This is a genomic window from Pseudoalteromonas aurantia 208, from assembly GCF_014858725.1.
Taxonomy (GTDB): Bacteria; Pseudomonadota; Gammaproteobacteria; order Enterobacterales; family Alteromonadaceae; genus Pseudoalteromonas; species Pseudoalteromonas aurantia.
In genome coordinates this window covers 346,029-403,699 of sequence record NZ_AQGV01000012.1, presented here as the reverse complement: position 1 = coordinate 403,699, position 57,671 = coordinate 346,029, and the positions used below count along the sequence as shown (strand labels likewise).

Annotated in this window: 60 protein-coding genes (2 of these 60 cut by a window edge); 9 read left to right on the top strand and 51 right to left on the bottom strand. The window is 40.3% G+C overall.

Annotated elements, in window-relative coordinates:
* Positions 1-585 carry the 5' portion of a sporulation protein gene (locus PAUR_RS05930; protein ID WP_192506883.1) on the bottom strand. 159 nt of this gene lie to the left of the window's left edge, so the window shows 585 of its 744 coding nt (coding positions 1-585); its start codon is at positions 583-585; its stop codon lies beyond the left edge, outside the window.
* A gap of 208 nt (positions 586-793) precedes the next feature.
* Between PAUR_RS05930 and PAUR_RS05925 the strand changes: the two genes are divergently transcribed.
* Positions 794-2,365, top strand: a complete 1,572-nt coding sequence (locus PAUR_RS05925; protein WP_192506882.1) for a cation:proton antiporter family protein — start codon at positions 794-796, stop codon at positions 2,363-2,365.
* A 288-nt stretch (positions 2,366-2,653) separates the two neighbouring features.
* Positions 2,654-2,938, top strand: a complete 285-nt coding sequence (locus PAUR_RS05920; RefSeq protein ID WP_192506881.1) for a hypothetical protein — start codon at positions 2,654-2,656, stop codon at positions 2,936-2,938.
* Between the two features lie 87 nt (positions 2,939-3,025).
* Here PAUR_RS05920 and PAUR_RS05915 read toward each other — a convergent pair whose 3' ends face one another.
* The 10 genes from PAUR_RS05915 to ccmA are packed head-to-tail and all read right to left on the bottom strand — an operon-like array spanning position 3,026 to position 10,752.
* Positions 3,026-3,760 carry an MlaA family lipoprotein gene (locus PAUR_RS05915; protein ID WP_192506880.1) on the bottom strand — a complete coding sequence of 245 codons (735 nt, stop codon included), beginning with the start codon at positions 3,758-3,760 and terminating at the stop codon, positions 3,026-3,028.
* Complete coding sequence (gene ccmI / locus PAUR_RS05910) at positions 3,761-5,023, bottom strand: c-type cytochrome biogenesis protein CcmI (RefSeq protein WP_192508511.1); 1,263 nt, start codon at positions 5,021-5,023, stop codon at positions 3,761-3,763.
* An 8-nt stretch (positions 5,024-5,031) separates the two neighbouring features.
* Positions 5,032-5,493, bottom strand: coding sequence for a cytochrome c-type biogenesis protein (locus PAUR_RS05905; RefSeq protein ID WP_192506879.1), 462 nt, complete (start codon positions 5,491-5,493; stop codon positions 5,032-5,034).
* The gene (locus PAUR_RS05900; protein WP_192506878.1) at positions 5,490-6,062 is read right to left on the bottom strand and encodes a redoxin family protein; all 573 of its coding nucleotides are present in this window, start codon (positions 6,060-6,062) and stop codon (positions 5,490-5,492) included. The genes PAUR_RS05905 and PAUR_RS05900 overlap by 4 nt, the downstream gene beginning before the upstream one ends.
* Positions 6,059-8,023, bottom strand: coding sequence for a heme lyase CcmF/NrfE family subunit (locus PAUR_RS05895; protein ID WP_192506877.1), 1,965 nt, complete (start codon positions 8,021-8,023; stop codon positions 6,059-6,061). The genes PAUR_RS05900 and PAUR_RS05895 overlap by 4 nt, the downstream gene beginning before the upstream one ends.
* Position 8,024: 1 nt before the next feature.
* Entirely contained in the window at positions 8,025-8,504 is a 480-nt protein-coding gene (ccmE, locus tag PAUR_RS05890; RefSeq protein ID WP_192506876.1) for a cytochrome c maturation protein CcmE, read from the bottom strand.
* Positions 8,501-8,704, bottom strand: coding sequence for a heme exporter protein CcmD (gene ccmD, locus PAUR_RS05885; protein WP_192506875.1), 204 nt, complete (start codon positions 8,702-8,704; stop codon positions 8,501-8,503). The genes ccmE and ccmD overlap by 4 nt, the downstream gene beginning before the upstream one ends.
* 2 nt (positions 8,705-8,706) lie before the next feature.
* Entirely contained in the window at positions 8,707-9,444 is a 738-nt protein-coding gene (locus PAUR_RS05880) for a heme ABC transporter permease (RefSeq protein WP_192506874.1), read from the bottom strand.
* Between the two features lies 1 nt (position 9,445).
* Positions 9,446-10,132, bottom strand: coding sequence for a heme exporter protein CcmB (gene ccmB, locus PAUR_RS05875; protein ID WP_192506873.1), 687 nt, complete (start codon positions 10,130-10,132; stop codon positions 9,446-9,448).
* On the bottom strand, positions 10,132-10,752 hold the full coding sequence (gene ccmA, locus PAUR_RS05870) for a cytochrome c biogenesis heme-transporting ATPase CcmA (RefSeq protein ID WP_192506872.1): 621 nt from the start codon (positions 10,750-10,752) through the stop codon (positions 10,132-10,134). Before ccmA ends, ccmB begins: the two co-directional genes overlap by 1 nt.
* Before the next feature lie 103 nt (positions 10,753-10,855).
* On the opposite strand from ccmA, the gene PAUR_RS05865 reads away from it, so the two are divergent.
* Together PAUR_RS05865 and PAUR_RS05860 are read left to right on the top strand one after the other, a co-directional pair.
* Entirely contained in the window at positions 10,856-13,168 is a 2,313-nt protein-coding gene (locus PAUR_RS05865; RefSeq protein WP_192506871.1) for a hypothetical protein, read from the top strand.
* Positions 13,169-13,179: 11 nt separating this feature from the next.
* Entirely contained in the window at positions 13,180-13,476 is a 297-nt protein-coding gene (locus PAUR_RS05860) for an EscU/YscU/HrcU family type III secretion system export apparatus switch protein (protein WP_192506870.1), read from the top strand.
* A 3-nt stretch (positions 13,477-13,479) separates the two neighbouring features.
* On the opposite strand, the gene PAUR_RS05855 is transcribed toward PAUR_RS05860, so the two are convergent.
* From PAUR_RS05855 to PAUR_RS05715, 29 genes are all read right to left on the bottom strand, one after another.
* Positions 13,480-13,884, bottom strand: a complete 405-nt coding sequence (locus PAUR_RS05855) for a DUF2802 domain-containing protein (RefSeq protein ID WP_225738384.1) — start codon at positions 13,882-13,884, stop codon at positions 13,480-13,482.
* 24 nt (positions 13,885-13,908) lie between these two features.
* Positions 13,909-14,406, bottom strand: coding sequence for a chemotaxis protein CheW (locus PAUR_RS05850; protein WP_192506869.1), 498 nt, complete (start codon positions 14,404-14,406; stop codon positions 13,909-13,911).
* A 24-nt stretch (positions 14,407-14,430) separates the two neighbouring features.
* Positions 14,431-15,222, bottom strand: a complete 792-nt coding sequence (locus tag PAUR_RS05845) for a chemotaxis protein CheW (RefSeq protein ID WP_192506868.1) — start codon at positions 15,220-15,222, stop codon at positions 14,431-14,433.
* 8 nt (positions 15,223-15,230) lie between these two features.
* Positions 15,231-16,001 carry a ParA family protein gene (locus PAUR_RS05840; protein WP_192506867.1) on the bottom strand — a complete coding sequence of 257 codons (771 nt, stop codon included), beginning with the start codon at positions 15,999-16,001 and terminating at the stop codon, positions 15,231-15,233.
* A gap of 79 nt (positions 16,002-16,080) precedes the next feature.
* Complete coding sequence (locus tag PAUR_RS05835) at positions 16,081-17,223, bottom strand: protein-glutamate methylesterase/protein-glutamine glutaminase (RefSeq protein WP_192506866.1); 1,143 nt, start codon at positions 17,221-17,223, stop codon at positions 16,081-16,083.
* 84 nt (positions 17,224-17,307) lie between these two features.
* Positions 17,308-19,473 (bottom strand): chemotaxis protein CheA, encoded by a 2,166-nt coding sequence (locus PAUR_RS05830; protein ID WP_192506865.1) that lies wholly within the window; start codon positions 19,471-19,473, stop codon positions 17,308-17,310.
* 15 nt (positions 19,474-19,488) lie between these two features.
* Complete coding sequence (locus PAUR_RS05825; RefSeq protein ID WP_192506864.1) at positions 19,489-20,271, bottom strand: protein phosphatase CheZ; 783 nt, start codon at positions 20,269-20,271, stop codon at positions 19,489-19,491.
* A 19-nt stretch (positions 20,272-20,290) separates the two neighbouring features.
* On the bottom strand, positions 20,291-20,674 hold the full coding sequence (cheY, locus tag PAUR_RS05820) for a chemotaxis response regulator CheY (protein ID WP_010364893.1): 384 nt from the start codon (positions 20,672-20,674) through the stop codon (positions 20,291-20,293).
* 38 nt (positions 20,675-20,712) lie between these two features.
* Positions 20,713-21,423 (bottom strand): RNA polymerase sigma factor FliA, encoded by a 711-nt coding sequence (locus PAUR_RS05815; protein WP_404821692.1) that lies wholly within the window; start codon positions 21,421-21,423, stop codon positions 20,713-20,715.
* A 26-nt stretch (positions 21,424-21,449) separates the two neighbouring features.
* Complete coding sequence (locus PAUR_RS05810; RefSeq protein ID WP_192506862.1) at positions 21,450-22,310, bottom strand: MinD/ParA family ATP-binding protein; 861 nt, start codon at positions 22,308-22,310, stop codon at positions 21,450-21,452.
* Positions 22,303-23,832, bottom strand: coding sequence for a flagellar biosynthesis protein FlhF (gene flhF / locus PAUR_RS05805; RefSeq protein ID WP_192506861.1), 1,530 nt, complete (start codon positions 23,830-23,832; stop codon positions 22,303-22,305). The genes PAUR_RS05810 and flhF overlap by 8 nt, the downstream gene beginning before the upstream one ends.
* A 21-nt stretch (positions 23,833-23,853) precedes the next feature.
* Entirely contained in the window at positions 23,854-25,953 is a 2,100-nt protein-coding gene (gene flhA, locus PAUR_RS05800) for a flagellar biosynthesis protein FlhA (protein WP_192506860.1), read from the bottom strand.
* Between the two features lie 143 nt (positions 25,954-26,096).
* Positions 26,097-27,227: a flagellar biosynthesis protein FlhB gene (gene flhB / locus PAUR_RS05795; protein ID WP_192506859.1), complete on the bottom strand. Its 1,131-nt coding sequence runs from the start codon at positions 27,225-27,227 to the stop codon at positions 26,097-26,099.
* 1 nt (position 27,228) lies between these two features.
* Complete coding sequence (fliR, locus tag PAUR_RS05790) at positions 27,229-27,984, bottom strand: flagellar biosynthetic protein FliR (RefSeq protein WP_225738295.1); 756 nt, start codon at positions 27,982-27,984, stop codon at positions 27,229-27,231.
* A 26-nt stretch (positions 27,985-28,010) separates the two neighbouring features.
* A complete protein-coding gene (fliQ, locus tag PAUR_RS05785) occupies positions 28,011-28,280 on the bottom strand; it encodes a flagellar biosynthesis protein FliQ (RefSeq protein WP_192506857.1) in 270 nt (89 codons plus the stop codon).
* Position 28,281: 1 nt separating this feature from the next.
* Positions 28,282-29,022 (bottom strand): flagellar type III secretion system pore protein FliP, encoded by a 741-nt coding sequence (gene fliP, locus PAUR_RS05780; RefSeq protein WP_192506856.1) that lies wholly within the window; start codon positions 29,020-29,022, stop codon positions 28,282-28,284.
* The gene (gene fliO, locus PAUR_RS05775) at positions 29,015-29,410 is read right to left on the bottom strand and encodes a flagellar biosynthetic protein FliO (RefSeq protein ID WP_192506855.1); all 396 of its coding nucleotides are present in this window, start codon (positions 29,408-29,410) and stop codon (positions 29,015-29,017) included. The genes fliP and fliO overlap by 8 nt, the downstream gene beginning before the upstream one ends.
* Entirely contained in the window at positions 29,407-29,805 is a 399-nt protein-coding gene (gene fliN, locus PAUR_RS05770) for a flagellar motor switch protein FliN (protein WP_192506854.1), read from the bottom strand. Before fliN ends, fliO begins: the two co-directional genes overlap by 4 nt.
* A gap of 28 nt (positions 29,806-29,833) precedes the next feature.
* A complete protein-coding gene (gene fliM, locus PAUR_RS05765; RefSeq protein ID WP_192506853.1) occupies positions 29,834-30,928 on the bottom strand; it encodes a flagellar motor switch protein FliM in 1,095 nt (364 codons plus the stop codon).
* Between the two features lie 12 nt (positions 30,929-30,940).
* Positions 30,941-31,462, bottom strand: a complete 522-nt coding sequence (gene fliL / locus PAUR_RS05760) for a flagellar basal body-associated protein FliL (RefSeq protein ID WP_192506852.1) — start codon at positions 31,460-31,462, stop codon at positions 30,941-30,943.
* A gap of 57 nt (positions 31,463-31,519) precedes the next feature.
* A complete protein-coding gene (locus PAUR_RS05755) occupies positions 31,520-33,577 on the bottom strand; it encodes a flagellar hook-length control protein FliK (protein ID WP_192506851.1) in 2,058 nt (685 codons plus the stop codon).
* A gap of 78 nt (positions 33,578-33,655) precedes the next feature.
* Positions 33,656-34,099 carry a flagellar export protein FliJ gene (gene fliJ / locus PAUR_RS05750; RefSeq protein ID WP_192506850.1) on the bottom strand — a complete coding sequence of 148 codons (444 nt, stop codon included), beginning with the start codon at positions 34,097-34,099 and terminating at the stop codon, positions 33,656-33,658.
* The gene (fliI, locus tag PAUR_RS05745) at positions 34,099-35,430 is read right to left on the bottom strand and encodes a flagellar protein export ATPase FliI (protein WP_192506849.1); all 1,332 of its coding nucleotides are present in this window, start codon (positions 35,428-35,430) and stop codon (positions 34,099-34,101) included. The genes fliJ and fliI overlap by 1 nt, the downstream gene beginning before the upstream one ends.
* 21 nt (positions 35,431-35,451) lie before the next feature.
* Entirely contained in the window at positions 35,452-36,267 is an 816-nt protein-coding gene (gene fliH / locus PAUR_RS05740; protein WP_192506848.1) for a flagellar assembly protein FliH, read from the bottom strand.
* 3 nt (positions 36,268-36,270) lie between these two features.
* Complete coding sequence (fliG, locus tag PAUR_RS05735; RefSeq protein WP_010364930.1) at positions 36,271-37,311, bottom strand: flagellar motor switch protein FliG; 1,041 nt, start codon at positions 37,309-37,311, stop codon at positions 36,271-36,273.
* Positions 37,304-39,016 (bottom strand): flagellar basal-body MS-ring/collar protein FliF, encoded by a 1,713-nt coding sequence (gene fliF, locus PAUR_RS05730; RefSeq protein ID WP_192506847.1) that lies wholly within the window; start codon positions 39,014-39,016, stop codon positions 37,304-37,306. The genes fliG and fliF overlap by 8 nt, the downstream gene beginning before the upstream one ends.
* Before the next feature lie 23 nt (positions 39,017-39,039).
* Positions 39,040-39,372 carry a flagellar hook-basal body complex protein FliE gene (gene fliE, locus PAUR_RS05725; protein WP_192506846.1) on the bottom strand — a complete coding sequence of 111 codons (333 nt, stop codon included), beginning with the start codon at positions 39,370-39,372 and terminating at the stop codon, positions 39,040-39,042.
* A gap of 167 nt (positions 39,373-39,539) precedes the next feature.
* Positions 39,540-40,937: a sigma-54-dependent transcriptional regulator gene (locus PAUR_RS05720; protein ID WP_192506845.1), complete on the bottom strand. Its 1,398-nt coding sequence runs from the start codon at positions 40,935-40,937 to the stop codon at positions 39,540-39,542.
* Positions 40,934-42,043 (bottom strand): sensor histidine kinase, encoded by a 1,110-nt coding sequence (locus PAUR_RS05715; protein ID WP_192506844.1) that lies wholly within the window; start codon positions 42,041-42,043, stop codon positions 40,934-40,936. The genes PAUR_RS05720 and PAUR_RS05715 overlap by 4 nt, the downstream gene beginning before the upstream one ends.
* A 358-nt stretch (positions 42,044-42,401) precedes the next feature.
* Here PAUR_RS05715 and PAUR_RS05710 point away from each other — a divergent pair, with 358 nt between their 5' ends.
* Complete coding sequence (locus tag PAUR_RS05710) at positions 42,402-43,007, top strand: DNA-3-methyladenine glycosylase I (protein WP_192506843.1); 606 nt, start codon at positions 42,402-42,404, stop codon at positions 43,005-43,007.
* A gap of 18 nt (positions 43,008-43,025) precedes the next feature.
* Here PAUR_RS05710 and PAUR_RS05705 read toward each other — a convergent pair whose 3' ends face one another.
* Both PAUR_RS05705 and PAUR_RS05700 read right to left on the bottom strand, forming a co-directional pair.
* Positions 43,026-44,459, bottom strand: a complete 1,434-nt coding sequence (locus tag PAUR_RS05705; protein ID WP_192506842.1) for a sigma-54 dependent transcriptional regulator — start codon at positions 44,457-44,459, stop codon at positions 43,026-43,028.
* 159 nt (positions 44,460-44,618) lie between these two features.
* Positions 44,619-45,404, bottom strand: coding sequence for a flagellin N-terminal helical domain-containing protein (locus tag PAUR_RS05700; RefSeq protein WP_192506841.1), 786 nt, complete (start codon positions 45,402-45,404; stop codon positions 44,619-44,621).
* A gap of 239 nt (positions 45,405-45,643) precedes the next feature.
* Here PAUR_RS05700 and pseB point away from each other — a divergent pair, with 239 nt between their 5' ends.
* The 3 genes from pseB to PAUR_RS05685 are packed head-to-tail and all read left to right on the top strand — an operon-like array spanning position 45,644 to position 48,677.
* Positions 45,644-46,645, top strand: a complete 1,002-nt coding sequence (gene pseB / locus PAUR_RS05695) for a UDP-N-acetylglucosamine 4,6-dehydratase (inverting) (protein WP_192506840.1) — start codon at positions 45,644-45,646, stop codon at positions 46,643-46,645.
* Positions 46,642-47,793 carry a UDP-4-amino-4,6-dideoxy-N-acetyl-beta-L-altrosamine transaminase gene (gene pseC, locus PAUR_RS05690; protein WP_192506839.1) on the top strand — a complete coding sequence of 384 codons (1,152 nt, stop codon included), beginning with the start codon at positions 46,642-46,644 and terminating at the stop codon, positions 47,791-47,793. The genes pseB and pseC overlap by 4 nt, the downstream gene beginning before the upstream one ends.
* The gene (locus tag PAUR_RS05685; protein WP_192506838.1) at positions 47,790-48,677 is read left to right on the top strand and encodes an aldo/keto reductase; all 888 of its coding nucleotides are present in this window, start codon (positions 47,790-47,792) and stop codon (positions 48,675-48,677) included. Before pseC ends, PAUR_RS05685 begins: the two co-directional genes overlap by 4 nt.
* Here PAUR_RS05685 and PAUR_RS05680 read toward each other — a convergent pair.
* From PAUR_RS05680 to PAUR_RS05640, 9 genes are read right to left on the bottom strand one after another with little or no spacing between them, the layout of a single operon-like run.
* Positions 48,669-49,430: a WbqC family protein gene (locus PAUR_RS05680; protein ID WP_192506837.1), complete on the bottom strand. Its 762-nt coding sequence runs from the start codon at positions 49,428-49,430 to the stop codon at positions 48,669-48,671. The genes PAUR_RS05685 and PAUR_RS05680 overlap by 9 nt on opposite strands.
* Positions 49,427-50,059, bottom strand: coding sequence for a class I SAM-dependent methyltransferase (locus tag PAUR_RS05675; protein ID WP_192506836.1), 633 nt, complete (start codon positions 50,057-50,059; stop codon positions 49,427-49,429). The genes PAUR_RS05680 and PAUR_RS05675 overlap by 4 nt, the downstream gene beginning before the upstream one ends.
* A complete protein-coding gene (locus PAUR_RS05670; protein ID WP_192506835.1) occupies positions 50,049-51,008 on the bottom strand; it encodes a DegT/DnrJ/EryC1/StrS family aminotransferase in 960 nt (319 codons plus the stop codon). The genes PAUR_RS05675 and PAUR_RS05670 overlap by 11 nt, the downstream gene beginning before the upstream one ends.
* Positions 50,972-51,643, bottom strand: a complete 672-nt coding sequence (locus tag PAUR_RS05665) for a class I SAM-dependent methyltransferase (RefSeq protein WP_192506834.1) — start codon at positions 51,641-51,643, stop codon at positions 50,972-50,974. Before PAUR_RS05665 ends, PAUR_RS05670 begins: the two co-directional genes overlap by 37 nt.
* The gene (locus tag PAUR_RS05660; RefSeq protein WP_192506833.1) at positions 51,630-52,592 is read right to left on the bottom strand and encodes a hypothetical protein; all 963 of its coding nucleotides are present in this window, start codon (positions 52,590-52,592) and stop codon (positions 51,630-51,632) included. Before PAUR_RS05660 ends, PAUR_RS05665 begins: the two co-directional genes overlap by 14 nt.
* On the bottom strand, positions 52,585-53,976 hold the full coding sequence (locus tag PAUR_RS05655; RefSeq protein WP_192506832.1) for an NAD(P)-binding protein: 1,392 nt from the start codon (positions 53,974-53,976) through the stop codon (positions 52,585-52,587). Before PAUR_RS05655 ends, PAUR_RS05660 begins: the two co-directional genes overlap by 8 nt.
* Positions 53,977-53,980: 4 nt before the next feature.
* Positions 53,981-55,057 (bottom strand): pseudaminic acid synthase, encoded by a 1,077-nt coding sequence (gene pseI, locus PAUR_RS05650; RefSeq protein ID WP_225738294.1) that lies wholly within the window; start codon positions 55,055-55,057, stop codon positions 53,981-53,983.
* Complete coding sequence (locus tag PAUR_RS05645; protein WP_192506831.1) at positions 55,050-55,811, bottom strand: cytidylyltransferase domain-containing protein; 762 nt, start codon at positions 55,809-55,811, stop codon at positions 55,050-55,052. Before PAUR_RS05645 ends, pseI begins: the two co-directional genes overlap by 8 nt.
* Position 55,812: 1 nt before the next feature.
* Positions 55,813-57,135 (bottom strand): aminotransferase class III-fold pyridoxal phosphate-dependent enzyme, encoded by a 1,323-nt coding sequence (locus PAUR_RS05640; RefSeq protein ID WP_192506830.1) that lies wholly within the window; start codon positions 57,133-57,135, stop codon positions 55,813-55,815.
* Between the two features lie 172 nt (positions 57,136-57,307).
* Between PAUR_RS05640 and PAUR_RS05635 the strand changes: the two genes are divergently transcribed.
* Positions 57,308-57,671, top strand: the 5' portion of a protein-coding gene (locus tag PAUR_RS05635) for a glycosyltransferase family protein (protein WP_192506829.1). Its footprint extends 731 nt past the window's final position; 364 of the gene's 1,095 nt are visible here — the first part of the coding sequence; the start codon lies at positions 57,308-57,310; its stop codon lies beyond the right edge, outside the window.

Here is a 57,671-nt window from a genome sequence, read left to right as displayed (position 1 = left end):
TTGTATCCCAAATATAGATTGGTTGTTCGGTCTATACTCTAACTCTTGATAACAACCAGAAAGAGACTGAAAATCGGACGCTTTCAAGTAACCTTGTTCAACATCGGCTTTAATTAAAGAAAAACCCAGCTTCTCCATTGCTGCCATGCAAGTTTTAACGGCTTCGTTAGGGTAAATATGTAAAGTGTCTTTATCCGATGGGTCCAATGCTAAATCAATGTCAAGCCCAGTTTCTAACCATACAAAACTATAGTTATAGCCAGCGTTGATTTCTGTGATTGGGGTTTCAGAGTGCAAACGTGCTTCAAATGGGATCACAACTTGCTCTTCTGGGCCTATAGTAAACCGTTCACCGATATGCCACTTTTCAATAACATGATTAGTAAAATACTCTCCATCATCACTTTCATGTTTTATCCGCGTCATTAAAGCTAATTCTAGCCCTGAGACTTCTTGTACAACATCACCGCCATTCACAATAATTTGAGCTTGGAATTTTTGTCCAGGATTCAAATGCTCAGTTTCTAAAACAGTATCGACTTTCGCGGCACCGATACCCACTGATGCAAGGATTTTTTTAAACATTAAGTCTCCTGTTCGAGATTGCTCCTTTATTGGCATCTTAACCATAAATATTCACTCTTGTCAGCGAAAATTTACCTCATTAGACAGAATATCTTATTCTTAACCCAGTTAACCGCAATTACGTTCTCCCTAGTTTTAAAAAAATTAATTTATAAATCAGTGAGTTTTGATACACTTTAATTACTCATTATCGACTGTTGGTTACCAAATGGAATTACTGTTTTTCGCCATAGCGTTTGTTTGTGGTTTTGCTGTATATCAGTTGAAATTGCCGCCACTTATTGGCTTTTTAATGGCTGGTTTCGTGCTCAATTTACTTGGCTACCATACTACAGCGTTATTAACCTCCCTTGCTGATTTAGGCGTAACATTATTATTATTTTCGATAGGCCTGAAACTTAAGCTCTCAAACTTAATCAAACCACAAGTATGGGCCCCAGCAACATTACATATCGTCGTTTGTACTGCATTTTTCACTAGCCTTTTACTTTTATTAGCCTATGCATCACTGCCGCTCTTTACAGAATTATCGTTGACAAGTGCTATGCTGGTCGGCTTCGCATTCAGCTTTTCAAGTACTGTTTTTGCTGTCAAAGTATTAGAAGAGCGTGGAGAAATGGCGACACTTCACGGCAAGATTTCTATCGGTATTCTCGTTATGCAAGATATTTTTGCTGTGGCCTTTTTGGCTATAAGTACCGGTAAAGTACCCAATATGTGGGCTTTGGTATTACTTGTCAGTCTATTCGTATTCAAACCTATTATGTTTTGGGTCTTAAATCGCTCTAAGCATGGTGAATTACTGCCCCTGTTTGGCTTTTTCTTTGCCCTCATCATTGGATATCATGCATTTGAATTTGCTGGTCTTAAGGGTGACCTAGGAGCGCTTATTATCGGCATGATGTTTGCTCCACATAAGAAAGCAGGTGAACTATCCAAATCATTACTTAATTTAAAAGATATCATGCTTGTTGGGTTCTTTTTAAACATCGGATTAAATGCGAACATATCAGCCTATGCGCTGTTCATAGCCTTGCTACTTGTCATTGTTTTACCTTTAAAGGTTGGGTTGTACTACGCTTTTACTAATCTCTTTAGATTACGCGCAAGAACGTCCCTACTCAGTGCATTTACACTCTCTAATTACAGCGAATTTGGCTTAATTGTTTGTGCTGTCGCGGCGTCTAGCGGTGCAATTACCTCTGATTGGTTAGCCGTTGTCGCTATTGCGGTCTCACTCACATTTGTTCTCGCATCGCCGCTAAACAAAAGAGCAAATGAAATATATGTCAAACTCGAGCCTTTATTACTCAAGTTCGAAAGCGCCACACGCTTAGAAGAAGAGCTTCCGGTGAATTTAACCAATACACAAATCGTCATTTTTGGCATGGGCAGAATCGGAACGGGTGCATATGAAACCATCGAAACCTCCAACTCAGGTGTTATCGCTGGGATAGACATAAAACCTGAAGTCGTTGAACGACATGTTAAGCGTGGCCGAAGAGTATTGCTCGCCGATGCAACAGACCCTGACTTTTGGCAACGAGTTAATCATTCTAATGTCGAAATGGTGATGCTTGCTATGCCTAAACATATGCAAAATATATATGCACTAGAGCAGCTCAATGCATCTGGCTTCAGCGGACAAGTAACTGCAATAGCAAACTACCCAGATCAGCAAAAAGAACTCGAAGATATGGGCGTAGATTACACCTATAACTTCTATTTAGAAGCCGGTAGTGGTTTCGCAGAACACGTAAAGCAAAAATTGTTTTCTTAAATTCATTTAGTTTTCTCAGTACTATAAAAGGTACTGAGAACTATTTTTATTTTCGCATCAATATCTTACTTCTAGACGTCTAGATTATCGATACAAATTCTCCCCGATTATCCCCCCCTGCGATTTACAAAACTTTACATCTAAGTTAGTAATCTCAGCATAAAACAGAGTACACTGGCTTTATTCGAAAATACGTAAGTATCTATTTTTAACACAAAAATTATTTAATTCTTGGAGTATCTATGAATATCTCCCGCAGTGTTAAAGTATTCCTAAGAGGGTAAAAAAATGCTTAAAACCAAACCAGTAAATCAATTCTCTGCTGTTGTTGATGATATCAAAGCCGGCCCTTTTTCTGATTTGCAAAACCGTTTAGATGCGCTTCAAGACAACGGAATGACAGCGTTGACAATACGCAGTATTTTATTTCATAAAATGTTAGATCTACACTCAGTTCCCGCTGAACATTTCTTAAGGGAGCAAGCAACCCCACAGCGCCTTGACGATCCTGCCTTAATTGAGAAATTGAATGCGCTTGGGTTTTATCGGAAGCAGCGTTGCGTCATGCACTAGACAGAATTATGGGAGCCTACATACTCCCGTATAGGCTGGCAATGCCCGTCGCCAGCCTATTTTTTATTATCTAAAAAATGAAAACCATTAAAGGTTTTCTAAAAAGTCCTCATCAAAGTCAGTTGGTTCTTCATTAACAGGTGGGTTTCCATCATGAAGCTCGTATAATTGACGTTGAAAGTATATGTCTTTCATAAATACATATGGGTCTAAAGACTCCTTTAGTAAACTCTCTTGCGCCATAAGCGACGCTCTCGCCTCCACTGCGCGTAACGCAAAAATTAGGAGTGTTTGCGGTGTAGTTAATGCAATTTCAGGTAAAACGACTTTATCGACCACATCGCCAACGACATTTCGTACCGTTGAAGGCCCCATTGCAGGTAACATCACGTACGCACCATCACCAACTCCCCAAACCCCTAACGTTTGACCAAAGTCCTCATCTTTATGCTCTAATCCAAAGTTACTGGCAACATCAAATATACCTAGCACGCCAACTGTTGAATTAATTAAAAACCTCGCAACATTAACCCCCATATCACCGGGCTTACCTTGTAAACCCGCATTGACTGCATCGATAGGCGCTGCAATATTAGTCGTAAAATTAACAAGGCCCGCTCTTACGGGTGTGGGTGTTACTGCTAAATACCCTTGCGCTGCTGGGCGAAGAATATATGTGTCTAGTACATCCATGTTAAAGTCATAAATTGGACGGTTTATAGACTGCAATGGATCTCGTTCGTCTTTCTTCTCTTCAGGAACGCTCGTACAGCCTGAAAGAATCGTTAGTGCGATCAGTGCACTATAAATAGGTTTAAACATTTAGCTTCCTGTACTCGTAATTACACGACTAATCTCTACGGTATGTTTTTGATTGCCTTCTGTAAGCCTTATGACTGGGGATTCTCCCTCAAGTTCATCAGGGCTTATCATAACGGAACCATCTACGGACACACGTGCCGTAATGATCACATTTTCAAAACTCGAAAGTTTTAATTCTGGCATCATTGCCATACTATCATCTAGAGTGACAGTTAAAGGCAAGTTAAAATCTGTAAGTTTTTCTACCGCAAGCGGCATTTTTGGCCCATCAGCAGCCTTTACAAACACAAATAAAGTTGCATTATTTGGCAATGAAGAACGTAACTCTTCCGCCAACGTGACTGTCACCGAAAGTATAGGAGTCCCCAACATTGGCTGCGGTTCAATCTCAATCAGTCGCGCTGTGATCTCTTCAATACGTTGAGAAATCATGCTATACCGTGGGTCTGACTCGTTTATTGTAGAGAGCAACACTTCAAATGCACTTTTCGCTTCATGCCAGTCCTGACGTTCATAAGCTATCAATGCGAGTAATGAAATTGCATCAATATTTTTCGGATCCGACTGTAGCACTTGAGATAACATTTGAGCAGCACGGTTCATTCCTGTCTCGGAGCCTTCCACTAGCAATACTTGGCTATAATTGACCAAAATATTATTATTTTTTGGGTTCATGCTCAGTGCTTTTTCAAACGCTTGTTTTGCCATTTCATAGTCGTTAAGTGATATTGCAACACGGCCAAGTAGCATCCACGCAACAGCATCATCACCACTATTGGCTAACTTGGTACGAAGCCCTAATGCAAAAGCTTGCAATTCATTCTGAGTAAGAGGTTCACCTTGTTGCATGACGGCTCTCTCTCCGTACTCAGGCAGTTTTTCAATCGCATGATACCAGTTCTCTATTTGCGTCTGACTTCCTGTAAAGCTATAAAAAACACTGCTAACAGCTAATGTAAATGCCACCCCAGTCAGGGCGAAAATTCGATTATTACCTCGGCTATTGAGTTGCTTCTCTGGAGACAACTCATGATAGAGCCTTTGTTTCAATTCAAGCACAGATTCATCATGAATAACTTGCTCTATTCGTTGACTAGTTAAGTCTTGTTTTAATTCATCAAGACGTTGATGGTAAATCACTATTCGCTCAGCGTTCGCATCATGGTCTAACGTTAGTACATTCTCTTTTCGTAAAAAAGGCACTGCAACAAATAACAGCGCTAACACAGTGAGTAGCGCAAACATACCCCACATTTGCATCATTTCATTCATTATTGCTGCTCCTTACGCTGATACTGAGCAATCAATTTAGTCAACTTAGCTTCATCATTTGCATCCCACACTTGCTTCCTCGACGCCTTTTTTTGCCGAAATACGATAAAACCAAAACCAACTACCACTATAAAAATGGGCAATACCCACAAAATAATTGTCGCAGGCGTGACCGGTGGCTGATAATGTACAAAGTAACCATAACGATCGATCATATAATCAATCACTTCTTCCTTTGTTTTCCCTTCATGGACCAAAGTGACGACTTTATCTCGCAAATCTTTCGCTACAATTGCATCAGAATCAGCAATATTCTGGTTCTGACATTTCGGACAACGAAGTTCATGAGTCAATTCCTTAAAGGTTGCCGCACGCTCTTGTGATGAAAATTCATACTTATCCTCTACCGTATGTCCTGCGAAGCTCATTAGCATCGTCAATATCATCAATACATATTTCATTGTGACAGCTCCTGAATAGCTGGTGCAAACTTCGCTCTCCACACTCGAGGATTGATATCACCTGTATGATGTAGCAATATTTTCCCTTCTTTATTAACTAAAAATGTCTCTGGTGCGCCAGATACACCTAAATCTAGTGCCAATGTTCGTTCTAAATCTAAAATATTAAATTGATACGGATCTCCCGCTCTGTCTAACATTGACTTCACTTCTACTCTAAGCGCATTCATATCAAACTGGTCGCCAAAATCTGGGTCATAAGCTTGTTCATAATATAAACCAATAATACGAACACCTTGACTTCGAAGCTGCGCTAAGTAGCCTAACTCAGCAATACATGTTGGACACCAAGTGCCCCACACATTCAGTAAATACACTTCACCGAGTAAGTCTGTATTTTGCCACTGTTTTTCATCGACCATTAAATCAGGCAACGTAAAGCTCGGCATTACCTGCCCTATACGGCCTGTTTGCAACTCTCGAGGATTACCAAATAACCCTTGGTACAAAAACACACATAGAAACATGAATATCAAAAATGGTATGATTGCTATCAATTTCTTATTCATATTTTAGCCTCTGCCGTCTCAGTGTATTTAGGTCGTCTACGATAACGCTTATCTGCCACAACCAAGAAACCAGCTATAGAGATCAATAATCCGCCTAACCACATCCAACGTACATATGGCTTGTGATAAATCCGCAATGACCAGTTGCCATTACTTAATTGCTCACCCAGAGCTAGGTATAAATCGCGGAAAAAGCCATCATCGATTGCCGCCTCAGTCATAAATTGCATACCGACATCATACAAACGCTTTTCTGCATACAATTCAGTCACTATATTCCCTTCTTTTAGCACATTGACGACGCCTGCATGGCCACTGTAATTAGGGCCTCGAATTTCCTTCACGCCTTCAAACCGGTATGTGTATTCATTAAGGACAGCGGTATCACCAGCCTTCATACTCACTGAGCGCTCCACTGAATACGCAGATGTTAGTGCTACACCTGCAACCACAAACGCGATCCCTACATGACCTAAGATCATTGCCCAATAGCTCATGCTTTGTCGCTTAAAACCATTCAGGATATGTTTTTCTACCGTCACTTTCTCAAAAATATCTAACAGAGCACCCAATACAATCCAAACCCCTAGTGCCGTTGCCACAAAGGTAAGTATTGAGACGGTATCGTAACTACTATATAACCAAGAAGCTGTTAACAGTAATGCTGCCGCGACTAAACCTAGCGCTTTCTTCGCCAGTGGTGTCAATTTATTCTGCTTCCATCTTAATAAAGGTGCAATTCCAAGTAATAGTGCAAAAGGCACAATTAGCACTGAAAACATTTGATTGAAAAATGGCACACCAATAGAAATAGAACCAAGCCCCAGTTCTTTATGGATCATGGGCAACAATGTCCCCAACAACACAATTAGCGTCGCAACCACCAAAAATATATTATTGGCCCATAGTGAGACTTCCCTAGATAATAGTTTGTACCGCCCTTCACTTTTTACTTCAGACACTCGCATAGCATATAAAGCTAAGCTGCCGCCGACAACCACGAGTAAAAAAGTCAAAATAAACAGTCCTCTATCTGGATCTGTTGCAAACGCATGAACGGATACAATAATGCCAGAACGAACTATAAAGGTGCCAAGTAAACATAAACTAAACGCTGTAATGGCCAACAACACAGTCCAAGACTTGAAGATCCCGCGCTTTTCTGTGCTCGCTAAAGAGTGCAGTAATGCTGTTGCGACTAACCATGGCATCAGCGATGCGTTTTCTACCGGATCCCAAAACCACCAGCCCCCCCAGCCAAGCTCTGAGTAAGCCCACCAGCTACCGATAGTGATGCCTAACGTCAAAAATCCCCATGCAACCATCGTCCAAGGTCGTGACCATTTAGCCCAAGTGTTATCCAACTTACCTGTTAATAGTGCCGCTATCGCAAACGCAAAAGACACAGATAAACCAACATATCCCATATAGAGTAAAGGTGGATGAATAATCATTCCAGGGTCTTGTAGTAATGGGTTTAAGTCACGTCCCTCTACCGGAAAGTAGGGCAGTAAGCGCTCAAACGGACTCGACATCCAGAGGGTATACAGCATAAAACCTACACCAAGAAAGCCCAGTACCCCCAAGACCCTCGCTCTAAGCACCCAAGGAAGTGACTTAGACATCAGTGCCACAAGCGCCGTCCAACTTGACTGCATCACTAACCACAGTAAGATTGCGCCTTCATGGCCTCCCCATGTCGAAGTGACTTTATAGTACCAAGGCAAGCTTGTACTTGAATGGTGTGCAACGTACGCAACTGTGAAATCATCTATCAATGTTACATAAATCAAAATAGCAAACGACACTAACACAAACAAACACTGACCAACAGCCAATGATGGTGCAGCTCGCATCAGCCTTAAATTTCCAGTATAAGCCCCCCACATCGGAAATATGCACAACAACAGACTCAATGCCATCGCTAGCACAAGCGAAAAATAGCCAATCTCTGGGATCATATTAATTCTCGCTATTTAAATTGTAGGTAGGTTTAACGTGCTTAATTCCTTTAACCGCCTCCGCCACCTCTGGGGGCATATATTCCTCGTCATGCTTTGCCAGTACTTCAAATGCTTCAATAACATCTGGCTCAATTAACGTACCTTGCGCAACTATTCCCTGACCTTCTCTAAATAAGTCGGGCAAAATACCACGGTATTTAATGGTCACAAGAGGACCTTTATCAGCGAGTTTAAACGTCACATCCAAACTTGTTTCATCTCGTACTACGGAGCCTGGAACAACCATACCGCCAATTCGTAATTTTTGACCAACAAATGGTTTTTCTTTGTTTTCGCCTTTACCATCAATTAACTCACTTGGCGTATAAAATAAGTTTATATTTTCTTGCAGCGCATATAAGGTTAAGCCTATCGCGGAGCCGACACCAAACACAATCGCCAGTACTGCAAGCATGCGCTTTTTACGTCTAGGATTCATACTGCTTGCTCCTGCTGAGCTTTTTTAATTCGAGCTTCTCTTTCAATCTGCAACCTAACTTGCTGCTTAAGCCGCTTCCCATCAAATAAAGAACTTATCAAAACCGATGATAATACCAATGCACAACTACCAAACGACAACCAGACATAAAAACCATATCCACCCATCGAAATAAAATCACTAAATGACTCAAACTGCATACTTAACCTCGACTTACTAAATCTCGCACCCACGGGCGATGCTTTTCACATTGTAAGATCTCATTTTTCAAACGAATTAGCGTAATTACGCCAACAAAGCCTGCAAATGCCGCAATATTTATTAATAGCGGCCACAACATTGAGGCATCAATAGCAGATGTATCAAACTTAGTAATTGTTGCACCTTGATGTAACGTATTCCACCATTCAACTGAAAAGTGGATTATAGGTAAATTAATAACACCAACAATTGCTAAAATACAAGCCGCCCGTCCAGCTGATTTTTTATCCTCAAAGGCGTGATATAGAGACAGCACCCCAAAATATAAAAACAATAATATTAATTCAGATGTAAGCCGTGCATCCCATACCCACCAAGCTCCCCACATTGGCTTGCCCCAAGCGGCCCCTGTAATTAATGCAATTGCCGTCATTGCCGCCCCTACTGGAGCTATGGCAATAACCGCCAATTCGGCATTTCTTATTTGCCAAACCAGCGCTATGATGGCCGCAATGGCCATTGATGAATATGCTCCCATGGATAAAATAGCAGAAGGCACATGAATGAAGATAATACGATAACTGTCTTTTTGCTGATAATCGGCTGGAGCATAAGCGAGCCCCCAAACCCAACCAACAACTAAACACACGACGGTAATAACTGTAAAATAAGGCAGTAGCGTATTACATAATTGATATGCACGCTCTGCTTTTGCATAGGGATGTAACCATTTCCACATGTTAACTTACACTCACTTTTAAAGCTGACGATATTGCTAAAGGGGCCATAACAGCTGCTACTGCTAACATAGCCCCGAGGATCGCGAGTTGTCCACCATAAGCCAATGACATGCTACTTGTATCAATGGCGGACGTCGCAAAAATTAGTACTGGTATATACAAAGGTAACACCAAAAGGCTCATTAATATCCCGCCTTTTTGTAACCCAACAGTCAATGCCGCGCCGATAGCACCAATAAAACTCAAAAGTGGTGTCCCGATCAGTAATGTTAATAACATCGCGCTAAGTAATTGACTGTCTAAATTCATGAGTAATGCAAAAACAGGTGCCATCAATACCATTGGTAACCCAGTCGTTGTCCAATGGGCCAGTACTTTTGCTAACACTGATAATGGTAACGGGTATGCTGAAGCAATTAATTGTTCTAAGGAACCATCATTAAAATCATCTCGAAAGACTTTATCTAGCCCAAGCATGGTAGAAAGTAAAGCTGCGACCCAAATTATGCCTGGAGCCATTCTTGCTAACAGCGCAGGTTCCGGACCTATCGCCAGCGGGAATAATGTAATAACAATTAAAAAGAACAGCAATGGATTAACAATTTCTGCACGTTGACGGAATGCTAACGTAAGGTCTTTTTTATAGACTGCATAAAATAACTGCCAATATGAATGAGATATTTTCATTAATGACGATACTCCAAAACAAGCGTTTTTAAATCGTCAAAATGTGTGGTTAAATCCTGGTGGGTTGTCAATAATATCGACCCACCTAGGCTTAATTGCTGAGCGAATTGTTGTTGCAGTAATATCACGCCTTTTTTATCCAAGGCAGTGAAAGGCTCATCTAGTATCCATAGTTTAGCGTTATTCATCCATAGCCTCGCAAGCGCGACTCGTCGTTGCTGTCCTGCCGATAGTGTCCGTACAGGCACGTCCTCAAGGCCAACCAGACCAAGTTTGGCTAACACCTCATAAATATTGGTTGGACGTTCATAGCCATGTACATCAAGCCAATGACAGACATTTTCATAGGCTGTCAATTGCCCATTCACGCCCGTTTTATGACCTATGAATAACAATTGAGTAGCGAACTCATCATAATGGTCAGTAATTGATTGGCCGTTAAAAATTACATTACCTTCATCCGCATTTGCAAACCCTGCAACAATGCGCAATAAAGATGTTTTACCCGCACCATTTGGGCCCTCAACTTGCATGATTTTACCTGACTCTAAAGCAAAGCTTAAAGATTCGAACAAACAACGCTCTTGTTTCACACAAGTGACCGACTTTATCTCTAGCAAATTGGTGATTCTCGCTACTCAAAATTGGGCGTTAGTCTACCATAATGGTATGGTAATACGAATAATCCAACACCAACGATTACTGAAAATTTGATTTAAAATAATGAATAAACAACCAATTCACATTCAAACTTCGAGTACATCTGACACTCGCACAGTTTTAAGCGATGCTAGTACAAATAGCGTTCAGCATTCTCCACCAAAAACGTTTATGGCTAAGAATGTGGTGATTAAGTCTGATAGCCTGCAAATGGATGTAGAATTAAACGGCCGGTGGCAACCAATGCGACTGGCTATTAAAAATGGGAGCGCGGCGCCTTCACGAATTGAACTAGCACATGTTACTGTCGCAAACAATGGGCAAACATTAACACTTAACACGCCAGAACAAAGCATTCAGGTTAAAGCAGCAAATGAACTGATGGCGCTCGTTAACCTGCTCAAAGGACTTCACCCTTCAACGAGCCTTCAACAAAACGTCAGCGTCACCCACACCCCAAACCCACAGCTTCAATTCAAAAAACTTGGTATTAACTTAGCAATTAATCCAGCTTTATCAGAAGTACTCAAAAACGAGTCTAAGCTTGTAGCTAATATTCAAGCTGCACCACAAAAAGTTACTTTTACTTTACTCAATCAGTTTAAAGACCCGTTATTAACTGGCGCTATTAGCAAACAAAAGTTCACAGAGCTGTTGGCATCAAATAAAGTCACGCCTTTTATACTGGTGGATAAGCAGGATATTCAGGTGAAATTTTCGCAATCTCAGCAATCATTCACACTGACTAATACCAAAGTGGAAACAAGTAATATTACGAGCACCGCTAAATGGCAACAAGCATCGATTACAAAGCATAGTCAAGGTATCAACATCGCAGCAATCCCTCAAAAACACGCTGTGACATTAGCGCAACCTATTAAAAGTCAATTCTCTGACATTCAACCTTTAGCAAACAGCAGCTCAATATCCCCCCCCCACAAACCAATGCCTGATAATACGCTTCGCTACAATAAACCGCTTGTAAATATCACCTTCCAAGACATCAAAGATGCGGTTAAAAGCGCACTAAACAACTTGATTGCTAAGCCGTTTGAATCCCTTAACCAAAAGAATCAAACTACAACGACAATGAACACCGAGTCTACTATTGCAAAAAATAGTCAGCATCACCAAAAGCTACCAACGACACTCGATACAACCTTAGTATTACGTTCAGCAAGCCGAACTGAACAAGCCCCTATTGTGCATTTACTTTCAAGGTTAAGCACGGTAATACAATCGCTATCAATGCAAAATCCTTTGATGGCTACCGAAAAGCTATCAAGCCTAGTTTTGTCTACAAACAATGCATATGACTCACGCACTGATTGGAGTGCACTCAAGCACAGCATAGTAAAACCCACGGCCGCACCGCTATTAAACTTTCCAAATGAGTTGCCGCCTTCACGTATGCACTATGAACAGCTTTCCTACACGCCTAAGTTGCCTATCGAACGCGCATTACTTAAAACAATACTTGGTCTAGAAAAACAGCCATCACCTGCATATAAAGACTTACCAACAACCCAAATCCTCACCCAAAAAATAGACGCAATTAGTCATTTTAAAAGTAGCGACTCTGTTGATCTAACTAGGCTAGTACACAATGCTTTCAACCGAATGATCGATGAAAAGAATATATCTGCACCTAAAATACTTCATGAGTTACAACCGCATTTTACGCAATTTTCAAGAACCCCTATCAGGGAAACACACGGCCAAAGTAGTAATAACTATACTCAGGCATTAGACAAACTACTGGTAACACTCCTTGCCGCCCCCAAAGCCACACAAGGGTTTAGTGAAGATATACAGCTTGAAAGACTGCATTCTTTGCTTAAAACACTCTCCCCGGAATTTAAAGGGGTGCAATCAAAACAGTTATTACAAAATTTGCCGCAACTAAACTCTCAATTATTAGATGATTTAATAAAAATAAATAACGCACACCAAACAAATCTGGTACCCAGTCCAAATGCCACAAAATTTGATTCTGACGCCCAGTTACTATTGAGTTTATTTATGCCGATGAAACTCCCTCCAGAATGTAAACAAACCGAGCTACAAATTGGCCAATATAAGAAAAAGGCCAAAGAGAATATGCCAGAAAAAACGGTTTGGTTCATTCGCTTAAATTTTGACTACGCACAACAAGGTAAAATCAGTGCACATGCGGAACTTATGGATAAGGCATTAGAATGTGAGTTGCTAGGTACCACGGCACAAGTTTGTAACTTAGCTGCGCCCCATATAGATGGTCTACGAAGAAAACTTTCAGCACACGGGTTACAAGTAAGTGAGATAGTTTTAAATGAAAACGCAGAGCAAGTAGATGCTTTTTTTGACAGTCATGCTATTGTCAATATACAAGTATAGGGGAATTTAAAATGGGACAAAAAACAGCGATAGGCTTACTTTATGAAGCCGGCCAATCTCCACATGTCGCGTGTAAAGGCTTTGGTGAACTGGCTGACGAAATAATTACGCTCGCAAAGGATAAAGGAATAATGCTTCATCAAGATGCGAGTCTTGCCAGTACATTAAGCCAGCTCGATTTAAATCAAGAGATCCCTAAAGAGCTCTATTATGTTATCGCAGAGCTTATCGCATTTTCTTATGTACTAAGAGGGCAGTTCCCACCTGGGTGGAAAGGCTTTAATAGCAAGCTAGATATTAAAGCCTAATTATCATGATTTATTATGCAACGACATAAGAAGCTCAGCTTCGGCACGTGGCAATTCACATTCACGCATAACTTCTTCGATATCAGCGCCTAGCTCAACCATTTTTACGGCCCGAGAGTAAATTCTTGCATCTGGATCATCATACTTTTGTGCCGCCTGTTGCTGCGCCAAATCTTTAGCATAATTCTCACAGGCAATCAGACGTTGGCCTATGCTTAGCAAACCAGAACGAACTTCCGCAATTTCACTGCGCAAAATTGCGGTTTGATTTTCAGTATCTTGTATATGAGCGTGTAACTTATTATGTTTGATATGGCTCTGCTGTGCCTTTTTCAATAATACAAAAACAAACCCCAAGCACACCAATGAAAGTACACCTGAGGCCATTGCAACAAACAGTAAAACCAAATTATTATTTACTACATCCACTATTTATATATGACTCAGTTCATCCCACTCATCATCATTGAGCAGCTTATTAAGGTCAACTAAGATCAGCAACTCACCTTCTCTGTTCGATACACCTTGAATGAACTTAGCACTCTCTTCAGTACCTATATTGGGCGCACTGTCAATTTCAGAGCTTCGCAAGTATACAACCTCTGCAACACTGTCTACCAAAATCCCAATTACTTGTTTTTCGGCTTCAATAATTACAATACGAGAGTTATCTGTTACCTCTGCACTCATTAATCCAAAGCGAGCGCGAGTATCAATAACCGTAACAACATTACCACGAAGATTAATAATACCTAATACATAGCTTGGTGCACCAGGCACTGGTGCTATCTCTGTGTAACGCAATACCTCTTGCACTTGCATTACATTAATACCATACGTTTCGTCTTCGAGTTTATAAGTTACCCATTGAAGAACTTCATCGTTACTATCAGCATTCTTGTCTGCAGAAAGTAGTCTATCTTGGCTCATGGTTTTACTCCATAAAGATCTTAGTTACTGCTCTCGACTATCGAGGCCTTGCTCAAGCAAGCGGTTTAAATTATCGACATCAATTAAGGCACACATTTTCTTTTTTATAACACCTGCCAACCAAGGTCGTTTGCTGTCACTCGTGCGCCACTTTACATCATCTGGTTGTAACGTAATATTATTAACTAGGCTCTCAGCCAATAAGCCCCATGGGCTATCGCCCAGAGTTATCAAATACTGATAATCTAAACGCTCCTCAAGTTCAGGTGTAAACTTTTCCGGCATAACCCACCGAGCGGTGTCTACAACATTTAGCTTTTCTTCGCGGTTTAACATCACCCCTTTAAACCATTTAGGTTTTCCGAAAAGTTGATTTATTTCACCTAATTGGTGAATTCCACCTAAAGATTTCAACGGTACAGCGAGTGTTAATCCAGCAACTTCAAAAAATAGTGCCTGAAACTCATCTTCTCCATAAGCATCTCGAGCACTCACGGCGTGATTTACTGTGTCAGCTGCTTCTTTGATAATAGTATTATTTTCTGGTATCTCAAGATTTTTTGCTTGTAGCTCAACGATTTCTTGAGGTTCAACCTTTACTTCAACTGACCTTAACTCTTCAACTTCTGCCGTTGTCTGTGTTGCAACTTTCGTTGAGGTCGGTTCAATTTCAGTAACAACTTCATCTACACTTTGTACTTGCTCTAATAATTTAGCTACAGGCGCAAGCTCTTCTTCTTGAAGAGGTTCTTCCGTTAGTAAAGCCCCTAAATATTGCTTCATGACTTTTTCATTAGCAAATAAATGCTTACTCATTTATACCTCTATTTTGCCTGATGCAGATACTCTAGCAACGCTTGATATGCAAACACACCTCTGGATTTAGGACAGTACTCCACTGGTACTTGCTGCGCCAAACTAGCATCGCGAAACTTAGTATCTACGGGGATAACCCCTGGCCATACATATTCTTTGTAATTGGCTAATAGTGATTTATAAGCTTCTAATGATGCTTTAGTCCTTTTATCATACATTGTAGGCACAATAGTATATTGATAATCTTTGGATTGCGAACTTTGCATCAATTCCATGGTACGCATCATACGATCTAAGCCTTTTAATGCTAAAAACTCTGTTTGTACTGGGATAAGTATACGCTCACTTGCGGCAAGGGCATTAACCATTAAAACCCCCAATACAGGGGGGCAATCTAAAATAGCATAATCATAATGCTCGCTAACTTTTGCCAGCGTTTTTTTTAACACCAAGCCCATCCCCGTACGATTGCCCATACTTCTATCTAATGTCGCGATTGCCATTGTTGCGGGCAAAATATCCAGACTATCAATTGTAGAAGGGCACAACGCTTGCAAAATTTCCTCGCTTTGCATCGCTGAGCCTCGCGCAAAAATATCATAAACGCTCACCTCTAACTCTTCTGAGTCGATCCCAAAATAATAAGTCAGTGACGCGTGCGGATCTGTGTCTATTAATAATACACGCTTTCCTTGCAATGCGAGTATACCGCCTAAACTCACTGCGGTAGTGGTTTTCCCTACCCCACCTTTTTGATTTGCGACTGTCCAGATCTTCACAATATATGTCTATTCCTAAACGCGATGCCTATTCACAGCAAATTAATTATCCATTACGTACGCTGTTTCTCGCACATTATTAGCACCCTACCTCTTTTGCAACTCTCATCGCAACATCTTGGAGTGCTAAACTCTCAGTTGATAAACCAGCATTAGTAACAGCTTGAGGCATACCGTAAACAACACACGTTTTTTCATCTTGTGCCCAAATAGTAGAACCCGCTTGTTTTAACATTCTTGCCCCATCCCGACCATCGGCCCCCATACCTGTTAAAACCACGGCCAATACATCCCCTTGGTATGCCTTAGCAGCACTAGCAAAAGTAATGTCTACACTCGGTTTATAAGTAATCCTAGGACTCTCATCTTCAAACACTTTCAATGTTTTAGAACCGCCTCTGGCTTCCACCATCATCTGCTGTCCACCAGGCGCCAAATAAGCGACACCAGGAACGAGTCTATCGCCATTTTTAGCTTCTTGTACTTTTATCTTGCAAAGGCTATCAAGGCGCCCAGCAAAAGCTGGAGTAAACGCTGCAGGCATATGTTGAATGAGCAAAATTGGATGTGGGAAATTAGCCGGGAGTTGAGTTAAAATAGTTTGTAAAGCAACAGGTCCTCCTGTTGAAGTACCAATAGCAACTAGCTGGTAGCGTTTTCCAGATGCTTTTACACTTGTCGAAGTCGTCGTTGGCGAAGAGCTTCGACTAAAGCTCCTATCTGGTTGTGCAATTACTGGTTTCGCTGATGTCGTAGGCTTCGAATTTAATCGACTACTAACCTCAGTCGCAGGCGCTCTTGTTGTTGGTGCCACACGATGAACCCGCCTACGGCCAATCTCTTTAACTTTTGACTGTAAAGATTTAATCGCCTCTTCACTATTGCGTGCTATGTCTTCAAACTTTTTCGGTAAAAAATCTAAAGCACCTGCATCCAAAGCGTCTAGCGTCGCACTAGCACCTTCTCTTGTTAAAGATGAAAACATCAATATTGGTGTCGGGTTCGCTTTCATAATCGCTTTAACTGCGGTTATCCCATCCATTACTGGCATTTCTACATCCATTGTGATGACGTCAGGTCGAAGCTTTGCAGCTTTTTCTACTGCTTCTTGTCCATTAACAGCAAAATCAATAACCTTGATATCACTGTCTTTTTCTAATATTTCACTGACACGACGACGGAAAAAGCTCGAATCGTCTACTACTAATACTTTAACTGCCATTGGCACGCTCATTCTTCTATGCGGATCTGAAAAGTGGTGCACTAGCACCACTTCAATCAATTTAACTGTAATCTACAAACTGGGTTACTGACCAGCGTAATGTTTCAGCATATTTGGTACATCTAAGATCAACGCTATACCACCATCAGAGGTTATTGTAGCGCCAGCCATACCTGGAGTACCTTGCAGCAATTGGTCGAGAGGCTTAATTACCACCTCTTCTTGACCAATCAAAGAGTCAACAACAAATCCAACTTGCTGCGTACCTATTTGCACTATAACAACGTGACCTTCCGCTTTTCTGGTCGTTGTATCTGCGCCTTTTACTAACCAATGCTCCAAATAAAATAGTGGAATAGCTTTTTGCCTCACGATAATAGTTAGTTGTCCATCCACAATATTTGTTTTTGTTAAGTCTAAATGGAAAATCTCACTAACACCAGCAAGAGGTAATGCAAAAGTTTGCTCACCTACAACAACCATTAAGGTTGGGAGTATCGCTAGCGTCAGTGGTACTTTGATTTCTAAAATAGTGCCAACACGAAGCTCCGACTGAATATTCACGGAACCATTGAGCTGAGTAATTTTAGTTTTTACAACATCCATTCCAACGCCACGGCCAGAGATATCAGATATTTCTTCTTTCGTTGAAAACCCTGGTGCAAAAATTAAATTATACGCTTCGGTATCAGATAAACGGCTAGCCTGATCAGAATCAATAACCCCTTTCCCAATCGCTATTTTCTTAAGTTTTTCAGGATCCATACCTGCACCATCATCTCTGATGGTTAACAATATATGATCCCCTTCTTGGGAGGCAGATAACGTAACCGTACCCGTTCTTGGCTTGTTTGCTGCTTCACGAACATCTGGCATTTCAATACCATGATCGACTGAGTTTCGCACTAAGTGAACGAGTGGGTCAGCTAACGCTTCAACCAAGTTTTTATCTAAGTCAGTCTCTTCACCTTCCAAAATCAAATTAATATCTTTTTTCAGGCTTCTCGCTAAATCCCTAACAACGCGAGGAAAACGGCCAAACACTTTTTTAATTGGCTGCATCCGAGTTTTCATTACCGCGCCTTGTAAATCAGCAGTAACAACATCTAAGTTAGAAATAGCTTTACCCATAGTTTCACTATTTGTATTGTTAGCTAAACTCACTAACCTATTTCTCACCAAAACTAATTCACCAACCATATTCATGATTTGATCTAAACGTTTTGTATCCACTCGTACCGTTGTTTCTGCTTGCGCAGCAGCTGGTTTTTTAGCAGCTGGCGCTTTTGCTGGCGCAGCCTTTGTTTCGGGTTTAACAACTGGTTTTGGTGCTGGTTTTGGCTTTGGTGCTGGTTTTGGTGCAGCCGCTTTAGGAGGCTCAGGTATTTGTACAGATTCACTCGGTTTAGCTGGTGCTTCTGACTCCGTTGAACGTGGAGCCCCGCCCTTTCCATGAAGTTCATCTAATAATGCTTCAAAATCATCATCATTGATTTCATCATCAGAGTTATCACCTCCGACAGGCGCACTTGGCGTTGACGAATTTCCTGTAGTTGATGATTCCGCTTCTATATTACCAAAGCTACCAACACCATGTAATTCATCTAATAGACTATCAAACTCATCATCACTTATATCACCATCACTGCTGCTTGTAGCTGGCGCTGGAGTAGGAGCTGGTCCTTGCCCTGCCCCGTGAAGTTCATCCAGTAAATTTTCGAATTCATCTTCTGATATCTCATCAATACCACCATCTCCCTCTACAGCAGGCGCTAAATCCGCCTCAAATAAAACATCATCGACGGGTGGTGTACTAACTGGTTCGGGCTCGGCGGCAACTATCGGCGCTTCATCTTCCGATTCTGGCCGGCTTAATTGATGTAACGTCTCTAATAATTGAGGGTCTGCAGGCTCTGGTTTTTCACGATTTTGGATATGCCCAAACATCTCATTAATGGTATCTAATGACTGTAAAATCACATCCATCAATTCGGAGCTAACGCCTCTTTGCCCTTGTCTTAAAACATCAAACACATTTTCAGCACCATGACATGCATCAACGAGTTCGGTCATACTTAAGAAGCCGGCTCCGCCTTTGACAGTATGGAAACCTCGGAATATGGCGTTCAATAACTCCTTATCTTCAGGATTGTTCTCCAGTTCTACCAATTGTTCTGATAATAGCTCTAGAATTTCTCCTGCTTCAACAAGAAAGTCTTGTAAGATATCTTCATCGACTTCAAAGCTCATGTACCTACTCTCCTATTAGAAGCCTAAACTAGACAATAAATCATCTACTTCATCTTGCCCAGAAACCACATCATCGCGAGTATCCGCGTCCAATATGGGGCCTTCTGGACCTGATATAGCATCTATGTCTACTTCAGTTGCTTGAACTACCTCTTGCTCAGCGATTGCATCACTTTCTTGGGCTGGTAGTTCATCAGTCGTACCAAAAACGGTAAGCATATGGATAAGGTTATCTTCAACTTCCCTGACAAGTTCAATAACACGGCGAATAACTTGACCGGTTAAATCTTGATAATCTTGTGCCATTAGCACGTTAGTCATCAGGCCCTGTAGCTCGTCAGTACGAGTTTGAGAGCCCTGCATAAAACGATCTAGGTCATGACAAAGCGTTTTAAATTCACCGAGTTGGATATCTCGGCTCATTAAACGATCCCACGTAGGCTTTATCTCTGAGATCTCGTCACCTAACTGTTGCGCTAAAGGTAAGCTAGCCTCTATTGCATCCATTGTTTTGTTAGCTGCATTCTCAGTCATTTCCATGACATAATTTAAACGTTGTTTAGCGTCAGGAATGGCTTCAGTCGTCAAATCAGCAAGACGAGTATCGAGTTCGAAGCTTTTTAGAGACTCATGCAATTGACGGGTCAATTTACCCACCTCCGCAAACAACTCGGACTGTTCTTTATTCGCAGCATCCAATATAAGTTGGTCTGCTTTATCTTGCTCACCTTGTTCCAAATAAACAACAAGTTGTTTAGCTTGCTCAAGGGTGATTTGAGGCACAGAAGGCGTTGACATAAGCCTCTCCTTCTTATTGTTAACCTAAACGTTCAAACACTTTTTCTAACTTAGTTTTTAGCGTTCCTGCAGTAAACGGTTTAACTATATATCCATTTACGCCAGCTTGCGCAGCAGCTACTATCTGCTCTTTTTTCGCTTCTGCTGTTACCATCAGAACAGGTATGTGCTTTAAACTATCGTCAGCCCTAATTGCACGCAATAAATCTATTCCTTGCATACCTGGCATATTCCAGTCTGTCACAACAAAATCAAACTCTTGATTTTGAAGCATAGGAAGCGCCGTACTTCCATCATCAGCTTCTTGTACATTTGTAAAGCCTAAGTCTCTAAGTAAGTTTTTGATTATTCTCCTCATTGTAGAAAAATCATCAACCACGAGAATTTTCATGTTTTTATCCAAAACATCCTCCAGTGAGGTTTCAACCTATTATTTTTACTCTAATTGACCCAGTCATTGATTTTAGCTTTGAGCTTTATCATTGCCTGCCCATGGATTTGGCTAACACGAGATTCACTAACATCAAGTATCTGGCCTATTTCTTTTAAATTCATTTCGTCGTTATAGTAAAGAGAGAGTACTAAACTATCCCTTTCTGGTAGCGATTGTATCGCTGTTAGCAACGATTCATTAAAACGTTCATTTTTAACGTTATTAAAAGGTTTGTCTAGCGATAAATCATGGTTTGCAGGAGTAATCACGTCTTCATCAACGCCTAAATCCTCGATACCGATAATTTTACTCGCATTTACATCATGTAGAATATGATGGTACTCATCTAACGTAATATCAAGTTTTTCAGCAATTTCAGTATCTTTTGGTTCTCTTCCCAACGCAGATTCAAGGAAAGATATCGCCTCAGCCACCGTTCTGCTGTTTTTATGAACAGAACGTGGTGCCCAATCACCCCGGCGGATTTCATCCAACATCGCGCCCCGGATCCGAATACCCGCGAATGTTTCAAAACTTGCCCCTTTACTGGCATCAAAGTTTTTTGACGCCTCAATGAGACCAATCATACCCGATTGAATTAAATCATCTAATTGAATATTTGCAGGTAACCTTGCCAATAAATGGCATGCAACCTTTTTTACAAGTGATGCATGACGTTCAACCACCATGCTCAAATGTTCTGTTGTTTGATACCCCATCGCTTTACTCACCGATGATGCCATAGTTACCCATTGACAAGTTGTTCAATAAAAAACTCTAAATGCCCTGATGGCTGATGTGGTATAGGCCATTTAGCGGCCTTGCTTGCCAACCCACGAAATGCAACCGCGGCTGGAGACTTAGGAAATAGCTCAACAATTGTTTTTTGACGCCGCGAAGACTTTCGCATATTTTCGTCATACGGAACTGTTGCAACAAGCTCAAGTGCCACATCTAAGAATCTATCCGTCACTTTAGACAGTTTAGCAAATAACTCTTGGCCTTCTCTTAAACTACGCACCATATTCGCAACTATTTTAAATTTGTAAACACCATGCTCTCTGCTTAAAACTTTAATCAATGCATAAGCATCGGTAATGGACGTTGGCTCATCACACACAACGACCATTACGTCCTGTGCTGCTCTAGAGAAGCTTAGCACCATATCCGAAATACCGGCGGCAGTATCTACAATTAAAATGTCAAATTCAGTATTTAACTCACTAAATGCCCGGATCAACCCTGCATGTTCTGCCGGTGTAAGCTCAACCATATTCTGTGAGCCTGATGTCGCAGGCACTATTTTTATGCCTGCGGGACCTTCAACTAAAATCTCATCTAGCTCACATTCTCCCGATAAAACATGAGATAAATTCCTTTCAACACGCAGGCCCAACATGACATCACAATTTGCCAAACCTAAATCGGCGTCTAAAACTAATACTCTGTTACCTTGTTGGCCTAGCGCTATAGCTGTGTTCAAAGACACATTGGTTTTACCCACACCACCTTTACCACCAGTAACGGCTATGACTTTAACACCATGGTTATTATTTTGATTCATCCTACGCAGGCCACTTGCTTGATCTAAAACTGTGTTAATCATACATTCCTACTGTCTGAGACGCCACTGCTTCGCGCCTCGAATGTTGTGCTTTTATTCTCTTTAAATACAATTGCTCAGCTTTTTTGACTAACTTTTGAGCATTTGCCACTCGAATGTCTTCTGGCACTCGTTGACCATTAGTAAGATACCCTATTGGCAAGCGATTTTGAATCGCAATACTGATAATCTCACCTAAACTTAGACATTCATCAAGTTTTGTGAAAATACAGCCACTTAAATTTACTTTTTGAAAGTGACGGACCGACTCTTGTAAAACATGCATCTGTGAAGTCGCACTTAATACTAAATAACTTCTAATATCAACTCTTGCGCTACGCATTAAAGTATTTAATTGTTCTGTTAATCGCAAATCTCTTTGACTCATACCTGCTGTGTCTATTAATACTAGACGCTTATTACGTAAATGATACAAAACTTCTGCTAATTCATTAGCATCTTTTACTTGCTTCACTGGACAACCTATAATTCGGCCATATGTCGCTAACTGCTCATAAGCACCTATTCTATACGTATCTGTCGTAATTAACGCTACTTTGTCAGCACCATATTTTTGTGCACCTAATGCAGCAAGTTTTGCCACAGTTGTTGTTTTACCCACACCAGTTGGGCCAACTAACGCATAAACACCACCTTGACGTAAAATATCATTATTGGTTGTATGCATTTGGTTTACGACCATATTAAGTAATGCATTCCATGCTTCTTTGCGCGAAACATCATCTGGAATAAAACACGCCATTTGTTCCGCAACCTCTGAATCAATCCCCATGCCTTGCAAGCGATCAATTAGACATGCTCTTGTAGGATCTCTGCGTGCCATATCTTGTTGCATCAACCCGGAAACTTGGTGCTCTAACAACTGACGAATTGCATTCATTTCTTCGCGCATCGACGTCATTTCGTCTGGCTGGACTTCATCTGACTGTTTAGCTATATCATCACCAAACCCAGACTCTAATTCATCCTCAAACTGCCAATCAGCGTTGCTCCCAGTGTGACGAGCTGAAATATCTATAGGTTTTGATTTCGTTGGTCTAACATGACTTTGTTGAGTCGGTGTGCTTTGACGTTGTCTCGCTGAACCATATTGAGCACCGGCTTCTGCATGCTTATTGAATACTTGGTCCGTATCTATACCAGATTGTGAAAACATCGATGCCAATTCAGGAGAACGGGGACGAGGTGCTTGACGCTCTAACAAAGCTTGTAAGCTATCTGCAACTTGGGCTTGTGGCTCAGGCCGTGCTTTTTGAGGCTCTGGACGTACAAATCTAGGCGGTTGTGATTGCGGCTGTGGTTTTGGTTGCGTAACCGTCTCTGTTATATTTTCTGAAACCTGAGGTTGTTTCACTAATTCTCGGTCATTATCTACCGCTGCAACGATCTCAACACCATCTGCCAACTTTTTATTTGACATGATTACAGCATCTACGCCAAGTTCTTCTTTGACTTCCTTTAATGCTGTTCGCATATCTTTAGCAAAAAAACGTTTAATTTTCATGTTACAACCCCTTGAGTCCTATTATTGTCCAACTGAGCTCACAATCTTGATTTGCCTTTCATCTGGTACTTCTTGATATGACATCACCCGAAGTCCAGGTATTGTATATTTAACAAATCTTGAGAGCACACTTCTCAACATACCTGAGGTTAATAAAATAGACGGGTCACCTAACATTTCTTGCGTTTGATGCGCTTCTCGTAACGATTCTTGAAGCCGCTCCGCAAGACCTGGTTCGATACCTGCCCCTTCATCACCTGCGTTCTGAAGTGACTGATGCAACATCTGTTCCAACTCAGGCGCCAATGTTATGACAGGGATTTCTTCCGCAGCTCCTACTGCATCTTGGATAATCAATCGTCGTAACGAGATTCGCACAGCAGCGGTGAGTACATCTGGGTCTTGACTACGAGGACCATACTCTACAAGTGTTTGAATTATTGACCGCATATCTCTAATTGCGACCCCTTCATTGAGTAGGTTTTGCAATACTTTAACGATAGTAGTGAGAGGTAATACATCTGGCACCAAACCTTCAACAAGTCTCGGATGACTTTTCGCCAAAATATCTAGTAGGTTCTGAACTTCCTCATGACCTAATAGTAGTGATGCATTATTAGTCAACAGTTGACTTATATGTGTTGCAACGACAGTCGCTGCATCAACGACTGTATAACCAAGGGAATGCGCTTCATCTTTTTGTTCAGGTTTAATCCATACAGCCTCTAAACCAAACGCTGGATCGGTTGTAGCAACACCATTTATTGGACCAAATACTTGGCCTGGGTTAATTGCAAGCTCGTCACCATGCTTTAATTCTCCATCCCCGGACCCCACTCCCATTAAAGTAATATTGTATGCATTGGGGTCTAACTCTAAGTTATCTCTAATATGTACTGGTGGAACCAAAAACCCCAGTTCTTGGGAAAGCTTTTTACGAACACCTTTAATTCTACTTAATAATTCACCACCTTGTGCTTGATCTACCAACGGTATTAGTCGGTAACCAACTTCAAGCCCAATAACATCCACAGGCTGAACGTCGTCCCAGCCAAGCTCTTTTTGATCTTGTTTTCGAGCTGCGATGTCACCACCTTTAGCTTCTTCCGCTTGCTTAACTTCCTCTGCTTTTGTTTTTTGGGACTGAGTGTAATACGCCAAATATCCGAGTAATGCACCTAAACTCAAAAATGCAACATGAGGCATCCCTGGTACAAGTCCCATAACAATTAAAATTGCGGCAGCTATTGATAATGACTTTTCATTACCAAGTTGGGACTTAAATTGGTCTCCCATATTGTGAGATTCATTTTGTCTAGTAACAACAATTGCAGTGCCGATAGACAGAAGCAACGACGGTAATTGCGCAACAAGTCCATCTCCGATGGTAAGTAGAGTATAAACCTCCATCGCTTTACCAAACGCTAGGTCATGTTGGATCATACCAACAAACAAACCACCAATAATATTAATAACGAGAATCACAATACCTGCTATTGCATCGCCCTTTACAAACTTGCTTGCTCCATCCATTGAACCATAAAAATCAGCTTCTCGTGTTACTTCATCTCGTCTCGCTCGCGCCTCATCTGCACTAATAAAGCCAGCATTTAAATCCGCGTCAATCGCCATTTGTTTTCCTGGCATCGCATCTAATGTAAATCGTGCTGATACTTCAGAAATGCGCCCCGCACCTTTAGTGATTACAACAAAATTAATAATTATTAGAATTAAAAAGACCACTAAACCAACTGCGTAATTTCCGCCGATTACCACTGAGCCAAATGCTTCAATTACTTTACCAGCCGCATCACCACCATTGTGCCCTTCCAGTAAAACAACTCGTGTACTTGCAACATTTAATGCCAATCGCATAATTGTTGCAATAAGTAACACTGCTGGAAACATACCAAATTCTAATGGTTTCATGGTGTAAACGGTCACCAATAATACGACGAGTGCTAGTGCGATATTAAAAGAAAATAAAATATCTAGTAGAAAAGGAGGTAGCGGTAAGATAACCATGCCTAGCGCAGCCAGAACCATTAGAGGGGTGCCTACACCCTTTGCATATTCTTTTTTATCTCTATTGATTTGCTGTAAAACCGCTTTAAAATCCATAACTTACTAACTACAAAATATTGACACTGATTAGTAGAAAGCAAGTTATGCGCCATAAAGTTACTAACTCTAAATTTATAAGGTAATGATGAAAAATGTAGGGCATAAATAAATGTTACGCTTGTCTAAAAAAGCCGTGAAGTTTAGTGCTTCAACTCATTGGGAATAGGTAGATCACCATTAAGCTCTGTCGGTCGCTTGCCACGGCCCTTTTGAAAACGCTTTAACTGAAATACAAAAGCGAGTACTTGTGCTACGGCTGTAAACAATTGATCTGGTATTTGCTGACCAACTTCAGTGGTGTGGTATAAAGAACGTGTTAAGGCTGGTGATTCAACAATAGGCACTTCATTACCTATTGCGACCTTTCTAATTTGCATCGCCAACTCGTCAACCCCCTTGGCCAATACAATGGGTGCGCCTGCTTTTTCGGTATCATATTTTAACGCAACAGAATAATGGGTTGGATTGGTCACAATCACATCAGCATCTGGTACATCTTGCATCATTCTCCGTTGAGACATTTCCCTTTGAGTTCGGCGAATACGCGCTTTAATTTGCGGATCACCTTCAGAGTTCTTATATTCATCTTTGACCTCTTGTAAAGTCATTTTAAGCTGCTTGTGATGATTATAACTTTGGTATGGCGCATCAATGGCTGAAATAATAATTAACGTACAACTCAGGGCTAAGAACATCCATGCTAATATCTCTAATGCGTGAATGATGCTACTTGGGATTTGCTCAACACTTAAATGCAAAATTTCATAAAAAAAAGTATTAATCAGATAAATCGCAAATCCAGCAACCAACACGAACTTTAACAATGCCTTTATCAGCTCAACGCCAGCCTGTGGCCCAAGGATTCTCTTTATTCCTTTTGCCGGTGACATCTTACTGGCTTTAGGCGCCGCTGCCTGCCAACTAAAGTTAAAGCCGCCTAGTAAAGTATTACCAACAATAGCGGCTATTACAATGATAAAAACAAACATAGACATTGGGAAAATAAGCTCGGAAAACATCTCCCCCCATATAGAAAACATCTTGGTTGTATCATATGTTTCGTTACGATTTAAGCTTAATGCTCGACCCATGATATTATACAACCCCTTACCTATACCGGGTCCATACAATAATAATGATATCGCTGAAAAAATGAGTACGAACGTGGTCCCAAGTTCTTTAGAACGAGCTATTTGCCCTTTCTTACGAGACTCATCTATTTTTTTCCCCGTGGGTTCTTCTGTTTTTTCTTGTCCTGAATCTTCTGCCATATTACACCGTACAACCGATCAAATTGCACATTAGTTCAACTGTTTTAAGCCATTGAAACTCGTACTGTACAATAAAGTTTCCTAACGTAGCCCAAATAATAGTAAGGCCTGCAACAAGCGTAAATGCAAAACCAACTGCAAATATATTCATTTGTGGTGCGGCTCGGGTCATAATGCCAAATGAAATATTAATAACCAGCATCGCCGTCAATGGCGCTAAAGATAATGCCAATGCTGTGGTAAACATCCAGCCACCCCAATTAATTATTTGCCAATAATTATCAACAATCCACCACTGCTCATTAATAGGAAATGTTTCAAAACTAAACACCACCATTTGAATCATCATCAAATGACCATTAAAGACAAAAAAAAGTAAAGTAGCCAATATCAAGTAAAATTGACCAACCGCAGGAACACTCAAGCCATTTGCAGGGTCAACCACTGAAGCAAAACCAAGGCCTGTTTGCATGGCTAAAATCTGCCCAGCAATAATAAATGTATTGAGTAAAAGGAGGGATGCAAAACCAATCGCAATACCAATAATCATTTGTTGGATCACAACAAAGATCATCGAAAATGAAAATAGGTCGGTAAATTGGGATGCTGGTAACGCTGGGACAACAGCAAAAGTAACAGTGACAGACAGTCCTAACTTTATTCTTGTTGGCACACTTTGCGCCCCCAACCCTGCCATAACCATGATCATCGAGCTAATACGAACTAAAGGCAGCAGGAAGTCACTTAACCACTGCATAACAATTGTTATAGGGAAATCCACTGCTAGCCCGCAACTTCAGGAATTAATAAAACCAAACCTTTGAAATAGTCCATCAACTCTTGTGTTAACCAATGACCACCAGCAATTAAAGCTAAAATAGTGACTATTAAACGCGGCAAGAAACTCAACGTCTGTTCATTAATTGATGTAGCAGCCTGGAAAACAGCAACTACGATTCCGATAGATAAGCCAGGAAGTACAATTGCTGCAACTAACTTTATTACTAAAAACAATGCATTACTTAATATGTCAACAAATACTTCTGGTTCCATACTACGTCCCCAGTCCAAAGCTCCGAGCTAGCGTGCCCATAACCAAGCCCCAGCCATCAACAAGTACAAAAAGCATGATCTTAAACGGTAAAGACACTATCATAGGTGAAAGCATCATCATACCCATTGCCATCAAGACACTGGCAACCACTAAGTCCACAATGAGAAATGGGATAAAAAACATAAAACCTATAATAAATGCCGTTTGTAATTCACTCGTTACGAAAGCAGGAATAATCACAACAAATGGTGTGTCTTCTGGCGCATTCAAGTTATCGTAACCAGCTATTTTTGCGAAGGTTTCTAAATCCTTTAAACGGGTTTGCGATAACATAAATGCTTTTATCGGTTCCTTTGCTTCAGTGAGCGCTTGCACAGACGTCAATTGTTCATTCAAATACGGTTGTACTGCTTTATCATTTATCTGACCAAAGATAGGTGCCATAATAAAAAATGTTAGGAACAATGACATACCTAACAATATTTGATTTGATGGTGATTGCTGAAGGCCTATAGCCTGACGCAGTATAGCAAGCACTATAATAATTCTTGTAAAGGAGGTCATCATAATAACTGCTGCAGGAATAAAACCCAACGCAGTCATGATTGCCAGTACTTGCAATGTCACAGAGTACTCTTGTGAGCCATCTGGATTAGTAGTCACACTTAATGCACCGATCCCTTCAGCACTCACATAAGGTGTAAACAATAGTAAAAGTACTATCACTAATAATCTAATCATTTGGTGTATTCTTATTCTCGGGCGTAAAAAATCGGCTTAGTTCTTTTGCAAACACGGGGCTACTTTGCTCGTCGAGTGGTTTGTCTAATTGATATAGATAATTAATATTTTGCGGTGTAACCCCAAGTAAAAGCTGTTTATCATCAATTTCTATAACCAGTAAGCGCTCTCTAGTCCCCAAAGGGAGGCTTCTAATCACTTTGAAATCAGTGTTATTACCAATATTGGGATTTAACTTTTTCAGAAAAAACCCTAACCCAATGATCAACAACAACACCATCAAAAGAGACAAACCAACTGACACTAGCTCTGAACTGAAGCCCGAGGGCTGTACAGCAGTATAAGCTACACTTGGGTATAAACTAATTGCAAATAAAAAATGTTTCATCGTAATTTTTTTATGCGTTCAACTTGGCTGATAACATCCGTTAGACGAATACCAAACTTGTCATTTACTACAACAACCTCTCCATGTGCAATAAGAGTACCATTAACAAGTACATCTAGAGGCTCACCAGCGACTCTGTCGAGCTCTACAACTGAGCCTTGGTTTAATTGTAATAAATTACGGATATTAATTTTAGACCTCCCCACTTCCATAGAAATAGTCACTGGTATGTCTAAAATGGTATCTAGTTTTCGGGCTTCATCGGCTGACAAGTTACCTGATGCATCTGTTAACTCATCAAGCTCTGCTAACTCAGGCTCTCCACCTTGATCCGCATCATCAGCCTCTGCTAATGCCGCAGCCCACTCATCCATTGTATCTTGGTCATCACTCATACTATTAAAACCTTTATTAAATCAATTATCACCAATCTAAATCTACGCCATCAGATAAGTGCAAATCTTCTTCTAATTCAGCCAGCTCAGCATCAGAGTCAAGTTTCTTTCCACCTTTAGTAAAGACATGCAACTCTGATTTCACAGATTCTGGACGTTTAATTTTCTCGCTGATCTGCAGCGCTATATTGTCTCTTGAACGACCCATTTTTGCTCGATATGTTGGTAGCTCTTCAATAAATACCGTTATATGCTCTGGCATTTCAACCGGGATCACATCCCCCGTTTTCAACCCCATAATTTGTTCAAGGGATAAATCAACCTCAAGAAGTTGTGTTGATAACTCAACCTCAACGTCCATAATCTCATCTCTGAGCGCTTTACTCCATCGTAAGTCGGTATCTTCAGTGTCTGATTGCACACCCGCATCAAGGAGTTCACGAATCGGCTCTAACATAGAGTAAGGTAGGGATATATGGAAGTCGCCACCACCACCATCGAGCTCAATGTGAAAAGAGCTAATAACAACCACTTCCGTAGGGCTCACAATATTTGCCATTGCTGGGTTTACTTCTGAGTCTAAATACTCAAACGAAACATCCATTACAGGTGCCCACGCTTCTTTATAATCTTCAAAAATAATCTTTAGCAGCATCTGAACGATACGTCGTTCGGTTGGGGTAAATTCTCGACCTTCAATTTTAGCGTGATAGCGACCATCACCACCAAAAAAGTTATCCACTAAAATAAAAACAAGTCTAGCTTCCATGGTGATAAGACCTGTACCCTTCAAAGGTCGAAAACGCACCATATTCAAGCTGGTTGGTACAAATAAGGTATGTATATATTCACCAAATTTGAGCATTTGCACACCGTTTATCGATACTTCTGCTGTACGGCGCATCATATTAAACAAGCTAATTCGCATATGGCGAGCAAAACGTTCGTTCACAATCTCAAGGGTTGGCATACGCCCACGAACAATACGATCTTGCGATGAGAAATCGTACTGTAGCGCATGAGAGGACTCACCTTCTTCACCTTCAACAACTTCTTCTTCTTCAACTTCATCGACACCGTGCAATAGCGCATCAATTTCGTCTTGAGATAATAAATCACTCACCGTAGGACTCCATTACTGCATCACAAAGCCAGTAAATAATACACGCTCAACAACTTTACTACCCTCGACACCTTCCATTGCAGCCTGTACTTTATCTAAAGCAGTTAAGCGTAACGTTTCTTTTCCAGCACTAGTACTCAATTCATCTGCCGTCGTAGTTGAAAATACACTTAGCAGGGTCCCTTCTATCAAGGGTATATGCTTTTTAGCAATTTCTTCATTCCCATCACCACGAACCAATAACTGCACTTTTATCTGCACTATACGATCTCGGCTTGCGCCCGGTACATTAAAAACAAAAGGTCTCGGCATCGCAACATATAGTGCACTGCCGGTTTCAGCCGCTGAACTAGGCTCAGGCGCTTCAACAATTGCTGTTTCTTCCTCGAGTGTTTCCGCTGGTTCATCCGAGCCAGACATTAAGAAAAATCCAACTACGCCACCTAAGATAACCACAACTGCGGCTATAATAATAATCAGCTTTTTTTTACCGCCACCAGCTTCTTCTATCTCTAAATCTGTTTCTTCTGCCATACCAATCCTTAAAAGTGATATAAAGTCACAAGGTTTCTTTATATATCATAGCAGTTGTTAGGCATAGTAATCTATTCCTGACCCTTCATCTGCTTTACTATTCATCAATTGAGCGGTATTTTGCGCCTCGTCATGGTTATTGGCAAGTCTAGAATTCCCTTCTTGTTGATTATTCTCGCTTTGTTCATCCCGTTGACCTTGATCCTCTTGCTGAATATTACTCTCCCCCAATTCAATGCCTTGTTCAGCCAACATCTCTTTTAGCTTTGGCATTGACTGCTCAAGAGCTTCTTTAGCCTGCTGATTTTGAACGACAAAATTTACTTGAGCTTGTTCAGCATCACTTCTAATACGAATTTGCATACTGCCTAACTCTGGTGGATCTAATCGAACTTCAGCTTCTTTATTATTCAAGTTCAACATCATCGATACCTTCTCTTGAAGCACTTTTGCAGCATCATTTCGAGCAACATTTATCGCTTGCTGTATCTCTGGATCCATCACCACTCGGCCTGATAAGAGTGATGTTTGATTTTGATTTGACACTTGTTGCCCCTGTATAGAATCTAATACTTGCACCGGGCTGTTATAATCAACAAAATCTGTATTGTTCACGCTATGTGGTGCTACAGGTTGCACAATAGCTTTAAATAGCTGTTCAACTTGAATATTGGATACTGGTTTTCTAGGTGCATTTATTTCTGCTGTATCTATATTATCAGCGGCTGCTTGATCTTTAATTACTGCCTCTTTCACTGCATCTTCTTGCAAGACTTTCAATTCACTACTTCGGTATCCACCGCTTTCAGATTGAGGAACCCGAGAAGTGATGCTCTCAAGTACTGAGCTTAATTTAGGCTGATTCTCATACCTTACAGCATTAAGTGGGTTATCCGAATCCACCACATCACCTTCACTTATTTGTATTTCTATCTGCGGTGCTTTTATATTGCGCTCATTGTTCATAAATTGAAGTGCACGCTGTGCATTTTCTTTCGCCTCAGGCGACAAAGTGTTGCTATTTATGGCCTGCTGTAAAGCAAGCTGAAGTGACTTTTTCTCATTACTATTAAGTTGCTCAATATGTGTTTTGAGCTGCAAATCTTTTTCTAGAAGCGGTGTTTTATCTTTCTGTTGAGTCACCGTAGGCTGCTCATTCACCTCCTCTTTCTTTATGAATCTACTATCTATTGCGTTGTACTTTGTATTGCGACTCGATTGTCTATCCATAGGTACTTCAGCACTCTCTTGATTCAGGTCTTCCTCTGTCGGTTTGTTCTCTTCTGTTTGTGAAGCTTTATTAATCAATGTCGGGTCTTTTCTGGCTATGTCATTATTTGCCTGAGATGACAACAAAACAGGTGTACTTTTATCCAGTTTATTATCTTTATAGCCCGACTCTATATCCTTAAGCGCTTTATCCACATCAGACGCTTTTGTGATCTGTGTATCACCACTTGTCACTGTGTCATTTTTTGTACCTTTAGATATTAATTCCGCTTTATTAGTAAACAAAAGCTGATCATCTGATTCTTTCTCATTCTTTAAATTTCCCCCAATCTGTTGTTCTGGCTTGGCATTTTTTGAAGCATTCATTTGCTCCATTGCCTGTGCAACTTGAGACAGTTTTGAATACTCTGGGGTGGTCGGTTGTGTGTAACTTTTTACTGATGTACTTTGCTGTTGTGCAGCATTAATTTGCGCTAGGAAATCACCGTCACTATTGTTGGCTGTAGACTTAACAACCTCTTTTGCATCTGGCTCTACAATAATATCAGAATTGGCTTTAGTAGAAGAGCTGGCTTCATCAGCAGAGGAATTGACTTCGGCTTTATTGTCACTCGTATTAATATCACCTGTTTTACCAACCGTTGTAGGAATTTCATACTCTTTGCTTCTCGTCAGCAACTCTTCTTTTGGCTCTTTACCATTTCTTAACTTAGGTTTATTCTCTGGAATCTCTTTTGAGTCATAAGACGAGGCATACTCTTCATATCTACTCAATTCGTTTGCAAATTCTTCATTAGCTACCGCTGCATCTTTTCGCTCTTCGTATTTGACTTTCTCTGAATACTCAGAGTTGAGTATAGCTAAATCTTGTTTCACATTGAGCATATAATCACCTTTTACATAACGGCAAAACCACGCCGTTCACATTAATAACTTATAAGAACAAGCAAATAACAAGCCAATCTAGCTTGCTTTACGTCGCACAAACTGATTTGTTGCAAACTCATCTAACATAGCCTGCTCAGCTTTATTTAATCGCTTCTGCTTTTCCAAAGCTCTTTTATTAATAAGCATTTCAATTGCTTTTGCTTTTACTTGTTGAGCTAGCCAAATTTTTTTCCGCTGCTCAACAACTTGTTGTGCCGTCATAACTGTCGAGGCTTGCTGTTTTATGGCATCTTCAATTTTTTTAATAAATGATTGATATTGATTAAAGCCACTGGTTTGCAATCCCGCTAACGCTTTCAAATGAAGCTGCTGAGTATATTCAAGACGAAAATCATTCAAACCTTTGAGCTTTTGCTGATTAATGCTCAGGTGCTGTTGAGCTTGACTATAATTAACTCTTAGTTTTTCTTCTTTTTCACTTTCAAGCTTATACAGGAGTGCCAATTTATCTGTCGCCATTAGCCTTGCCCCAATAATTGTGCAAGCCCTTGCAAACATTCATCATAATTGAGCACATCTTTCATGCCTTGTTGTAAGAATGTATTCACTGTCGGCATCATGGTGATCGCTTGATCTAACATTGGATCACTGCCTTTTTGGTAAGCACCAAGTGTTATCATGTCTTTGTTTTGTTGATACATAGAGTAAACTTGTTTCAACACTCGTGCTTGTTGCATATGACTCTCAGACACCACTTGTGGCATAACTCGACTGATCGACTTTTCAATATCAATTGCAGGATAATGACCACTATCGGCAAGCTCTCGTGATAAAACAATATGACCATCTAGAATCGCACGCGCGGCATCTGCGATAGGATCTTGCATGTCATCACCTTCACTTAAAACCGTAAAAAATGCCGTGATTGACCCTTGCCCTTCACCGCCATTACCAGCTCTTTCTACTAAAGCTGGCAACTTAGCAAATACTGAAGGCGGATAACCTTTAGTGGCTGGAGGTTCTCCAACCGCTAATGCGATTTCACGTTGCGCCATCGCATACCGGGTTACTGAGTCAAGTAATAACAAAACACTTAACCCCTGATCTCGAAAATATTCCGCGATTGTGATTGCACTCTCACAACCTTTCAATCTCATCAACGGGGATGCATCCGCTGGTGCTGCAACTACAACGGAACGCTTTCGTCCCTCAGCACCTAATATTTCGTCAATAAACTCTTTTACTTCTCGACCACGTTCGCCGACTAAACCAACCACGATAACATCGGCTTCACTGCCACGCGTCATCATGCCCAAAAGTACCGACTTACCCACTCCACTTCCTGCAAATAGGCCCATTCTTTGTCCTTGACCCACAGTGATAATTGAGTTGATAGCCCTAACACCGACATCCATTGGCTCCTTGATTGGTCGCCTTGCTAATGGATTGATCGGTTCTTGAGCAAATTTTAACGTTTCTTGTGTATCAACCGAGCCTAAACCATCCAATGGACGACCAAGCCCATCAACCACTCTACCTAGCAACCCCATCCCAACTGGCAACCCTGTTTCATTCAATTGCGGAATAACGCGTGCGCCAGGTAATACCCCTGAAATATGGTCATTTGGCATCAAGTACAACGTATCATCGTTAAAACCAATTACTTCGGCATCGACAAAACCACGAATTGTTTCAATTTTACATTGACTTCCCACGGGTGCGATTAATCCTTTAGCTTCCAGTGTTAGCCCTACAACACGTGTTAGACTGCCTGCTACTGGCACGGAGAATTGCGGTATGTGATCTTGATAGCGAGCGATCCGCTCTGCGAGAGTATTGGTTTGGCTCATCCGGTTACGTGATTCTGAATGTTAGATATCACTATCATGCAAGAATTTATCCAAAATTTCTCGCATGCGTGTTTTTAATGTCATATCAATCGATGACTGCACCGTTTTAACCTCACACCCTCCTCTAGCCAAAGTCGGTTCGGGTGTTAATTGCCATTGTTGTTTAGATAACTCTTCCTCTCCGTAGGCTTGCTTAACCAGCTCAAGATCTTCAGGGTGTAAATGCACCTTCACATTTTGCTGCACGATAGGCAACGCATCCATCGCTTTTTTCAACGCCAATAAAACTACATCAGGGTTTAATTTTACTTCTTGAAAAATAACCGCTTCCGCCAATAAATTGGCAAGAAAAACCAGTTGCTTTTCACACGCTTCGTCAACCAGTCTCAGGGGAGAATTTAAATCGCTCACTAACTGAGATAACACCTGTAGTTTCTCATCTATCAATGGTTGTGCATCATCCAGTCCTTGTTGCTTACCAATTTCAACCCCCTCTTTATAACCAGCGTCTTTTCCTTCTGTCACTCCTTTATCAAAGCCATCAATATAACCTTGTTCATGACCTTGCTTTATCCCTTCTTCATAAGCGTCTTGACGAATTTGCTCAAGCTCTTCCATTGTTAATGTCGGAAATTCAGGCTCATGTGCTTGCGGCTCTGCATTCACTTTCTCTTCCGGTTTTTGGAACACCTCTTCCAAAGGTTGACCAAAAGCTGTTGAACGACCGGCATATTTCCTAGGGTCATCAGCAACATCAGGGATCGGCCAGTTTTTTAGCAACTCATCTAATGCCTCCCCCTCAACAGGCCGCCCTTTATAAAACTTTGGATCACTCATGATTTACAAGAACTCCTCACCGCCACCACCGCCTAGCATAATTTCACCGGAATCAGCTAATCTTCTGGCCGTTGAGAGTACTTCTTTTTGAGCGGCTTCCACTTCACTTATTCGCACAGGAGGCATTGCCTCTAAGTCATCAGCCATCATCTCGGCAGCCCGCTTCGACATGTTGGCCAAAATCTTATCTTTGAGTGCATCATCAGTGCCTTTGATAGCTTTCATCAACACATCTTGTTGAACTTCACGAAGAATCGCTTGAATACCTCTGTCCTCCACATCCAATAGATTCTCAAATACAAACATTAAGTCTTGGATCTGCTGTGACATCTCTTCATCATGCTCACGTATAGAGTCCATTAATTGTCCTTCAACATTGGTATCTAGATAATTCATAATATCCGCGGCCGCTTTCAAGCCACCCATTTTAGCTGCTTGTGCGCCCGCTTGACCGGCAAACTGTTTCTCCATAATTTCATTTAGTTCTTGTAAAGCGGCCGGCTGAACTTCTTCTAAGTTAGCAATACGCATAGTCAAATCTAAACGAACCTTCTCCGGGAATTGAGACAAAATCTCCGCCGATTGCTCTGGTTCTAAGTATGACAAAACAATGGTTTGGATCTGAGGGTGCTCATTTCGAATTATATTCGCAACTTGCTTTGAATCCATCCACTTGAGTGAATCCAAACCTTTAGCACCCGAACCCATGACAATTTGGTCAATCAAACTCGCCGCTTTATCTTCACCCAATGCAGCTGTTAATGCTTTACGAATAAAATCTTCTGATTGGAAGCCAATAGTACTGAAACTCTGTATTTGTTCAATAAACAGATTATGTACAGCACTAATCTTAGATTGAGATAAATCATCTAATGCAGCCATCGACATACCGACTTTTTGTACTTGCTTTGGCTCAAGGTGCTTCAGTATCTGAGCTGCATCTTCTTCAGTAAGGCTCAATAATAAGATTGCAGCTTTATCAACACCATCAAGTTTTTCAACATCAAAGGTTGCCGGTAATTGTTTTTGTTCTTCATCAGTCATCTTCTGTTAACCACGCTTTCACTACTTGTGAGGAGAGTTCTGGCTCATTAGCTACTAAAGCTCGTACTGCTTTAAGTAAGTCTTCATCGCCATGTAAGTCTGGTAATTGTAATGTACCATCCGACGAGAAACCAACAGCAGCTGAATCAAAGTCGTTATTTAACATATCTAACGTGCTATCGCCTAAGTCAACACCTGAAGTTAATGAATCTTCATCAAACTCTTCTAATGTATCATCTGGGTAAATCAGGCGCTTCAACATCGGTCTTACAACCGCTAGAATTAGCACAATAATAACCAATGCTCCCATCACAAGACGCATTGTTTTCATAAACCACTCTTGTTCCCACAAAGGTAATTCAGCAGTTTCTAAAATGTCTTCTCGCACAAACGGCACTGTCACAACTTCAAGCGCATCACCACGCTGCATATCAAACCCGACACCACCTTGTAGTAACCGTCTTATATTATTTATTTCTTCTTGGCTTCTCGGCGCCATAGTTACGGTGCCCTCGGCATCTGCTTTAGCCAAATAATCAACCGCAACTGAAACACTGATCCTGCGTATAACACCACTTTGTTGGCGCTTATGGCTAATCGTGGTATCTAGTTCATAATTACGTGTTGCTTCTTTATGTGTTCTACTTGGGTTTGCATTATTACGCCCATTGCCTTGTCCAGCAACTTCAGGAATATTTGAATTAACAGGAGGCTGATTCGTCAACGCACCAGGGATCCCTACAGCAAGCCCTCCTATATTATTTTCTTCGAAGGTTGTTTCACTTCTCACGGCCGGTAAATCAGGGTTAAAGCGCTTTTGTGTTTCTTCAATGGCGCTAAAGTCCATTGTTAAGTCAACTTGCGCTGTAAATTTCCCTAGCCCAACTACTGGGATTAAAATACTGTCAATTTTTTCTAAGTACTCTTGCTCTCTTTTACGCTCTAAATCATACTCTTTACGAGAACGAGCAGCCAATGAATCTTGTGACCCGGAATTAAGTAGTCGGCCGTTTTGATTTGTCACAGTTACACGCGCCGGTTCAAGTCCTTGAACAGCTGAAGCGACAATATCAACAATAGCATCCACTTCTTCTCCACCCAGAGAACGGCCCCGTTTAAGCGTGATTACAACTGTTGCAGAAGGTTTTTTCTCCCTTCTTGCGAATACATTTTCTTTTGGGATAGCCAGTAAAACTTTTGCTCTGGTAATATCTTGAAGTTCTTCAATTGTGCGCGCAAGTTGCTGCTCGCGACCATGCTTTAAACGTTCTCTTTCTAATCGTTGGCTCACACCAAAACCCATATCTTGCATTAAAATATCGGTTCCAGAGCTTGGCGACTGAGTAAAGCCATCTCGTGCCATTTTGAGTTTAATATTCTGGTAGTCATTTTCAGCGACCATAATGGTGTTGCCATCTAACTCATATTCGACCTTTTGCGCATCTAAAAAGTCTAATGTTTGTACTAGCTCATCTGTTGGATACTGCCCTAAAGGGCGCATGTCTGGTTGGCGAGCCCAAATGATGATAAAAATTGCGATCGCTAAACAAATCGCCAATGCTATTACCAAAGTAACTTGGCGCAACATATCAACGCCACTTAACCCACTCAAATAGCCTGATTTCTGTTCTTGTTGGTCTTCAGATCCGCCATCGCCTACAGCGCCATCGGATAAAGCCAGTTCAGTTGATTGATTCGTTGCCACAGTTACTCTCCACTACCCAAAAATTATACTGGCATGCTCATGATTTCTTTGTACGACTCAACAAGCTTATTGCGAACTTGAACCGTTGCTTCAAAAGCAACAGAAGATTTTTGAGAGGCAATCATCACTTGAGAAAGAGAGACACTACGATCTCCCATCTCCATGGCCGTTACTTTAGATTTTGCATCTTTTTGTAAGCCACTTACAGTATTAATTGCATCAGATAGCAAATCACCAAATTGTGCAGAAGATGTAGCGGCACTTTGTACTGGCATAGTTGCATCAGGTTTATTGCGTGTCGCCTCGATAGCGAGTGACTGCATTTCTTGATATAAAGTATTAGGTTGAATATTCATGTGCTGATCCTGTAAATTTGTTACATACAGAATAAAGCATTAATCATGCCAACTAAATTAACATTGAAAATCAATTGTTTAAGTGTTTTTTTGATAGTGCCATATTATTGACAGGAGAAAAGCCAGGCAGCGCTGGCTTTCATTTACTAATAAAACTTTTAAATTAATCACGCCGGAAGAGCAATACCTAGATCTCGCATTTTAGCCAGCTTATAACGTAGCGTCCTCGGGCTCATACCCAGCACTTCAGCCACATCTTTACGCTTACCTTGATAACGTGACAACGTCTCCAAAATCATCTGATGTTCCTTATCTTGTAGTTCACTTTTATAATCAGTACTTTCGCTTTGGACGTCTACGTTATTAGAACGCTCTAACTGGTAGTTCAACTCCACACTCACCGTATTATCTATAAGTGTAGGTTCTGGTAAATCCATAGTTTCAGTGTTTTCAATAAAAATGTCTTGTGCGAATATCGTATTGCCCTGTAATAAAATGAGAGCTCGTTGTACAACATTATCTAGCTCTCGTACATTACCAGGCCAATTGTGAGTTAGCAGTTTTTTCTTAGCACCATCATCAATCACAGGAGTTAATTTCCCTGACTTACTGCAATGTCTCGCGACCAAGTGCTCCGCCAATACAATTATGTCACCAGTGCGTTGATGCAGCGGCTTCCACATAAGCGGAAATACATTAAGGCGGTAATAAAGATCTTCTCTAAATGTGCCTTTCGCTACTGCTTCTTTTAAATCTCGGTTACTCGTAGCTAATACGCGCACATTTAACTCAATGGTTTTTCTTCCACCTAATCTTTCAACTTCTCTTTCCTGTAAAACTCGCAGTAACTTTGCTTGTAGGCCCAATTCCATTTCCGTTATTTCATCTAACAAGATAGTGCCGCATTGAGCTTGTTCAAACTTACCTGGGCATGCTTGAATTGCACCTGTGAACGCCCCTTTTTCGTACCCAAACAAGGTTGCTTCTAGCATATTTTCAGGTATGGCTGCGCAATTAATAGCAACAAATGGTGAATCTACTCGGTCAGACTTATCATGAATATAACGCGCGAGTACTTCTTTACCCGAACCGCTTGGTCCTAAAACCATAACACTTGCATCTGACTTTGCAACTTTAGCTGCTAACTCCAAAAGCTGTAAACTTTGCGCATCTGCTACAATCGGACCATCTGTTTCTTTCGTTTTCTCTGGCATATAACGACTAACCATATTAAGCAAGACTTCTGGTGCAAAAGGCTTTGCCATATAATCAATCGCGCCTAAACGCATTGCTTCCACCGCGTCATCAATCGTCGCATAAGCAGTCATCATTAGTACAGGCAAATCAGGATAATTTAATTTGATGGTACGCAGTAAATCAATACCACTCATTGTCCCCATTTGAACATCACTCACAACCAACGAGAAACGTTGCTGTTTTAACAAAATTACGGCTTCTTCAGCACTTGCAGCTTCTACACATTCAAGTCCAGCCAATTGTAATGTGTCTAACAATGCTTCACGCAAGCCTGCATCGTCTTCAACGACTAATATAGAATGACTCATACAGCCTCCAATTGTTCCATATCAAATGAAATAGGTAACAACAAACTAAATTGTGCTCCCCCTTCCTCAATATTACTCACTTCGACCTTACCTTTATGAGAGTTTGCAACAGAGTTAACCACAGCTAAACCAAGCCCAGTACCTTGGCTCTTAGTAGTAAAAAATGGTTCAAATAGTTTACTTTTCAATGACTCATCAACGCCGGGACCATTGTCTGTTACAGAAATTCTAACTCTATCGGATCCGGGTTCTCGTTTAGCACTCACCACAACATGCGCATTACTTCCAATGATTTGAATACTGTTATGAATTAAATTTTGAATCGCACCGGCCAAAGCTGTCTTATTACCAACTATTGCAATATCTGGCTCTGGTAGCACCACATCTAATATACTTTCGTGCATCAATACCATCGCATCTGATCCAGCCTTAACTTCACTCAACAATTGCTGCATAGACACTGATTCAACAACTTGCTCCTCACCACTTTTAGCAAATAACAGCATATCATTTACTTGAGATTCTAAATCTTTAAGCCGTGACATAAGCTTCTCATGAAAACGTATTCGTGCAGTGCCTAACATTTTATTACTGCCCAAATTTGCGGCATAAAGCATAGCTGCTGATAAAGGTGTGCGTACTTGATGCGCTAAAGATGCCACCATCTTGCCTAAAGCGCTCAAACGTTGCATATGCGCCATTCTTGCTTGCAATTGTCGAGTTTCAGTGAGGTCGGTCATTAAGATAAGCTGCCCAGGTTCTGGGGTAAGCGCTGAGATATCTAGCTTAATCAAACGACCATCTTTAAGAGATACCTCATGCCCATCATCTTGTTTCGGGCAAAAAGAGCGTTGAATAATGTTAAACCACTTCTCTCCCTCTAGTGGCTCACCTAACATATCTATGGCGATTTGGTTGGCTTTAGCTATCATTCCTTGCCCATCTAGCACGATCACACCAGCAGGCATTGTGTCAACTAAATGACTTAGCCAACTCGCCTGTTGGCGTAGGTCACTCAACTCACCAACATAGGCCTCTTGTAACAAGCAAGGATTAAATTGCGACGGTGGAGTAAAGCTTGGATTTAAAATATGTGCTAAAGCCATAATAAAATTCTCAAATAAAAATTCTTAACATAGATGAAGCACACTTTATGCCAACTTTATTTTCATTTGTTTTCAATATATTACGTAAAAAAAGCACCAGCATTTTTTTGACGGTCACCATAAGCTTGGAAATACAAGTCATGCAGATGAAGTTCAGTATTAGGAAAAGGCCGTCGCTTTACAGATTCAAAGCATACCTATTCCTCTATATGTGGTATTTTATAATCAAAATGATAAAAACCAACGGACCGCAGTCAAAGCACTCTATCAATACCATGCCACTTAGATAAGTGATATGAAAAATGATGCGCGGAACCAACCTGTTAGTAGCATTATCTTGCTATTTCGGAGAGAGGATATGTGTACACGCTGTCTATGGGTAGACCAATCTAAGCCGGATTATATTGAATATCATGACTTGGAGTGGGGCGTACCCGTTATGGATGACCAAACATTGTTTGAATTCATTACACTAGAGTCCGCACAAGCGGGGCTTAGCTGGTATACCATTTTAAAAAAACGTCAAGGTTATAAAAATGCATTTCATCAATTTCGAGTTGAAGATGTTGCACTAATGACGGAAGCTGATGTGGAGCGTTTATTATGTAACACCAATATTATTAGAAATAGGCTAAAAATACGCGCTACCATCAATAATGCGCAAGCATTTATTAAAGTTCAGCAAGAGTTTGGCAGCTTTGCACGTTATCAATGGCAATTTGTGAACTTCAAAGTTATTGTTAATGATATTGCAAGCAAAGAAGGTTACCTTGCAACGAGCGATATCAGCATTATATTTGCTAAAGATCTAAAAATGCGTGGATTTAAATTCCTAGGTCCGACTACAATATATGCGCATATGCAGGCTTGTGGAATGGTCAATGACCATGATAATGCTTGCTTTAGAAAGCAAGAAATTATTAACACTTACCAAAATTTAGATATAAAACAACGCTTAGCCTAATCAGCGCCTAACCTTAATTTACTCTTTATTAAGATTATACTTTTTCATTTTTTCAACCAGTGTCGTGCGGCGTACGCCTAACACCTCAGCCGCCCGAGCAACAATATAGTCATACCGCTCCAGCGCTTGAGAAATTAAACTCACTTCTAATTCTGCCAAATACTCTTTTAATTCTATACCTTCTGCTGGTAAAGAGCCTAACGTTTGTTCACTTACTTGAAACTCCGGTTCTGGATCTTCGTCATAATCACTAAACCCACCACTAAATAGTTCATTAAATGCGTCTTTTTCGCGCAGTTCTTCTGGGTACTCAGGCTCAAACGCATCAACTTCGATATGTCGATATTTATTTGGTAAATCCGTGACATCTACCACCTTTTCAGGAAACATAATGACCATACGCTCAACCAAATTTGCCAACTCACGTATATTACCAGGCCATGTATGTGCTTTTAAACTTTCAATAGCCCGTTCAGTAAATTTAGCACCAGTACCACTTTGTTCATTGACACGGCGCATTAGTTCCTTCAACAATAATGGAATATCATCCGCTCGTTCATGTAGTGAAGGGTTTTCAATCGGGAAAACATTAAGGCGATAATATAAATCTTCTCTAAATTGTCCACTTTCAATCATATCTTCTAAGTTACGGTGAGTCGCGGCAATTACTCTAACATCTGCTTGAATCGCTTTCGTCCCCCCAACTCTTTCATAGTTGCGCTCTTGTAAAACACGTAGTAACTTCACTTGCATTTGTAATGGCATATCGCCTATTTCATCCAAAAATAGGGTTCCACCTTGCGCTAATTCAAACCTCCCTTTTCTTGCAGAAATGGCACCCGTAAATGCCCCTTTTTCATGACCAAATAATTCACTTTCAAGTAACTCGCCCGGTATAGCACCACAATTAACCGGTACAAAGGGTCCGTTATTTCTTTTTGACAATAGATGTACATTACGTGCAACAACTTCCTTACCCGTACCTGATTCACCTAAAATGAGAACGTTCGCATCAGTTTTTGCTACCTGAGAAATTAAAAAGCGGACTTGTTTGACGGCATCTGTCTCTCCTACTAAGCCGTCAAATGACTTGCCATTGGTTTTGTTCGATTGACCGGGAAGCATCCTGAGATACTGCTGACTGTCATGCAATAACTGCATAGTAATATCATGACCAAATGGTTCGGTAATTAGGCCTATGACATTGGCTAAGCTTAATAAAGGTTTAAGCGTTTCTCCAACAAGCAGAAACGGGGTCGCTGGGTATGATTTAATTACACTTTCATGTTGCAACTCAGTCAAAGCTCCTAGTACGACGATCGCATCTGACCCTAACTTTTTCTCTTGAGATAAGAATTCGTCGTCAATAACTCGAGATGATTGTCCAACAAAGTTCAACGACGCACACAAGCTACTAGCTCGGTTATTATTATTATCGAGGATCAAAACCATCTAAACGAGTCCAACTTTCAAGGTGATAGTGTAAAGTTAAGATTGTAAGGCACTTACGGAGGGATGCAATACCTAAGTGGCAAATTTTTGACATCATTGCCAAAAAACTGCCACCTATATAGACGCTAAATCAATACTTATTGATTAAATTATTTCTGCTTACAACAGCCCGAGTACTGGCGACGCTGATTGATTTGCCTGACCACGCAGAGCAATTGATGCTTGCGACAAAATGTCGTTTGCAGTTTGTTCCGAAATGGCTTGAGCATAATCGGTATCTTGAATTCGGCTTTGACTAGCTGCGATATTTTCTTTTTGTGTTCCCAAACCACGAATTGTACTATTGACGGTATTCTCAAAAGCCCCCAATTGCGTACGCTGCGTGTTTACATCTTTAGAAGCTGTATCTGCGATATCTATCGCTGCTTGTGCGCCCGCCTGTGTCGAAATATCAACACTTGCAATTGCACTTGCAAAACTGCCATCTGTTGGTGTTATATTTTGTGTCGAGTTCGCATCTGGACCCACTTGAAAACTTGTTTGCTCACCGTTAAACAACGATTTACCTCCAAATGTTGTGTTTTCAAACGTTTCAGATATTTGTGTTTGAAGTTGCGATACTTCGTCTTGTAGAGCTTGTCTATCTGAGTCAGTTAACGCTCCATTTCCAGATTGGATTGATAACTCCCTAATGCGAGATACCGCATCATTAACGCCCGACAAGGCGGAATCAGCGGTTTGAGAATATGAAATGCCATCATAAGCATTACGAACCGACTGATTATATCCGTCTTGCTGAGAGTTTAAGCGGTTAATTATTTGCAGTGCAGCAGCATCATCAGCTGCAGAGTTTACTTTTTTCCCAGTCGCAAGCTGTTGACTTAATTTGTTACCAACCTGCTCTGTACGGTTGAACGCATTAAAGCTTGGTGCTTGAAGTTTCATAACCCCTCCCCATCAAGTGTTATTTCATCCATAATATTAGTACAAATACTAACCTTACTTGCGAAAAAAGTCACCTTGTACCATCTTTATTTTATTGGTTCTGGCATAATTACTGCAAATTGATTAGAAATATTATAAAGTACTGACAATTAAATTGTTTCTAGTGTACAGCTACAGCAACTGCACAACTAATTATGTGTATCTGTAAAGTATTTGATGCACTTGAACTAGGTGACTATATGTTTGATAACAAAACTATCTTAATAACTGGCGGCACAGGATCTTTTGGTAAAAAATACGTCAAAACTCTACTTTCACGCTATAAACCAAAAAAAATCATCGTATTTTCACGTGATGAACTCAAGCAATTTGAAATGCAACAAGATTACAATGCCAGTTGTATGCGCTATTTTATCGGTGATGTAAGAGACAAAGATAGATTAAAACGCGCTATGCGTGGAGTTGATTATGTCATTCACGCTGCTGCGCTTAAACAAGTGCCAGCAGCCGAGTACAATCCAATGGAATGCATCAAAACCAATATTAATGGCGCTGAGAATGTAATCGACGCAGCATTAGATAACGACGTATCAAAAGTGATCGCACTTTCCACGGACAAAGCTGCAAACCCAATCAACTTATACGGTGCAACTAAGCTCGCCTCTGACAAGCTTTTTATTGCGGCAAACAATATTGCAGGTGGTCATAAAACAATTTTCTCAGTCGTACGATATGGGAATGTCGTATGTTCAAGAGGCTCTGTCGTTCCCATATTTCAAAAATTTATTGATGAAAAGCAGGGTCATATTCCAATTACGCATTCAGACATGACTCGATTCTGGATCAGCCTTCAACAAGGGGTAGACTTCGTACTGAAAAACTTTGAAAGAATGTTTGGAGGTGAAATTTTCGTGCCTAAGATACCATCAATTAAAATCACCGACTTAGCAACCGCCATGGCACCTAATTTACCTCAGAAAATCATTGGAATTCGACCTGGTGAAAAATTACACGAGGTAATGTGCCCTACAGATCTGAGTTTTGAAACCTACGAATATGATGATCACTTTGTGATTGCTCCAGGGATTAATTTTAGCAGTCGAAGTAATGACTTTACATTTAACGCGCTTGGAGAAAAAGCAACTCCTGTTGACATTGGGTTTGAGTATAACTCTTTAAAAAATGCTCATTATTTAACAATTGAAGAAATCAACAAGTTCAACTTACTGGCCCTGAAATGATCCCATATAGTAAGCAATCTATAAATCAAACTGATATCGATGCCGTAGTGAACGTGCTAAAATCAGACTGGTTAACACAGGGTCCCAAAGTGCCTGAATTTGAAGATAAAGTTGCTGCATATTGTGGTGCCAAAAATGCCGTAGCTGTTAATAGTGCAACTTCGGCTCTTCACCTCGCTTGTTTAGCGTTAAATATTGGTCCAGGTGATATAGTTTGGACTTCGCCAATTTCGTTTGTTGCTTCAGCGAATTGCGCGCTATATTGCGGGGCCCAAATTGATTTTGTTGATATAGAGCTAGGAACAGGCAATATGTCTGTTGATCGGCTCTCGGAAAAGCTCGCTCATGCAAAAACAAAAGGAACACTTCCTAAGCTGGTTATTCCTGTTCATTTGGCTGGGCAAAGCTGTGATATGAAAGAGATCCATAAGCTCTCTCAACAATATAATTTCAAAATTATTGAAGATGCTTCTCATGCAATTGGCGGTCTATACAAGGGTAACAAAATCGGGAGTTGTCAATTTTCCGACATCACTGTTTTTAGCTTTCATCCTGTCAAGATAATCACATCGGCAGAAGGTGGGCTTGCATTATCTAATAATAAACAGCTTATAAGGGCCATGCAAAGGCTCCGTTCTCATGGCATCACCAATGTCTCTGATGAAATGACCGAATCTAGTCATGGTTCGTGGTATTATCAGCAAGTAGAACTTGGTTTTAATTATAGAATGACTGAATTACAGGCCGCATTAGGACTAAGTCAGTTTAATCAACTCGATAAATTCGTAGCACGACGAAATTTACTTGCTAAACAATATGATGAACTGCTTAAACCTATGGCTGTAGAGCCTCTTCTACAAACATCGGATTGCTATTCTGCTTTTCATCTATACATTATTAAACTAGCTATTTCCACTCCAAAAAAACACTCTAACGTATTTGAAAAACTTAGAGAGTGTGGTATTTTTTGCCAGTTGCACTATATACCTATTCATCTACAACCATATTATAAAAAAATAGGATTTAGTAGTGGGGACTTCCCTGTTGCTGAAAGTTACTATTCATGCGCAATTACACTTCCTTTACATCCTAATCTAACGGCTAAAGAACAACGCTACATAGTAGCCTCATTGGGTAAATTATTGTGAGACTAGCTTTAGGAGGTGTACAATTTGGCACCAATTATGGGGTCAGTAATCGTCATGGGCAACCGAGCCAACGGAAAGTTGCCGAAATATTAACACTTGCTCAAGACAGTAACATTGAGGTCATTGATACCGCCATTGCTTATGGAAATAGCGAGCAAGTCTTAGGCGAGTTGGTGGATATCACAAAAAAATTTGAAATTATTACAAAACTACCTCCACTCAAAAAGAAAAAGTTTTCACCTGCCGATTGTGCCTATTACTCAGAACTCCTCGATTTAAGTTATCAAAAATTACAAACGAAAAAACTTTCAGGACTTCTCTTTCACTCCGCAGACGATATCCTAAAAGAAGGAAATGAGGAACTACTACAAAAGATCCACAATCTAAAAAAAACAAAAAGACTCGTCAAGTCTGGTGTGTCTCTTTACAGCCAAGGGAGCTATAGTAAGCTATTAAATAACCCCTTGGTTGAGCTTGTTCAAATCCCCTACAATTGCTTCGATACCTTTTTCTCTAGTTCTGGATATTTACAAAAGTTTAAAGAAAGAAATATTGAAGTTCACGCTCGTTCGAGCTTTTTACAGGGTCTTTTGTTGATGGATTTACAAGACATTCCTAAATATTTTTTACCATGGTTAGACAAGCTTGCTTTATTTTCACAGGTTGCCTCAGAGTTATCATTGAGTAATTTAGAATTAGCCTTAAGTTACGTTGTTAAAGAGCCAAACATCGATAAGTTAGTTATCGGTGTCAATGACGTTAAAGAGCTTGAGCAAGTCACTCAAGCATACAACAAGGCACTCGACGTTGAACACAATAGGTTGCCGAACTTAAGTAGCTTAGACCCAAAGCTGATTAACCCAGCACATTGGCAGCTAGATTAATCCTCTTGAATTCAAGGTATATAATTCGCGATAATGTAACGGTTGCCTATGCCCGCTTTCTATTAGCTGTTTTGTCTGGTCTGCGCCCAAATTCATAAGCGCATCAAGTACACCTAGGTGAGAAACAAATGGCGGATAACATTGCTGGTATTTTGGGTGCTCGAACTGCTGATAAAGTACTTCAACTCCTGACTTTGCTAACTGCCCACCTGGTGAGTATCTTTCAATATAAGCACTCGCCCCCCTTGGTGATAAATATTTATCCGATCTAAAAAAGTCACAAAAATTGGCCAACCGCTCATCTTTTACGCCTCCAATTTCTGGTAATTTTGAACTTCTCCTCACTGACGTATGTATTTCTAAGCTTTTCAGAAAAACCTGAATTAGACCAATGTTAAAATCAGCAAGGTTATTACACTCATGTAGAAAGTGCTGTTGGATAACGCCAAAAATTGAATCGAAGAACGGGGCTTTTCTGTAATTCATTTCAATCGCTTTAAGGTGTTTCTTACGCCAAGGGTGTTTTTCCTTAAATTCAGTGTCACAAATAACACTACCCATGCGGCCATTTGGCATGGATACAACTTGGCTCAACATGATTTCACCTTGGTTGCCTTTGATCTTATTTCTAACATGCCAATCACTCTTTTCAAGTTTCACATCATCTAAAAATAAAAATTGATCCGCTGAATTTATCAAATCAAAATATCCAAGCCAAGGAATATATGTGGGTTGCATAACTGCTAATATCATGGCAATTCCCCTTCTTTATTAACTACTATTGTAAACTCATAAGGGAAACCATTTTCTTTGGTTATATAATCATGTTTTAATAACACGTATGGTGAGATATGAGTTTTTATATGTGAAAAAACCTGTAATGGATCTACGTAAAAAAGCGCATCATCTTGATACTCTACATAAGATGATAGAGCATTAAATATTACTCCTTTATTGGCCACATGAAATGCTTTTTCAATAGTTTGATATAAAAATTGTTCATTACAGTTTAGCTGATTATTAAATATCCCACTCATCACAAGATAATCATAGCCCTTTGGATATTCATCATTTATTAAATCAAGTTTCTGAAAATCACAAGTCATATCTTGTTTAAACTTGGTTAGGTTATTGAAAATAAATTCGGGTACAAAGTCGCATCCCAAATACTCACCAGTTAAGCCCTGCTGACGTAGAAAGACTAAGAAATCCGCTAGACCACAGCCTAAATCCACAATACTACTTTGTGGTTTTATATACTTTTGAAAGATCTTAAACCTAATATTTTGGGCACTTCGTGAAACATGCTGTACTGAGGCCGGAGAATCCCCGTGCTGCTCAAAGAGCATCTGATAATATTCTTTAAGTTGTTCAGGTGTCATCGTGAAACTCGTTTACTATCGATATCATTTTTAGTAACTGTGACTCAGAAACAGTAGGCTTTACAAACAAATTAATAATACTCTCCCCAATATAATCTGCATTGGGTACTGTACTGTGCGTAAGCAATTTTCCTAAACTTTGGAAGTGACACGTAAATACTTGCCCCCGCGTTTTAGCATATGCAATAAACCGTGCTCGTAAACAGGGTTCAATAAATAGTGGGTATCTCCAATAATTTACTTGATACGGCATGCGTAATTTTGAAAATAATGGATTACTTACGTTTGCATCAACCAACTTTACATTTTCTATACGCTGTTCAGTTAACAATGGTAATGCCATAAGTGCGTCAGTAATGCTTGTTAGCATATGCTCACTATCTGGCATTTGAAAGAACTTATTCTCTTTCAATAAACGTTCAGCTTTATCTCGCATTCGTTTATCGTTTAACAACAATGCTCCACCCATGCCAAAATCAATCGGTTTATCATACCCAAAGCTAATAACGCTTATATCAGCAAGCCTACCTATTGGCCTCCCTTCAAACCTTCCCCCATACCCCAAGCACGCATCTTCAATAACAACGATCCCTGCTTGTGCCGCAAACGAAAGAATATTGCTTATATCTCCAACTCTCCCATATGCATGTACGGCAAGAATTGCTCGCGTTTGATTAGTAGAAACCGACTTTATATGAGAAACATCGCTATTTAATGTCGCTGTATCAACATCAGCCAGCACAACCTGATAACCAGCCATCTGTAAAGCATACATAACAATTGGGCAACAGCTTGCTGGCACAATCACCTCAGAGCCAATTGTTAAATCATAAACTTGCATTGCTAGGATAATCGCAGTGCTCCCTGAGCGAGTCAATACACAGTTTGGTGTTTCAAAATAATTGTGCAGCGCTAATTTAAGGTTATTTTCAGGTCTTTTCGATACCATGACAAAGTAAACTCAGAAGGTTGTTGAATTAATTCAGCAGAGGCAACTCGAGGGTGTTTTACCAAATCGCTCGCTAATCTCTTCAAGTCGACAAACAACCATTGAGAGTAGCGGTGAATAATAGGTAAAGACGCCTCGATATTAAGATCACTGTTAGATTTAATTTGCGCTTCAAACTGGCTATCAAGTAGATCCCCAATGAGGATAATACCTTTTGGTTCAGTTAACGCTATTAAGCGATTAATAACAAACCCAACATATTGAATATCCGGAAAGTAGTGGAAGATACTATAACTCAAAACTCTTTGAAAAGGTCCGCTAAATGAAATGTCACATGCTTCGCCTTGATTAAAGTGCGCAGCAGGAAGCCGCTTTCTAGCCTCTTCCACCATATTTGAGGCAAAATCTACACCATATACTCTATTTTCGTTAATATTTAATCTCGATAATAAATACGCATTACCACAGCCAACATCTAACAGCCTTTCATCTCCTGACAGTTCTAGATTCTCATTCACGTTGTCAACTAATAGTGCCCAAATACGTTCTTCTGCTACTCTAGCTACTTGCTTTTGCGTATTTTCATCCTGTGACTGAAGATGCCAAGCCTCTCGTTTTTGATCAATTTCGGACATTTATTACTCTCATAATCATGTTAACTAAGTGGGTGAGTGACTCACTGCAATACACGGTTTGCATACATTGTAACTGCGCTATCCGAATTTTCTCATCTAAAAAAGACGCCAAAGATTGCTTTAAAGTTACAGGGGTTACTTCTTCAGACAATCCCAAATCAAAGCACACATTATGCTGTTGTAATAACAACGTATCATGCCTTTGCTCAACTGTTTGTGATATTGCTGCATTGGCTCTCATACAAAACCCCGCTTCATATTTAATTGACCCGCCTCCGCTTATCACAACATCATGTTCTTGATAGAAATCAGCCATATTTTCTACAAATGAGAAGTACTTTAGAGTATTGTTATTACAACTAACCAGCGGTTTCTCTGCAGATAATATTGTCAAATTGACATCGCACACTAAGCTATCTAGCGTTTCTATTAATACATCCATAACCTTGAATCTATCTTTGGCACCTAATGCAATCAAGATACTTGTTACCGGCAATGCTTGTATACTCAGATTATTATGCCTGATAGCCCTTAGTTCTGATGAAAAAGGAAAATACTTTACTCCTAATATATGCTTATCCGTTGGAGTAACAAATTGCTCAGCAGCAACTCTAACATTGATGATTCCATCTAAAAAAGAAAAGCGATACTCATCAAAATCATCAATCACCAGTACACTCATACACAAGTGCTTAATTGCAAGTAAACTGGCTTCTGTTTGATGGTAACTATCAACTAACACTATTGCCGACATATCTGCAGACATTTTTGCGTCATGGGGAATATTTGCTGCTGACAAACGTTCAATGGAAAATCGATCATAGTTACCACAAAAACTGATCTCAAAAGGGTACTTTTTTAATTCGGTTGCGATAGTTAAGCAACGAGAAAAGTGACCAAAACCAACTAGCTCATTGCCATCACAATAAAATAAAAAACGTCTATTCACTTACATTGCCAAATTGATTGTGAATTGATTGATAGGTTTCTTTTAATATATCATTAAGCAACCACAGCTTTCCGCTAAACCTGCCTGAAACCGAAATATTATTAATAGAGTGAGTCAGTTGCTTAAATTGGTGTGCCACATGATGGTTAAACTCAATCGTTGGTATCGGAAATGTATGATGTACTATTTGTCTATATGAGGACGTAATATTTGCATCTGCTGTGACTAAATCCATACTTTTAAGGTCTGCAAAAATTCGTTGAGAATCGAGAGCTTTAGCTTGTTCTGCATCACTTAAAACTTCGGCTGTAATAGAATATTCTCTTGATTTATTTAAGTTAGGGTAAAGTGTAATTCGGAAAATATCAGAACTGGAATCCCAGTTCCACAAATAATGTGAATGCGTGTTATTCAAGGGGCGGTCGATCGTATAATGAAATATATTTGCGGTGCGTAAGCTCGGCCGAAAACCACTGGTTCCTTGTTCTTTATTAGCTAATAACTTCAATGCAAATGCCGGAGGAGCGCTCCAATATAGCCAGTCACACTTGATCACTTCCCCGTTATTTAAAGAAACTTCTGAGACTTTTGAGTTACTCACATTTAACCCAGTAACACCTGAACCATTAATAACTTTAACGCCACACGCTGTTACTTTGTCAATTAAAGAATCAATCCAGGCTTGACAACCTTTTTTAGACTTAGGATATAGATACGTAGGTTCAATGATGCCTTGACTTTTCATCCATGTTTGATAAGCCGCGTGAGTATGAAAACCCAAGCGCTCATCATACTCTGCTATTTCCTTGAGCTTTGCTGTCTTTGCTTCATCAAGCGCGAGCAATCGAGTTGCGCCAAAGTAATTAATACTATTTTTCGCTGAAAGTTTTTTATAATCATCTTGGGGTCCATACAGCTTATCAATTACCGGTTTAACTAGCTCCATAAAAAAAGTTTCACCGATAGAGTTTTTGCAATAGTCTTCAATATTGCTATCCTCAGGTTTCTCAGTGTTAATGAGTAATTGGCCCATCCCCTTCTCATAACTTGTTCGACTCAGCTTTCGCGCATCAATAGTTTGAGTTTCAAAATCCCACTTTCCTTTAAAGTAATTGCCGGTCTTCAAATGAGAAATACCATTCCACTCTATGTGTCTCAGAGACTCAGGGCCAAACAGAAATTCATCCACCATTTCAATCCCTGTCGGATTAGGAACATGTGTTCCCTGGTCATAATAATTACCCTGCTCATCCTGTACGGAGCGCAATAACCCACCACAATGCTCAGACTGTTCTATGAGTACAACTTGATGTCCATACTGACGTAAAAAATACGCAGCCAGGAGCCCACATACTCCACCACCAACAACGACACTGTGATACATAAGACTATTCCTCTATTTTTCCCACGACGGCTTCACGGCGAACACGGTCACCAAATTCAACTGCCTGCTCAAGTGTTTGACCTATATATTTTGATAAATATTTCGGGTGAGCACCGAAACCTGGTCTTACAGAACGAATATCATTCTCTGTCAACACATGGCCCGCAGGCATAGAATTGCAAAAGTATAATGACCGTTTTGCTAAGATATTTTTCTTTGCTGATTCAGTAATTTGATAATTTATTTTTCCCATCGACTGCTCAACGTCTCTCACATTCTGAACCATGTTTGAAAATGCTTCAGAATCTAGTGAAAAGAAGGCATCAACAGACTCATCCTGATTATCATTTATGAAATGCTTTTCAATTATTTTCCCGCCTAACGCAACTGCCGTCATCGGCGCTACAACTCCTTCTGTGTGGTCGGAAATACCAGCAACACAATTAAATGACTTAGCTAAGTCAGGTATCGTTCTTAAATTACATTCCGTTAATGGTGTCGGATATGCTGTCGTACACTTTAATATGGCAATCTCTGAGCAACCGTGCTTCTGAAGTGTGTTTACGGCTAATTCAATATCATCATAATTTGCAATTCCCGTTGATAGAATTACAGGTTTTCCTGTCTTAGCAATATATTCCAACAAGCCAACATCGGTAATCTCAGGCGATGCGACTTTATAGATAGGAACGTTTAATGATTCAAGTAAATCAACAGCAGTCCTATCAAATGGGCTCGAAAATATATCTAAACCTAAACTTTTGGCCTCTTTAAACAATTGCGCGTGCCATTCCCACGGGGTATAAGCTTTTTTATAAAGAGAATACAGAGACCTGTGAGCTTCCCACGCATTACCTGAAGGGAGCAAGAAGTCAGGCTTATCACAATCAAGAGTAATGGTATCCGCCGTATATGTTTGCAGTTTTATAGCGTCTGCACCGGCTTTATGCGCAGCATGAATTAATGCAATTGCTTTTTCTATATCTCCGCCATGATTTGCTGACATTTCAGCGATAATATAACAAGGTGAATCGCCACCGATTATACGGTTATTAATTTTTATTGTGGCTGGTTTAATCATTTGAAACGTGCTCTTTTTTTAAAGAAATTGCTAATCCTTCATTCCTTTGAATATGAGTATTAATACCATATACTTCTGGGTGCGTATTAAAGTAAGACTTTATTTCCTCATAGCTTACTCCGGTACTCTTTTTTCCAAAAAACTCTGCTACTTTAGTTACAACGCGCCAATCCTCTGGTGTATCGAGTGTAAAGCGTAACGTGCTATCATCTGTACTGTTTTGTAATTCAAACATTGCACAATATGAAGGGTGATTGAATAAATATAGCGTAACGTGCTCACGTTCAGATGCCAATGAGGCTAATTGCCCAATCTGAGTTAAAACGCCCGCATTTATAACTTCACAATCTACCCCTTCAGCAAAGTTTTCGCTTAAGTATCCATACTCTGCATTTACCTCATTACTCCGCCGAATTAAACTATCTACTATCTCTGGGCAGATAAAAGGGGAGTCTGCAGTTATTCTAACTACTTTATCAGCTTCAATAACTTTATTTGCGGCAATAAACCTTCCTAATACATCTTCTTCAGATCCCCTGAAATACCTTATGCTTGCTTTGTCGAGTACTTCACACAATCTGTCATTTTCATAATTGGAAGATGTAAGTACAACAATATCATCCAGCAGTTTTGAGTGTTTAAGCCTCATAACTAAATGCTCTACCACTGTTTTTCCATTAAGGTATTTTAGAATTTTGCCTGGAAGTCTCGATGACGACATTCTAGCTTGGACAAACGCAACCGTCTTACTCATCTTAGTTTAACCTTTGAAAACCGCTATGACATACAGGGCCGTCTAGCTGTTCTAGAATTGTCCTTTCTTCAAGAGCGCGCTTTAGCTGTTTAATTACATCCTCGAAGGCAGCTAAAAACACATTACAGTGCTCAGTAGTATGTGCTACCGAAACATAAATAACATTTGCTGCTAATATTCCCCTCTTTAGCATCTCTTGTGTATAAAGTGTTTTCAAAGCTAGCGCATCATCTGTAGGGAAAATAAGTATAGGAACACTATCAACACCGATAAATTTGATGTCAAACCCAACTTGCTCACAGATTTTTCTCATTTCATATTTCAGTTTCGAACCCGTTTTGTTTAACACCTTGCAGACGTCCGATTGCTGAAAAATTTGTATTGTTTTTAAAGCTGCAACAAAACCAACCCTTTCTGTCCAGTATGAACTACTTATAAAGGATTTTTGCGCGGCATCCATAATCCGCCTTTTACCTATAACAGCACCTATTGGGTGACCATTTCCGATCGCTTTCCCCAAAATACATATATCAGGCTCAATCCCAAATAATAAATGAGCTCCTCCAGCATTAAGCCTAAAGCCCGATGAAATTTCGTCGAAAATAAGTACAATATTGTGCTGTTTGCAAAGCTGACTCACCTGTTGAATAAAATTAATATCAGGCATTCCATGTCGAAAGACTTCCATCATTACAACCCCTAAATCGGCACCGTGTTTAGAGATGATATGCTTAAAGCCATCAATATCTCCTTCTCTAAAAGGAAGTGCGGTGTCATGTAATTGAGTAGGCACACCGCTTGGCGCTAAACCTGGTAAGAGCTGATCTTTCAGTTGATCCCCAGTAGCCAAATTTGTGGCCAAATACCAATCATGCCAACCATGATACCCACAAAATGCAACTTTATTTTTACTTGTAAATGATCTTGCAATTCGAATTGCAAGAGCGCATGACTCCCCCCCTGTCCTAGTAAATCGAACACAATCAGACCAAGGGTGTATCTCAGTGAGTTTTTCTGCTAACTCTACCTCTTCGTAACAATTCAAACTGCTCATCGATCCAGCTTGAATAGCTTCTACAACAGCTGTTGTAACTTCTGGATGCGCATACCCTAAAGAACAAGTTCCTATACCCATAATAGAAAAATCTAGATAATGGGTATTATCTAAATCCCAAACCTCACAGCCTTTTGCACGTTTGTAATAAGCCGGCCATTGTTCTGGTAAAAACATCTCAGCACGTTTCGAAAGTAATTGATTCCCTCCAGGTATAAGATCTTTTGCTTTTTCCCATAACTGAGCGCCTGAATTGTTTTTTGCTGACATACTTTCCCTCTGGGCAAAATTTAACGTCGTTAATAAATATATCGACACATAGATTAAAATATTGAGAAATAAGCAAGAAGAGTACCATAGGGCTTTATTTCTAAAAACTTATCGCTCACAATAAATTGATAAAAAACCACTTTATTAAACTATGAGTCATCAACATACTATTTTGCTTTTTGCTGTAGATCCAGGTGGTGCAAATTCCATTGGCATCTTGGCACACGAACTTTCTAAAACGGCCAACATTGTTTGCTTTGCAAAGGAAGCTGCGTGTTCTCATTTAAAACATAACTTCCCTCAAATCAATGTGACCTTGTTAACAAACAAGCACGACCAATACTCTAAAACAACCTATCTGCAATTGTTAGCGACAATTAAGCCCAATGTCGTGTTCACCGACACAACCGGTCGTGACTATTCAAACAGGAGCCTTTGGCGCGCATGTAAAGATTTTGGAATTCCCAGCATCGCTATTTTAGATCAGTGGATGAACTACGCATTAAGGTTTTTAAAGCAACACGAAACGTATCAAG

Coding starts and splice junctions, on each gene's coding strand:
- PAUR_RS05925 (WP_192506882.1), top strand. CDS start 794: ATGGAATTACTGTTTTTCGCCATAGCGTTTGTTTGTGGTTTTGCTGTA.
- PAUR_RS05920 (WP_192506881.1), top strand. CDS start 2,654: ATGCTTAAAACCAAACCAGTAAATCAATTCTCTGCTGTTGTTGATGAT.
- PAUR_RS05915 (WP_192506880.1), bottom strand. CDS start 3,760: ATGTTTAAACCTATTTATAGTGCACTGATCGCACTAACGATTCTTTCA.
- ccmI (WP_192508511.1), bottom strand. CDS start 5,023: ATGATGCAAATGTGGGGTATGTTTGCGCTACTCACTGTGTTAGCGCTG.
- PAUR_RS05905 (WP_192506879.1), bottom strand. CDS start 5,493: ATGAAATATGTATTGATGATATTGACGATGCTAATGAGCTTCGCAGGA.
- PAUR_RS05900 (WP_192506878.1), bottom strand. CDS start 6,062: ATGAATAAGAAATTGATAGCAATCATACCATTTTTGATATTCATGTTT.
- PAUR_RS05895 (WP_192506877.1), bottom strand. CDS start 8,023: ATGATCCCAGAGATTGGCTATTTTTCGCTTGTGCTAGCGATGGCATTG.
- ccmE (WP_192506876.1), bottom strand. CDS start 8,504: ATGAATCCTAGACGTAAAAAGCGCATGCTTGCAGTACTGGCGATTGTG.
- ccmD (WP_192506875.1), bottom strand. CDS start 8,704: ATGCAGTTTGAGTCATTTAGTGATTTTATTTCGATGGGTGGATATGGT.
- PAUR_RS05880 (WP_192506874.1), bottom strand. CDS start 9,444: ATGTGGAAATGGTTACATCCCTATGCAAAAGCAGAGCGTGCATATCAA.
- ccmB (WP_192506873.1), bottom strand. CDS start 10,132: ATGAAAATATCTCATTCATATTGGCAGTTATTTTATGCAGTCTATAAA.
- PAUR_RS05865 (WP_192506871.1), top strand. CDS start 10,856: ATGAATAAACAACCAATTCACATTCAAACTTCGAGTACATCTGACACT.
- PAUR_RS05860 (WP_192506870.1), top strand. CDS start 13,180: ATGGGACAAAAAACAGCGATAGGCTTACTTTATGAAGCCGGCCAATCT.
- PAUR_RS05850 (WP_192506869.1), bottom strand. CDS start 14,406: ATGAGCCAAGATAGACTACTTTCTGCAGACAAGAATGCTGATAGTAAC.
- PAUR_RS05845 (WP_192506868.1), bottom strand. CDS start 15,222: ATGAGTAAGCATTTATTTGCTAATGAAAAAGTCATGAAGCAATATTTA.
- PAUR_RS05835 (WP_192506866.1), bottom strand. CDS start 17,223: ATGGCAGTTAAAGTATTAGTAGTAGACGATTCGAGCTTTTTCCGTCGT.
- PAUR_RS05830 (WP_192506865.1), bottom strand. CDS start 19,473: ATGAGCTTTGAAGTCGATGAAGATATCTTACAAGACTTTCTTGTTGAA.
- PAUR_RS05825 (WP_192506864.1), bottom strand. CDS start 20,271: ATGTCAACGCCTTCTGTGCCTCAAATCACCCTTGAGCAAGCTAAACAA.
- PAUR_RS05815 (WP_404821692.1), bottom strand. CDS start 21,423: ATGGGGTATCAAACAACAGAACATTTGAGCATGGTGGTTGAACGTCAT.
- PAUR_RS05810 (WP_192506862.1), bottom strand. CDS start 22,310: ATGATTAACACAGTTTTAGATCAAGCAAGTGGCCTGCGTAGGATGAAT.
- flhF (WP_192506861.1), bottom strand. CDS start 23,832: ATGAAAATTAAACGTTTTTTTGCTAAAGATATGCGAACAGCATTAAAG.
- flhA (WP_192506860.1), bottom strand. CDS start 25,953: ATGGATTTTAAAGCGGTTTTACAGCAAATCAATAGAGATAAAAAAGAA.
- flhB (WP_192506859.1), bottom strand. CDS start 27,227: ATGGCAGAAGATTCAGGACAAGAAAAAACAGAAGAACCCACGGGGAAA.
- fliR (WP_225738295.1), bottom strand. CDS start 27,984: ATGCAGTGGTTAAGTGACTTCCTGCTGCCTTTAGTTCGTATTAGCTCG.
- fliQ (WP_192506857.1), bottom strand. CDS start 28,280: ATGGAACCAGAAGTATTTGTTGACATATTAAGTAATGCATTGTTTTTA.
- fliP (WP_192506856.1), bottom strand. CDS start 29,022: ATGATTAGATTATTAGTGATAGTACTTTTACTATTGTTTACACCTTAT.
- fliO (WP_192506855.1), bottom strand. CDS start 29,410: ATGAAACATTTTTTATTTGCAATTAGTTTATACCCAAGTGTAGCTTAT.
- fliN (WP_192506854.1), bottom strand. CDS start 29,805: ATGAGTGATGACCAAGATACAATGGATGAGTGGGCTGCGGCATTAGCA.
- fliL (WP_192506852.1), bottom strand. CDS start 31,462: ATGGCAGAAGAAACAGATTTAGAGATAGAAGAAGCTGGTGGCGGTAAA.
- PAUR_RS05755 (WP_192506851.1), bottom strand. CDS start 33,577: ATGCTCAATGTGAAACAAGATTTAGCTATACTCAACTCTGAGTATTCA.
- fliJ (WP_192506850.1), bottom strand. CDS start 34,099: ATGGCGACAGATAAATTGGCACTCCTGTATAAGCTTGAAAGTGAAAAA.
- fliI (WP_192506849.1), bottom strand. CDS start 35,430: ATGAGCCAAACCAATACTCTCGCAGAGCGGATCGCTCGCTATCAAGAT.
- fliH (WP_192506848.1), bottom strand. CDS start 36,267: ATGAGTGATCCAAAGTTTTATAAAGGGCGGCCTGTTGAGGGGGAGGCA.
- fliG (WP_010364930.1), bottom strand. CDS start 37,311: ATGACTGATGAAGAACAAAAACAATTACCGGCAACCTTTGATGTTGAA.
- fliE (WP_192506846.1), bottom strand. CDS start 39,372: ATGAATATTCAACCTAATACTTTATATCAAGAAATGCAGTCACTCGCT.
- PAUR_RS05720 (WP_192506845.1), bottom strand. CDS start 40,937: ATGAGTCATTCTATATTAGTCGTTGAAGACGATGCAGGCTTGCGTGAA.
- PAUR_RS05715 (WP_192506844.1), bottom strand. CDS start 42,043: ATGGCTTTAGCACATATTTTAAATCCAAGCTTTACTCCACCGTCGCAA.
- PAUR_RS05710 (WP_192506843.1), top strand. CDS start 42,402: ATGTGTACACGCTGTCTATGGGTAGACCAATCTAAGCCGGATTATATT.
- PAUR_RS05705 (WP_192506842.1), bottom strand. CDS start 44,459: ATGGTTTTGATCCTCGATAATAATAATAACCGAGCTAGTAGCTTGTGT.
- PAUR_RS05700 (WP_192506841.1), bottom strand. CDS start 45,404: ATGAAACTTCAAGCACCAAGCTTTAATGCGTTCAACCGTACAGAGCAG.
- pseB (WP_192506840.1), top strand. CDS start 45,644: ATGTTTGATAACAAAACTATCTTAATAACTGGCGGCACAGGATCTTTT.
- pseC (WP_192506839.1), top strand. CDS start 46,642: ATGATCCCATATAGTAAGCAATCTATAAATCAAACTGATATCGATGCC.
- PAUR_RS05680 (WP_192506837.1), bottom strand. CDS start 49,430: ATGATATTAGCAGTTATGCAACCCACATATATTCCTTGGCTTGGATAT.
- PAUR_RS05675 (WP_192506836.1), bottom strand. CDS start 50,059: ATGACACCTGAACAACTTAAAGAATATTATCAGATGCTCTTTGAGCAG.
- PAUR_RS05670 (WP_192506835.1), bottom strand. CDS start 51,008: ATGGTATCGAAAAGACCTGAAAATAACCTTAAATTAGCGCTGCACAAT.
- PAUR_RS05665 (WP_192506834.1), bottom strand. CDS start 51,643: ATGTCCGAAATTGATCAAAAACGAGAGGCTTGGCATCTTCAGTCACAG.
- PAUR_RS05655 (WP_192506832.1), bottom strand. CDS start 53,976: ATGTATCACAGTGTCGTTGTTGGTGGTGGAGTATGTGGGCTCCTGGCT.
- pseI (WP_225738294.1), bottom strand. CDS start 55,057: ATGATTAAACCAGCCACAATAAAAATTAATAACCGTATAATCGGTGGC.
- PAUR_RS05645 (WP_192506831.1), bottom strand. CDS start 55,811: ATGAGTAAGACGGTTGCGTTTGTCCAAGCTAGAATGTCGTCATCGAGA.
- PAUR_RS05640 (WP_192506830.1), bottom strand. CDS start 57,135: ATGTCAGCAAAAAACAATTCAGGCGCTCAGTTATGGGAAAAAGCAAAA.